Origin of the sequence: Methanocella sp. (assembly GCF_035506375.1) — an archaeon.
Lineage (GTDB): Archaea > Halobacteriota > Methanocellia > Methanocellales > Methanocellaceae > Methanocella.
In genome coordinates this window covers 1-53929 of the sequence record NZ_DATJPM010000075.1, presented here as the reverse complement: position 1 = coordinate 53929, position 53929 = coordinate 1, and the positions used below count along the sequence as shown (strand labels likewise).

At 53.9% G+C, this 53929-nt stretch carries 55 protein-coding genes, 1 tRNA gene and 1 pseudogene; 32 read left to right on the top strand and 25 right to left on the bottom strand.

Going from position 1 to position 53929, the window contains the following annotated elements:
• The 3 genes from VMC84_RS10300 to cas1 form a co-directional block, all read right to left on the bottom strand.
• Positions 1–1049 (bottom strand): PAS domain S-box protein (locus VMC84_RS10300; RefSeq protein WP_325380295.1); only part of this gene is annotated, 1049 nt, incomplete at its 3' end.
• A gap of 931 nt (positions 1050–1980) precedes the next feature.
• Positions 1981–4842: a PAS domain S-box protein gene (locus tag VMC84_RS10295; protein WP_325380293.1), complete on the bottom strand. Its 2862-nt coding sequence runs from the start codon at positions 4840–4842 to the stop codon at positions 1981–1983.
• 81 nt (positions 4843–4923) lie between these two features.
• Positions 4924–5982 (bottom strand): CRISPR-associated endonuclease Cas1, encoded by a 1059-nt coding sequence (gene cas1 / locus VMC84_RS10290; RefSeq protein WP_325380301.1) that lies wholly within the window; start codon positions 5980–5982, stop codon positions 4924–4926.
• Positions 5983–6170: 188 nt separating this feature from the next.
• Here cas1 and VMC84_RS10285 point away from each other — a divergent pair, with 188 nt between their 5' ends.
• From VMC84_RS10285 to VMC84_RS10275, 3 genes are all read left to right on the top strand, one after another.
• Entirely contained in the window at positions 6171–6878 is a 708-nt protein-coding gene (locus VMC84_RS10285; RefSeq protein ID WP_325380291.1) for a PIG-L deacetylase family protein, read from the top strand.
• A 248-nt stretch (positions 6879–7126) separates the two neighbouring features.
• Positions 7127–9322: a catalase/peroxidase HPI gene (gene katG, locus VMC84_RS10280; protein WP_325380290.1), complete on the top strand. Its 2196-nt coding sequence runs from the start codon at positions 7127–7129 to the stop codon at positions 9320–9322.
• A 201-nt stretch (positions 9323–9523) separates the two neighbouring features.
• Positions 9524–9931, top strand: a complete 408-nt coding sequence (locus VMC84_RS10275; protein WP_325380288.1) for a ferritin-like domain-containing protein — start codon at positions 9524–9526, stop codon at positions 9929–9931.
• A gap of 159 nt (positions 9932–10090) precedes the next feature.
• Here VMC84_RS10275 and VMC84_RS10270 read toward each other — a convergent pair whose 3' ends face one another.
• Both VMC84_RS10270 and VMC84_RS10265 read right to left on the bottom strand, forming a co-directional pair.
• The gene (locus tag VMC84_RS10270; RefSeq protein ID WP_325380286.1) at positions 10091–10726 is read right to left on the bottom strand and encodes a flavodoxin family protein; all 636 of its coding nucleotides are present in this window, start codon (positions 10724–10726) and stop codon (positions 10091–10093) included.
• A gap of 53 nt (positions 10727–10779) precedes the next feature.
• Positions 10780–11127, bottom strand: coding sequence for a helix-turn-helix domain-containing protein (locus VMC84_RS10265; RefSeq protein ID WP_325380284.1), 348 nt, complete (start codon positions 11125–11127; stop codon positions 10780–10782).
• Positions 11128–11261: 134 nt separating this feature from the next.
• Between VMC84_RS10265 and VMC84_RS10255 the strand changes: the two are divergent.
• Positions 11262–12484, top strand: a pseudogene (locus VMC84_RS10255) (MFS transporter).
• Between the two features lie 239 nt (positions 12485–12723).
• Here VMC84_RS10255 and VMC84_RS10250 read toward each other — a convergent pair.
• Positions 12724–12808 (bottom strand) — tRNA-Leu (locus VMC84_RS10250).
• A gap of 161 nt (positions 12809–12969) precedes the next feature.
• On the opposite strand from VMC84_RS10250, the gene VMC84_RS10245 reads away from it, so the two are divergent.
• From VMC84_RS10245 to VMC84_RS10235, 3 genes are all read left to right on the top strand, one after another.
• Positions 12970–13164 carry a hypothetical protein gene (locus VMC84_RS10245; RefSeq protein ID WP_325380278.1) on the top strand — a complete coding sequence of 65 codons (195 nt, stop codon included), beginning with the start codon at positions 12970–12972 and terminating at the stop codon, positions 13162–13164.
• 142 nt (positions 13165–13306) lie between these two features.
• The gene (locus tag VMC84_RS10240; protein WP_414676438.1) at positions 13307–13753 is read left to right on the top strand and encodes a hypothetical protein; all 447 of its coding nucleotides are present in this window, start codon (positions 13307–13309) and stop codon (positions 13751–13753) included.
• A gap of 232 nt (positions 13754–13985) precedes the next feature.
• Positions 13986–14342, top strand: a complete 357-nt coding sequence (locus tag VMC84_RS10235; protein ID WP_325380276.1) for a hypothetical protein — start codon at positions 13986–13988, stop codon at positions 14340–14342.
• 767 nt (positions 14343–15109) lie between these two features.
• Here VMC84_RS10235 and VMC84_RS10230 read toward each other — a convergent pair.
• Entirely contained in the window at positions 15110–15580 is a 471-nt protein-coding gene (locus tag VMC84_RS10230) for a hypothetical protein (RefSeq protein ID WP_325380274.1), read from the bottom strand.
• 125 nt (positions 15581–15705) lie between these two features.
• Entirely contained in the window at positions 15706–16317 is a 612-nt protein-coding gene (locus VMC84_RS10225; RefSeq protein ID WP_325380272.1) for a winged helix-turn-helix domain-containing protein, read from the bottom strand.
• Positions 16318–16464: 147 nt separating this feature from the next.
• Here VMC84_RS10225 and VMC84_RS10220 point away from each other — a divergent pair, with 147 nt between their 5' ends.
• From VMC84_RS10220 to fhcD, 4 genes are all read left to right on the top strand, one after another.
• Entirely contained in the window at positions 16465–16944 is a 480-nt protein-coding gene (locus tag VMC84_RS10220; protein WP_325380270.1) for a hypothetical protein, read from the top strand.
• Between the two features lie 112 nt (positions 16945–17056).
• Positions 17057–18145, top strand: coding sequence for a FecCD family ABC transporter permease (locus tag VMC84_RS10215; protein ID WP_325380268.1), 1089 nt, complete (start codon positions 17057–17059; stop codon positions 18143–18145).
• Position 18146: 1 nt separating this feature from the next.
• Entirely contained in the window at positions 18147–19388 is a 1242-nt protein-coding gene (locus tag VMC84_RS10210) for a heme ABC transporter ATP-binding protein (protein ID WP_325380266.1), read from the top strand.
• 537 nt (positions 19389–19925) lie between these two features.
• Positions 19926–20831, top strand: a complete 906-nt coding sequence (gene fhcD / locus VMC84_RS10205; RefSeq protein ID WP_325380264.1) for a formylmethanofuran--tetrahydromethanopterin N-formyltransferase — start codon at positions 19926–19928, stop codon at positions 20829–20831.
• Between the two features lie 109 nt (positions 20832–20940).
• On the opposite strand, the gene VMC84_RS10200 is transcribed toward fhcD, so the two are convergent.
• Together VMC84_RS10200 and VMC84_RS10195 are read right to left on the bottom strand one after the other, a co-directional pair.
• A complete protein-coding gene (locus VMC84_RS10200) occupies positions 20941–23535 on the bottom strand; it encodes a PAS domain S-box protein (protein WP_325380262.1) in 2595 nt (864 codons plus the stop codon).
• A gap of 317 nt (positions 23536–23852) precedes the next feature.
• A complete protein-coding gene (locus VMC84_RS10195; RefSeq protein WP_325380260.1) occupies positions 23853–24050 on the bottom strand; it encodes a ferredoxin in 198 nt (65 codons plus the stop codon).
• 117 nt (positions 24051–24167) lie between these two features.
• Here VMC84_RS10195 and VMC84_RS10190 point away from each other — a divergent pair, with 117 nt between their 5' ends.
• Positions 24168–24998 (top strand): methanogenesis marker 8 protein, encoded by an 831-nt coding sequence (locus VMC84_RS10190; protein WP_325380258.1) that lies wholly within the window; start codon positions 24168–24170, stop codon positions 24996–24998.
• Positions 24995–25717 (top strand): class I SAM-dependent methyltransferase, encoded by a 723-nt coding sequence (locus VMC84_RS10185; protein WP_325380256.1) that lies wholly within the window; start codon positions 24995–24997, stop codon positions 25715–25717. Before VMC84_RS10190 ends, VMC84_RS10185 begins: the two co-directional genes overlap by 4 nt.
• A 410-nt stretch (positions 25718–26127) precedes the next feature.
• On the opposite strand, the gene infB is transcribed toward VMC84_RS10185, so the two are convergent.
• From infB to VMC84_RS10135, 10 genes are all read right to left on the bottom strand, one after another.
• On the bottom strand, positions 26128–27909 hold the full coding sequence (gene infB / locus VMC84_RS10180; RefSeq protein ID WP_325380254.1) for a translation initiation factor IF-2: 1782 nt from the start codon (positions 27907–27909) through the stop codon (positions 26128–26130).
• Positions 27910–27927: 18 nt separating this feature from the next.
• On the bottom strand, positions 27928–28386 hold the full coding sequence (gene ndk / locus VMC84_RS10175; RefSeq protein WP_325380252.1) for a nucleoside-diphosphate kinase: 459 nt from the start codon (positions 28384–28386) through the stop codon (positions 27928–27930).
• A 7-nt stretch (positions 28387–28393) separates the two neighbouring features.
• On the bottom strand, positions 28394–28600 hold the full coding sequence (locus VMC84_RS10170) for a 50S ribosomal protein L24e (protein ID WP_325380250.1): 207 nt from the start codon (positions 28598–28600) through the stop codon (positions 28394–28396).
• Positions 28601–28605: 5 nt separating this feature from the next.
• Entirely contained in the window at positions 28606–28818 is a 213-nt protein-coding gene (locus VMC84_RS10165; protein ID WP_325380248.1) for a 30S ribosomal protein S28e, read from the bottom strand.
• Between the two features lie 22 nt (positions 28819–28840).
• Positions 28841–29212, bottom strand: a complete 372-nt coding sequence (gene rpl7ae / locus VMC84_RS10160; RefSeq protein ID WP_325380246.1) for a 50S ribosomal protein L7Ae — start codon at positions 29210–29212, stop codon at positions 28841–28843.
• 166 nt (positions 29213–29378) lie between these two features.
• On the bottom strand, positions 29379–29600 hold the full coding sequence (locus VMC84_RS10155) for a hypothetical protein (RefSeq protein ID WP_325380244.1): 222 nt from the start codon (positions 29598–29600) through the stop codon (positions 29379–29381).
• A 75-nt stretch (positions 29601–29675) separates the two neighbouring features.
• Positions 29676–30317, bottom strand: coding sequence for a hypothetical protein (locus VMC84_RS10150; RefSeq protein ID WP_325380242.1), 642 nt, complete (start codon positions 30315–30317; stop codon positions 29676–29678).
• Positions 30318–30432: 115 nt separating this feature from the next.
• On the bottom strand, positions 30433–31038 hold the full coding sequence (locus VMC84_RS10145; protein WP_325380240.1) for a hypothetical protein: 606 nt from the start codon (positions 31036–31038) through the stop codon (positions 30433–30435).
• Positions 31039–31486: 448 nt separating this feature from the next.
• On the bottom strand, positions 31487–34258 hold the full coding sequence (locus VMC84_RS10140) for a family B DNA polymerase (protein ID WP_325380238.1): 2772 nt from the start codon (positions 34256–34258) through the stop codon (positions 31487–31489).
• Positions 34259–34342: 84 nt separating this feature from the next.
• Entirely contained in the window at positions 34343–34780 is a 438-nt protein-coding gene (locus tag VMC84_RS10135; RefSeq protein WP_325380236.1) for a hypothetical protein, read from the bottom strand.
• 125 nt (positions 34781–34905) lie between these two features.
• Between VMC84_RS10135 and VMC84_RS10130 the strand changes: the two genes are divergently transcribed.
• The 13 genes from VMC84_RS10130 (at position 34906) to VMC84_RS10070 (ending at position 46102) form a co-directional block, all read left to right on the top strand.
• Entirely contained in the window at positions 34906–35598 is a 693-nt protein-coding gene (locus VMC84_RS10130) for a 2,5-diamino-6-(ribosylamino)-4(3H)-pyrimidinone 5'-phosphate reductase (protein WP_325380233.1), read from the top strand.
• Positions 35568–36530 carry an RsmB/NOP family class I SAM-dependent RNA methyltransferase gene (locus VMC84_RS10125; protein WP_325380231.1) on the top strand — a complete coding sequence of 321 codons (963 nt, stop codon included), beginning with the start codon at positions 35568–35570 and terminating at the stop codon, positions 36528–36530. The genes VMC84_RS10130 and VMC84_RS10125 overlap by 31 nt, the downstream gene beginning before the upstream one ends.
• Positions 36523–37050: a PUA domain-containing protein gene (locus VMC84_RS10120; RefSeq protein WP_325380229.1), complete on the top strand. Its 528-nt coding sequence runs from the start codon at positions 36523–36525 to the stop codon at positions 37048–37050. Before VMC84_RS10125 ends, VMC84_RS10120 begins: the two co-directional genes overlap by 8 nt.
• A 567-nt stretch (positions 37051–37617) precedes the next feature.
• On the top strand, positions 37618–37824 hold the full coding sequence (locus tag VMC84_RS10115; RefSeq protein WP_325380227.1) for a TRAM domain-containing protein: 207 nt from the start codon (positions 37618–37620) through the stop codon (positions 37822–37824).
• A 119-nt stretch (positions 37825–37943) separates the two neighbouring features.
• Positions 37944–38126 carry a hypothetical protein gene (locus tag VMC84_RS10110; RefSeq protein ID WP_325380297.1) on the top strand — a complete coding sequence of 61 codons (183 nt, stop codon included), beginning with the start codon at positions 37944–37946 and terminating at the stop codon, positions 38124–38126.
• 97 nt (positions 38127–38223) lie between these two features.
• Positions 38224–39087: an HAD family hydrolase gene (locus VMC84_RS10105; RefSeq protein WP_325380225.1), complete on the top strand. Its 864-nt coding sequence runs from the start codon at positions 38224–38226 to the stop codon at positions 39085–39087.
• Positions 39088–39137: 50 nt separating this feature from the next.
• On the top strand, positions 39138–40742 hold the full coding sequence (gene atwA / locus VMC84_RS10100; RefSeq protein WP_325380223.1) for a methyl coenzyme M reductase system, component A2: 1605 nt from the start codon (positions 39138–39140) through the stop codon (positions 40740–40742).
• Positions 40743–40843: 101 nt separating this feature from the next.
• Entirely contained in the window at positions 40844–42394 is a 1551-nt protein-coding gene (gene mmp3 / locus VMC84_RS10095) for a methyl-coenzyme M reductase-associated protein Mmp3 (protein ID WP_325380221.1), read from the top strand.
• 1 nt (position 42395) lies between these two features.
• Positions 42396–42845, top strand: coding sequence for a methanogenesis marker 6 protein (locus VMC84_RS10090; protein WP_325380219.1), 450 nt, complete (start codon positions 42396–42398; stop codon positions 42843–42845).
• On the top strand, positions 42842–43330 hold the full coding sequence (locus VMC84_RS10085; RefSeq protein ID WP_325380217.1) for a methanogenesis marker 5 protein: 489 nt from the start codon (positions 42842–42844) through the stop codon (positions 43328–43330). The genes VMC84_RS10090 and VMC84_RS10085 overlap by 4 nt, the downstream gene beginning before the upstream one ends.
• On the top strand, positions 43327–44568 hold the full coding sequence (locus VMC84_RS10080) for a methanogenesis marker 15 protein (RefSeq protein ID WP_325380215.1): 1242 nt from the start codon (positions 43327–43329) through the stop codon (positions 44566–44568). Before VMC84_RS10085 ends, VMC84_RS10080 begins: the two co-directional genes overlap by 4 nt.
• The gene (locus tag VMC84_RS10075; protein ID WP_325380213.1) at positions 44565–45179 is read left to right on the top strand and encodes a methanogenesis marker 17 protein; all 615 of its coding nucleotides are present in this window, start codon (positions 44565–44567) and stop codon (positions 45177–45179) included. Before VMC84_RS10080 ends, VMC84_RS10075 begins: the two co-directional genes overlap by 4 nt.
• A gap of 2 nt (positions 45180–45181) precedes the next feature.
• Positions 45182–46102 carry a methanogenesis marker 7 protein gene (locus tag VMC84_RS10070; RefSeq protein ID WP_325380211.1) on the top strand — a complete coding sequence of 307 codons (921 nt, stop codon included), beginning with the start codon at positions 45182–45184 and terminating at the stop codon, positions 46100–46102.
• 318 nt (positions 46103–46420) lie between these two features.
• Here the strand turns inward: VMC84_RS10070 and VMC84_RS10065 are convergent, their stop codons facing one another.
• Both VMC84_RS10065 and VMC84_RS10060 read right to left on the bottom strand, forming a co-directional pair.
• Positions 46421–46615: an Em GEA1 (EM1) gene (locus VMC84_RS10065; protein WP_325380209.1), complete on the bottom strand. Its 195-nt coding sequence runs from the start codon at positions 46613–46615 to the stop codon at positions 46421–46423.
• Positions 46616–46637: 22 nt separating this feature from the next.
• Positions 46638–46823 carry an Em GEA1 (EM1) gene (locus VMC84_RS10060; protein WP_325380207.1) on the bottom strand — a complete coding sequence of 62 codons (186 nt, stop codon included), beginning with the start codon at positions 46821–46823 and terminating at the stop codon, positions 46638–46640.
• Positions 46824–47008: 185 nt separating this feature from the next.
• Here VMC84_RS10060 and VMC84_RS10055 point away from each other — a divergent pair, with 185 nt between their 5' ends.
• The 3 genes from VMC84_RS10055 to VMC84_RS10045 all read left to right on the top strand — a co-directional run bounded on the left by VMC84_RS10055 (position 47009) and on the right by VMC84_RS10045 (position 49647).
• Complete coding sequence (locus VMC84_RS10055; RefSeq protein ID WP_325380205.1) at positions 47009–47803, top strand: TIM barrel protein; 795 nt, start codon at positions 47009–47011, stop codon at positions 47801–47803.
• 50 nt (positions 47804–47853) lie between these two features.
• Positions 47854–49062 carry a cation:proton antiporter gene (locus tag VMC84_RS10050; RefSeq protein WP_325380204.1) on the top strand — a complete coding sequence of 403 codons (1209 nt, stop codon included), beginning with the start codon at positions 47854–47856 and terminating at the stop codon, positions 49060–49062.
• A gap of 114 nt (positions 49063–49176) precedes the next feature.
• Positions 49177–49647: a hypothetical protein gene (locus VMC84_RS10045; protein ID WP_325380202.1), complete on the top strand. Its 471-nt coding sequence runs from the start codon at positions 49177–49179 to the stop codon at positions 49645–49647.
• A 176-nt stretch (positions 49648–49823) separates the two neighbouring features.
• Here the strand turns inward: VMC84_RS10045 and VMC84_RS10040 are convergent, their stop codons facing one another.
• Positions 49824–50075 (bottom strand): hypothetical protein, encoded by a 252-nt coding sequence (locus VMC84_RS10040; RefSeq protein ID WP_325380200.1) that lies wholly within the window; start codon positions 50073–50075, stop codon positions 49824–49826.
• 267 nt (positions 50076–50342) lie between these two features.
• On the opposite strand from VMC84_RS10040, the gene VMC84_RS10035 reads away from it, so the two are divergent.
• Complete coding sequence (locus tag VMC84_RS10035; RefSeq protein ID WP_325380198.1) at positions 50343–50648, top strand: PDGLE domain-containing protein; 306 nt, start codon at positions 50343–50345, stop codon at positions 50646–50648.
• 21 nt (positions 50649–50669) lie between these two features.
• Here the strand turns inward: VMC84_RS10035 and VMC84_RS10030 are convergent, their stop codons facing one another.
• On the bottom strand, positions 50670–50996 hold the full coding sequence (locus tag VMC84_RS10030; RefSeq protein WP_325380196.1) for a PDGLE domain-containing protein: 327 nt from the start codon (positions 50994–50996) through the stop codon (positions 50670–50672).
• 9 nt (positions 50997–51005) lie between these two features.
• Positions 51006–51731, bottom strand: coding sequence for a cobalt transporter CbiM (gene cbiM, locus VMC84_RS10025; RefSeq protein WP_325380194.1), 726 nt, complete (start codon positions 51729–51731; stop codon positions 51006–51008).
• Positions 51732–51993: 262 nt separating this feature from the next.
• Here cbiM and cbiQ point away from each other — a divergent pair, with 262 nt between their 5' ends.
• Positions 51994–52932 carry a cobalt ECF transporter T component CbiQ gene (gene cbiQ / locus VMC84_RS10020; protein WP_325380192.1) on the top strand — a complete coding sequence of 313 codons (939 nt, stop codon included), beginning with the start codon at positions 51994–51996 and terminating at the stop codon, positions 52930–52932.
• An 8-nt stretch (positions 52933–52940) separates the two neighbouring features.
• Positions 52941–53765: an ABC transporter ATP-binding protein gene (locus VMC84_RS10015; RefSeq protein ID WP_325380190.1), complete on the top strand. Its 825-nt coding sequence runs from the start codon at positions 52941–52943 to the stop codon at positions 53763–53765.
• The last annotated feature ends 164 nt before the right edge of the window (positions 53766–53929 follow it).

The window sequence follows — 53929 nt, the reverse complement described above, 5'->3', positions numbered from 1 at the left end:
ATCCAGGACTGGTTGACAAAAATAATGGTTCCCGATTCATTCAGGACAGCCACGTTCATCGGCAGCGAATCCAGCGTGGAGCGGTTAAACTCCTCGCTTTCCCGTAACTCCTCCTCGGCCCGCTTCCGCCCGGTGATGTCCTCGACCATGGCGATGTGGCACCTGTTCTTCGAGTATTCATACCATAGCGGTACGACGGTCAGATTGACCCAGACGAAAGAGCCATTCGCGTGAATGTAGCGCTTTTCCATCTGGTAGCCCGTGATTTCTCCGTGGAGCAGCCGGGCCATGTTATTGAGGTCCTCCTCTATGTCATCCTGGTGCGTTATGCTCTGCCAATTCCTGGCGAGCATGTCATCCATGGTGCGCCCGACGATGTCACAGTACTTCTGGTTTATCTGGAGGAAATGGCCGGTAGCCGAGTCGATCACGGCGATGCCCAGAGGAGCCTGCTCGTAGACCCCCCGGAACCGGCGCTCGCTCTCCCGGAGCGCATCTTCCGCCCGCTTGCGTTCCGTAATGTCGATGAGGGTCAGGATGACGGCGGACCTTCCGCCAAATTTGGTCCGGGCCGCCGAAAGGAGGGCCCATTTTTCCTCTCCGTTTTTGGCGAGGAGCTTGATCTCGTAATTCCTTGGGGGCACCTCGCCCCGGAGCCGGGCCAATCCACGCTCCTTTACGATCCCCCTGTCATCCGGGTGGACGATGTGCCAGAAGGGCATGGCCAATAACTCATTCCTCGCATACCCCGTGATGGTCTCCGCCGCGCCATTGGCGTAGACAAAATTTTGGCCCTGGTGCATCATGACGGCGGCGGAGGAGGTGTCGGCCAGGACCCGGAACATCTCATCGCTCTCCCGGAGCGCCTCATTGTTCCGACTGTCCACCACCATCTCTAGTGAAATTGCGCCCTCTTTTGGATATAAATCGTTTTCAAGAAAAGCAATTCGGTCTCTTAATTCGGCGATGAGCCGGTCCTTATCTTTGTCCTCGACATCTCCGCTCCGCCCACTGCCAGCCTTTTTTCCGGGCCGAGGTTTCTGTGCCATGCCCACTGCCCCTAGGGATCAATCGCTTAAACGTTCATTATATATTAGTAATATGCGAAAAACCTTCACTCCATAGTATAAATATTTTGCAATAAAATAATGGCTAAAATATCAAGCTTGGACCAAATTATTTAGCAATTTTGCCTTAACCCTGCCCTAAAGCTTGACCTTCTTGCCCTCCCGGAGGTTCTTCTGGATATACCACAGCGTTGACTTGTTAATGCCCAATTCCTTCCGCTGGTCAGGCGTCATGTTCAGGATAAGTCCCGGGTTTCATTATCATCGTTCCGCTTGATAAGGACACCGGGCATGTTAAAATGCAGTTCTATCGACCGGTCACTGATGTAGTTGGCGAGCATTTTTACATTGTCACCGAGCGCATACTGGAAGGCGTAATGCTTTTTCGGTTCAGTGTAGTCTGCGGTTGTTGCTGAAATAAAGTTGGTGACGTTAGCTCGTAATTTAACTTAGATACAGCAGGCTACACAAAACTTAAAAACATATAAACTTATAGAAATAACGTTCATTGTATAATACGCCTACTTTATGAAAAAGGCATACTGTAAAGCCTATTAATAAATGAGATACGTAAAATATTCTATAATAACATTAGTACTTTTTAGTTAAAATAAGGCTTAATTTGGTATATTCTACCAGACAACCAAATTTAGTATATAAAGTCGTAAACGTATTCTCCAAAGTGTGTAAGTATGCGACCCCATAAGTTAAAGTAGTTTAAAACATCGCCGTATTATCATTTGTAAAATGTTCAAATTATTATAGACCCGCGACGTTATAGAGGTATATAGTTAGCCTTCGACTTTTTGGACACTCTGAAAGTTCAAATCTAAGTCGGCCCATTTTAATTTCGGGGTATATAGTCAGTTGTTCATTTTTGGACTTTTTCTTATAAAAATAGCTGGATAATTAATCACTTTTCAACCGCCGGCAGTATGACGACGAACCGGGCGCCCTTCGTATGGTCGCCCTGTACCCGGTCCTCGACCCAGACTTTGCCATGGTAGCTTTCCACGAGTGATTTCACCAGGTATAATCCAAGACCCATGCCCTTCGCAGTGCCCTTATGGAGCCGGTTGAATATCATCTCCTTAGAGTCGTCTGGTATGCCGGGGCCATTATCCTCGACAGCCACCTTGTAATATGGTCTACCCCTATCCCTCATAACGTCTAGGCTCACGGTAATGTCGGTTCCATCATCGGTGTGTTTCACCGCGTTGTCGACGAGGTTCGCGAATACGTCGTGTAACAGCCCATTGGCACTCACGAAGCACTTTTCATGGTCGCCCAAGTTCACCCGTATCGTCTTGCCGGGCTCAGCCCTGTACTCACTTTGCACGTCAGCGAGAATATTACAGACGTCTATCATCTCGGGTGTGAATCCGCCCTCCCGGAGTTTCTGTAACTTCCGCACGTTCTGGATGAGCTGGGCGCTCCGCTGTAATACCTCGACCGGCTTGTCCAGGAACTCGTCCCGGCCCTCGGAGGCTGGCATCTCCCGGGCCAGTTCAAGATAGCCCAGAGCTATTTGGTGTAAATTGTTGATGTCATGGCCCATCAAATCGAGGTACAGCTCGGCCTGGGTTTTGGCATTTTTCAATGCCTCATCGGCCTGGAACTTTGCCAGTGCCACGGCGAGGTAGTCTGCGAGCCTTTCCCACATCTGGATTTGATCCAGGGTGAAGTAGCCCTTCCTCCGGTCATTCAACTGTAGGACGCCCAGCCGCTCCTCCCCTACCCGCAACGAGATCAGAGCGAACGATTCATACCCTTCCGTATTACAGACGTTACGGGTCTTCGCCAGCCGGTGCTTTTCCGTGGTAGTGGCCAGGAGTTCGGTCGTACTGTTCGTCCAGAAGCTACCCTTGGCCGTAAAGAAGGGCATGGCCGGGTCGAACCGGCCGGTGATTACGTTGCCGCACATGCAGTCCAGCATGGGAAAGCCGTCCTTATCCCGGAGAACATGGCCCTGTGCGTCACGAGTACAAAGCAAGTTCTCCTTCCGGATGAACTCTGGCCGGAACCCGCGGGCTTCATAATAGGGATAGTCGTCCTCCTCCCGGAGTCGGATGCCTACGGCCTCGCAACCCGATGTCTTCTGGAAAAACGAGGCCGTTTTCCAGATTAGTTCCTGGGTGCTCCGAGCCTGATTCACGAGGCTCAGGAACTCGACGGTTATCTCCCGCTCTTTTTCGGTTCGCTTGCGCTCGGTGATGTCCTCGTAGGTACCCAGGATTCCAACGACCTTGCCCCATGCATCATGCAGGGGAACTTTATTGGTCTCTACCCACGATATCTTCCCATCCGCCTCCCGCTGCTGCTCCACGATGTGGTACTCCGCCTCGTCGTTCTCCATGATCCTGAAATCGTAATCACGGAACGAGTCCGCTTCTTCCGGGAGCCATGGCAGGTCATAGTCGGTCTTGCCCACGATCTCCTCAGTAGACGACAGGCCGACCGCCTTCGCGAACACCTCGTTACAGCCCAGATAAGTTGAACTGCGGTCCTTCCAGAAGATGCCCAGGGGAACGTTACCCATTACCGACTTGAGCATACTCTGCGACGACCGCAGCGCCTCCTCGGTCCGCTTCCGTTCCGTAATATCCCGGTCGAACGTGATCAGGTATTCGTTGTCGCCATATATCGTGTAGGTGGACGTGACCTCCACCGGGAACGTCCGGCCGTCTTTGGCGACGTGCCTTGATTCGAAATGCGTGTAATCGCCCTTCTGCTTCTCCGGCCACAGCTCCCGGAACTTCTCCGGCGGGTAGTCGGGGTCGATGTCCGAGATGTGCATGGATAATAGTTCCTCCCGAGAGTACCCGAGGCCCCGGCAGGTTTCCTGGTTCACGTAGGCGATGCGCCCGTCCCGGGTGAGCCAGATCGACGAGTCCCGGAAGTTATCCACAACGAACTGGGTCAGCTTCAACGCCTCTTCCGCCCGCTTCCGCTCGGTGATGTCGATGCAATAGATGCGCCTCACCTTTCTTTCCGGCATGTCGATGATGGACTCTAGGTAAAAACGCCCATTAACCTCAACATCCCTTACTAAAAGGGATCCGGCCCCCGGACCAGCGCCCCGCCCGAACGTAATATCCCTGAGCAGCGCATGGTGGTCACCCGACGCCCTTAAATCGGGGTATATGCGGTCAGCAGAAGGATTGCTGTACGTAACATTCCCCGCATAATCGACCTCGATGACCGGATTAGGGTTCAGTTCCGGGAAAGATGCGACGTGGGCTACTTTCTCTTCCGCCAGCTTGCGCTCGGTGATGTCTTCGGCGATCCCCGTGATCCGGTACATTTCGCCCCCGTCGTTCCGGACGGGATAGGTGCGGGCGAGTATCCACCGGACGGTCCCATCCGGCCTCAGGACCCGGAATTCCACGGTATCGATCCCAGAAAAATCGCCCGCTATATATCTGTTGACCACCGCTAGCGGCAGTTCCCGGTCATCGGGATGCACCCCTTCCAGCCAGGCCATCGGATTGCCGTATACCTCTTCCAGCGGGCGCCCCCAGATATGTTCGTAGGCCGGGCTCACGTAGATCGTGTGCTTCCAATCCCTCGTGAAGCTGAAGAACACCTCCCCGATGTTCTCGGCCATCTCCCGGAACTTCTCCTCGCTCTCCCGCAAAGCTTCGGCATTACCCTTGTTGGCTCCGGCATCCTTCAAAACCGCATTTTGGGCCCTAAGCTCCTGCAACTCGGCTAAAAGTTCACTACGGGGCTTCTGGGCGTCGGAGGGGTTAGTGGAGGCGGGCGTTGGACTCATGGTCACCTTTTAATTAAATACATTAAATCGAGCATCTATTTATATTTTCAGGGCCTTGGAACCACTCATAAAACAAGTATATCAAACGATTTTTGTCCTAACCTTTTCGTATAGCTTGACCTTCTTGCCCTCCCGCATGTTCTTCTGGATATACCACAAAGTCGACTTATTAATGCCCAGCTCTTTCCGCTGGTCGGGTGTCATGTTCAGGATAAAGTCCCGGGTCTCGTTGTCGTCGTTCCACTTGATTGGCACGCCGGGCACGTTGAAACGTAGTTCTTTCGACCTGTCGCTGATGTAGTTGGCGAGCATTTGTACGTTGTCACCGAGAACATACTGGTAGGTGAACTGCTTTTTCTTGTACGGCACCGCCGTGTTAAAATTATTTCTAATGTAGTTCAACAGCAGTTTAGCCGTGTCCTCGCGTAGTCTCTGGTGGTAGTTCTCGGTGGTGACGAACGCCGATTTCTTCAACTTGTGGTCTGCGAGCAGTTGAATGATAGATAGGTCGACTAGCCATCTGCCCAGTTCTTGTACATCGTAGACTAGTGGCTGCTTAGATCCGGCCAGTTCATGCAGATACCCGACATAGGGGTCCAGGCCGACACTGTTTATCGCTCGTCTGGCCTCGGCTTCCGCGATGGCGTACCCGTAGTTCAAGAGGGCGTTAATAGGGTCACTGGCGTTCATGTTCCACGAATATGATTTGGTGCCCCGGCCGGTGAAGTTAAAGTCGGGCCTCAATTTGTTAATGACCCGGGTAATGGTACTGAAGTACCGGTTTGCGATGCGACTCTCGTATAACAATAACTTGTTTAGGTCGCAGTCGGCTGATTTGTACTTGTGGAAGCGGTCCCGCTCGAACTCGAATACCTTGATGGTCTCGTCCCGGTCTACTTCGTCGTAATAGTCGGACAACCCGACGAGTAGATCCTGGCCCTTGTTCACCTTCTCCTCGACCAAAGCCCGGGCGATATCATAACGAGCCTTCTTATCCAGGTACTTATCATACTGCTTCACACGCAGTTTACCGTTGTTGGGCTCCTTGGGCATCATGGCAGAGAGCAGGTTACCATTCCAGTTCAGCACTATAACGGGTATGTCGTGTTTCGCCAGCCACCGCATCGCCTCGAAGCTGATCAGGCCCGTTTATCCTTATCATGGCTTATCCCCTGGGAACAGCCCATAATCGAGTGCTTCATGCCGTTTACGGATTCCAGCAGGACACGGACCAGGTAAGTGTATGCCATGAAGGGCTGATGTAGTCCATATTATTTAAGTTATATCGGGCCGCATATAATGATGAATGAATATTAAAGGCGATTTTCATGGCGAAAAAGTTGACAGTATTAGCGATCGGGGCCCACGCGGACCCGTTCGACATGCCTTACCAATGCGGCGGCACGCTGGCAAAGCTCGCGAAGACGGGGAACAAGGTAATCTGCGTATCCTCGTGCGACGAGAACCGGGAGGAAGCGACGAAGGTCGCCAAAGTGCTCGGCTGCGAGACGAGGTTCCTGGACCTAAAAGAGGGTAACATCGAGAACGATATGCCCACGGTCCACAAGATCGTGGAATTAATTCGTGACGTGAAGCCGGACATTGTCATTACGCACCAGCCGACGGACTATAACCCGGACCACCGGAAGCTCTCCCAGGCCGTGCTCGGCGCCTGTCTATTGTCGAGGGTGGGCGAGGTGAAGACCAAGCACAAGCCCTACATGGTGCCCTGCCTGTACTATTCCGAGACGTCGAGCGGCGTCAACTCGCACGGCGATGTCTACGTCGACATCGAGGACACGCTGGCCATGAAGCTAAAAGCCATCCGGGAGCATAAGAGCCTGTCCATGAAGCAGGGCGTGGAACACCTGGGCAGCATGGAACACCTGGCCGAGCGCGAGGAGGCGACGGCGAAATTCCGGGGCATGCAGGTGGAGATCGAGGCCGCCGAGGTCTTCGAGCGGGCCGTCAACTACCGGGTCATGCGGGCGTTCAGCGCGCTGCCGTTCCCCGACGTACCAGTGCACAACGAATAGATCCACTTTTCCATTTTTTTCATCGTTAAAACCGTAAGTTATATGATTGTTCGTATCATATAGAATAATTATTCAATTATAGGTTTTACTGGAAGCGATTAGTGATCGGAGGGTAGTCACGGATGTGGATGAAGTTATCCGAATACTGAACGAAGATTCGCTGGCGAGCCGGAAGATTTCATGGATAATCCGATCGACTATGGTTCCCCACTGTGGATAAGATCAAGTAAAATATAGGAGTAAATGTTATGTCAGAAGATAGCAGGTGCCCGGTAACGGGCATGACAAGCAAACAAGCGATCGGCCGGGGCCGGTCCAACCGGGACTGGTGGCCGAACCAGCTGGATCTCGATATCCTGCACCAGCATTCCCCCATGTCTAATCCGATGGGCGAGGATTTCAATTACGCGAAAGAGTTTAAAAGCCTCGATCTGGCGGCCGTGAAGAAGGACCTCCGGGAGCTGATGACACAGTCGCAGGACTGGTGGCCGGCGGACTTCGGCCACTATGGGCCTTTGTTTATCCGCATGGCATGGCACAGCGCCGGCACCTACCGCATGGGCGACGGCCGCGGTGGCGCGGGCCATGGCACCCAGCGCTTTGCGCCCCTCAACAGCTGGCCCGACAATGCGAACCTCGACAAGGCCCGCCGGCTGCTCTGGCCGATCAAGCAGAAGTACGGCCGGAAGATCTCGTGGGCTGACCTCATGATACTTGCGGGCAATGTCGCCCTGGAATCGATGGGCTTCAAGACATTCGGCTTCGGCGGCGGGCGCGAGGACGTCTGGGAGCCGGATAAGGACGTCTACTGGGGCTCCGAGGGGGAATGGCTTGGCGACAAGCGCTACTCCGGCGACCGGGAACTCGAAAATCCCCTGGCTGCCGTGCAGATGGGCTTGATCTACGTGAACCCGGAAGGCCCGAACGGCAACCCTGACCCGCTTCTCGCGGCGAAGGATATCCGGGAGGTCTTCGCGCGCATGGCGATGAACGATGAAGAGACGGTGGCCCTCATCGCGGGCGGCCACGCCTTCGGTAAGACGCACGGCGCCGCTCATCCATCGCACGTGGGCCCCGAGCCGGAAGCCGCTCCCCTCGAGGAACAGGGCCTGGGCTGGAAGAACAAGTTCGGCACGGGCAAAGGCAATGACACGATCACCGGCGGCCCGGAGGTCATCTGGACCCAGACGCCCACCCAGTGGAGTAACAACTTCTTCCATAACCTGTTCGACTACGAATGGGAGCTTACCACGAGCCCGGCCGGCGCGAAACAGTGGAAGCCCAAGGGCGAAGGGGGCGCAGGCACCGTGCCTGACCCCCACGACCCGTCTAAGCGTCGTGCGCCGGGCATGCTGACCACAGACCTCGCCTTGAGGTTCGACCCTGCCTATGAAAAGATCTCGCGGCGCTTCCTGGAACACCCGGAGCAGCTCGCGGAGGCGTTCGCAAGGGCGTGGTTCAAACTGACGCACCGGGATATGGGCCCGCGGGCACGCTATCTCGGCCCGGAGGTTCCGGCGGAAGAGCTCATCTGGCAGGACCCCATCCCCGCCGTCAACCATAAGCTGATCGGCGCAAAGGACATCAATACCCTCAAAGCCAAGATCCTGGCTTCAGGCCTGTCCGTGGCGGAACTGGTCTCGACCGCCTGGGCGTCGGCATCCACATTCCGCGGTGGCGACAAGCGCGGTGGAGCGAACGGCGCCCGCATTCGCCTGGCACCGCAGAAGGACTGGGAAGTCAACCAGCCTGTCCGGCTGGCGAAGGTACTCAAGGTCCTGGAGGGCATCCAGGACGAGTTCAATCGGACGGCGACGGGCGGCAGGAAGGTATCGCTGGCCGACGTGATCGTCCTGGCCGGCTGCTCCGGCGTCGAGCAGGCGGCGAAGAATGCCGGCCACAAGGTGAAGGTCCCCTTCACGCCGGGCCGCATGGATGCCTCGCAGGAACAGACCGATGCGGCCTCCTTTGCCGTGCTCGAGCCGAAGGCGGATGGCTTCCGCAACTACCAGAAGACCAAATACGCCGTGTCCGCCGAAGAGCTTCTGGTCGACAGAGCGCAGTTGCTGACCCTGACCGCGCCCGAGATGACGGTGCTCGTGGGCGGCATGCGCGTGCTGAATACGAACTTTGGACAAACCCGGCATGGCGTCTTTACCCGCCGCCCGGAGGCGCTCACCAACGACTTCTTCGTGAACCTGCTCGACATGTGCACGGAGTGGAAGCCGGTCTCGGAAGCGGCGGACCTGTTCGAAGGGCGCGATCGCAAGACGGGCGAAGTCAAGTGGACGGGCACGCGGGTCGACCTCGTCTTCGGCTCTAATTCCCAGCTCCGGGCTCTGGCCGAGGTCTACGGAAGCGCGGACGCCGAGGACAAGTTCGTCCGGGACTTCGTGGTCGCCTGGGCCAAGGTCATGGACCTCGATCGCTTCGACCTTGCATGACCGTAAAAGGAGCGTAAGGATTTTTGGAAAGCGCGTAGCCATAGGAAATGCTCCTGCTGCCCGCTTTCTTTTACCTTTTTCATATCAACTCTACGAATCATCGCTGTTAACAACCGCAAGCTATATTATCGTTCGTATAGTATAGAACAATTATACAGTTATCAGTACAATCGTAAGATGACGATAACCAGGAGAATGACCATGGATAAGGATGAAGTTGTAAGGATCTTGAACGAGGACTTCGTGGACGAGTTGGAGGCCACGATGGTCTACATACGGAACACGTTCTTGATGAACAAGTGCGACCCAAGCCAGGTCACCGAGGCCATCGGCGTAGACGAGATGCGGCACATGTGGTGGCTCGCCGACCTCATCACCAAGCGGGGCGGCAAGCCCACGATGGAGCATAAGGTCCTAGAGTTCGGCGGCGACGACCTGAAGGGCATGCTGGAAAAACAGATCGCCATGGAGACGGCGGACATTGAAAAGTACAAGCACCAGATCGAGACCATCGGCGACCCGGAGGTCGTGGGCGTCCTGAAGCACATCCTGGACGAGGAGAAGCGCCACCGCAAGGAGTTCCGGGAACGGCTTAAGAAATATGGATAGATATTTTTTAATATTCATTTCAAGCATTTCCATTCAGCCATAAACTGGTTATTCTACGACTCGATTTTTAATTTCAATCGTTTAATGATAATAATATTTTGTAGAGAAATAAAATCTCCACAGTTTAATATCAATATTTTGTAATAAAAAAAAGGAGCATCAATCGCGTATAAAGTTTGTGTATATTTTTTCTTCCCGCACCGGGAGTGGTACTCCTGTTTTGAGGCCAGCATCTTTGCACTTCAAGAAAAACGCCATGTTCCTTGCAAGAACACGCATGGTCTGTAAGCCTTCTAGGTCCTTTTCTAAATCTTCCGGTTTTGCTCCATGAACCATATTCCAGTAACGTGAAGAAATGACAGGCATCTCTGAAATGGTGAAATATTTATTGAGCTGGTCAAAAGTGGCCGTCGTCCCCGCTCTCCTTGCGCAAACAACAGCGGCCGCCGGTTTTAAGTAAAAAGATTGATTGCTGGACTGCGAGTTGACCTGGAATACGCGATCCATGAAGGATGTCATCGCACCGGTTACTGAGGCATAATGCACGGGCGACCCAAAAATATAGCCATCAGTATCTTTGGCAATGTCAAGAAAATCGTTGACCCGGTCATTAAACGCACAGCGACCGGTTTTAGCGCATTTCTTGCAGGCGATACAGCCGGCAAGCGGCTTTATGCCAATCCAGAAAATTTCTGTGTCGATACCTTCTTCATTCAAGGTTTTAGCTACTTCAGTAAGAGCAGTATGAGTGCTACCATTCTTGTGAGGACTACCATTTACCAACAATACCTTCATTTTCACATCTCCTGATATTTTATTAATAATCCTTTTTCACTCAACCGTTTGTACTATTGTTCAATTCTCTTTACGATTTCTGGGCATTTCTCCTTGACCCATGTGCCGAGTTCTTTCATGATTGGTAAGAGGGCTCGACCTGCTTCGGTTAGCTGGTATTCTACACGTATGGGGACTTCTGTATATACGGTGCGGGTGACGAGGCCGTCGTCTTCCAGTTCTTTTAGTTGTTTGGAGAGCATGCGTTGGCTAACTGTTTTCAGCATATTTCGAAGTTCTTTGAATCTGGGATTCCCGTCCGATATATGCCAGATGATCTGGGCCTTCCATCTCCCGCCCATGATGGCGAAGGCGGCGTCAACCTCGCAGTGGTATGTACAAGTTTTTCTATTATTGATCATGATACCTGGTAACATTTTGATAACTGGTTATTATAAGTTACTTGCGACTGAATATGTGCTGCTGGTTCTAGCTAGCAGAGGTATCAAATGAGAGCAATCGCATTCAACGGAGCCCGAACAGGGAAGGTGCGTCCATGTCTCAGCAAGCCTTAGAAAAAGCTACTGGTAAGACTGTTCTTGACCGTTCTCTTGTTCTTATCATGGCAGCGACGACTGGAATAGCCGTGGCCAATCTCTATTATATCCAGCCATTACTCAGCGATATAGCGCTATCGCTTCATGCGACCCAGGTCGACGTGGGGTTTGCCGCCACGTTAACGCAGTTGGGTTATGCGCTTGGCATGTTGCTTATACTGCCTTTGGCTGATATCCGGGAAAAAAAAAGCTCGTACTCTTAATGCTGTGCCTTTCGGCATGTTCGCTGCTCTTTATGTCCTTTTCATGGAGCAGTTCAATTCTGCTGATCGCATCTTTTGCCGTCGGTTTTACATCTGTCGTTCCCCAGCTCATTGTCCCACTGGCGGCGCAGATGGCCGACCCCGCTGAGCGGGGGAAGATCATAGGGACGGTGATGAGCGGTCTGCTTATCGGGATACTGCTTTCGCGGACGTTTAGCGGCTTCGTGGGCGGGTACTTTGGGTGGCAGGTCGTGTACTGGATTGCCTCCGGCCTCATGGTCGCCCTGGCGCTCTTGTTAAGCAGGAGGCTGCCTATTTCTCCGCCAAACTCCAACATAAGTTATCTTGGATTGTTCAAGTCTATGGCATCCTTGATAAAGGATAAGCCGGTGGTCCGGGAGGCGTCCCTAAATGGTGCGATGATGTTCGCCGCCTTTAGCGCATTCTGGACGACATTAGTCTTCCTACTGGAAAGCTCACACTATAACATGGGCACAATGAGCGCGGAAGTCGCCGGCCTGTTCGGACTAGTAGGTGTCGTGGGCGCTGCTGCCGCTCCAATTGCCGGCCGCATCGCAGACCAACGGAGTCCAAGGTTCACTATTTGGATCGGCATGGCCGTCGTCATCTTGTCCTTCTTGTGTTTCCTGGTCTTCGGGTTCAGCATATGGGGACTAATAGTCGGCGTCATCCTGCTCGACCTGGGCGTCCAGAGTTGCCAGATCTCGAACCAAGCCCGGATACACGCTCTTGGTGATGAGTCCCGCAACCGATTGAATACCATCTATATGGTCGCCTACTTCATCGGCGGCGCGCTAGGCTCATTTCTGGCATCCTACGGGTATTCTGCCTTCGGCTGGTATGGCGTATGCGCCGTAGGCCTCATAACCCAAGCCATCGCGCTAGCAGCCCACATAAAAGGGATGAGACACGCTCCTAAACAAGCCATTAATCTATGAGAATAAAATTCTAGTTGGATAAAAGCATGTTTCAAGTCTGCGATATCCGAGCCATGCAAGCAAGCGTCAACAACTTTGTTTCAGTGAGTACCGCAGACTACACAGTACCATTTTCGGTAATTTATAAAAAAGATTTTACTTTTATTTCAAAGGCCTTATTAAAACTAACATCGATCCTTCCATAATTTAGCGATTCTCGTAAAAGTAAAAAAGTCTGAAAGTTCGGACTAAAAATAACATGCTGGGATCCGGATTCGAACCGGAGAACCTCTACAGGAACAGATCTTGAGTCTGTCGCCGTTGACCTGACTTGGCTATCCCAGCATTCCTGAATAATTTCGCCTTAAGGCGTTCCCCAATTTGAGTTTCCGTATATTTAAATCTATGGTCTCGCTTCCGGCCCTGGAGCTATATGTATCAGGCAAGCGGTCCGGCGTTCATTTAATTAAAAAGGTTTTTTATCAAAGCGGTTGAATTTTTATTATATGGCATATATAAAACTACTCGGCGTTCCCATGAAATGCCCGAAGTGCGGCGTCACGCGGGTCGCCATCGGCATGGGCCAGAACTCGTCCCTGCGAAGCCATCTGGACGGCGAGTTGCCCAGGGTCATATACGACGACCGCTGTCCCGACTGCGGCGATCATATGAGCGTCGACGAAAAATTCAGGGGCCTCTAAAGGCTTATCGGCGGGCGCTTTAATTTTTTTAAACTTTTAAGGCGTATTCCAAATCCACAATTTTTACGCTTTTATGGTGCATACGGTCACGAACATATTAGATAGCATCGTGATTATCCCCTGATTAGAGGAGGGTAATACAATGAGAACAAAACTTTTAGGAATAACTGTATGCATGGTCGTGACCTTCATGGCTTTTGCCGGCATCGCGTACGCCAGCCTGGTCTCGACCACGTATGGCTTCCCGGTGATAGTGCAGAACGGCTCGACCAGCGCGTTCAACCAGGATACCGCTGCTGCGACCGATTTTGAGAACATCAACATCAACTTCCCGGCGAGCATCGATGGCCTGCACCTGGGCGCCAGCACTCTCGGGGTCGATACGCCCTGTGGAGACGCGGACCTGACGGCGAACGTGCTGCCGTTCGGCCCCGTGAACCTTGCGTTCCCGGACATCTGCCAGACGGTCTGTCAGACCCAGGACGTCACGCACACCGACTTCGCCCAGACCAACGAGTACGCTGAGTTCGCTTACCCGTTCGTCGGCGTCGGCGCTGTGTCTCTGCCTGGCTTCGGCTTCGGCTGGTAGACAAAAGCACCTTACTCTATACTCTCCCCGGTTAGACACAACCCGCTCAATAGATAGATAAAAACGCTTTTTTTATCTCATTATCCGGAGAGCAATGGATATCGTTAATTCAAGGAAATTAAGCCTTTAAGAGTTAGTGAAAAAACAATAAAGATGCCCTAGAAATGTTTATAAAATGACTAATATATTAGTAAATGCCCTTCATACTCTTCTATCTGAGGAGGGTAATATAATGGTAAAAAGACTTATACTGACAGTACTTACTATAGGGGTCGTCGCCTTAATGGTGTTACCAGGCATTGCATCCCTGGTGCCCATGTCCTGGGGATTCCCGACCATGGTGGAGAATAATACGCTCACGAGCTTCCAGGCAGCGTTCCAGAACACTACCGAAGTCCAGGCGGCCGACATATCGTTCCCGACCATCGGTGGAACGACTGCGATGTCGTTCCCGACGATCCTGCAGGATGGCAATACCCAGAGTACGCTGAGCCAGATCGCGTTCCAGAGGCAGACGCAATACGCCCAGTTCGCCTACCCGTGGCTGAGTATCGGCGGCTCGCCCGTGCCGTCGATGGGCTTCATGTAGGCGTGCTACACCTGAATTCGCAATAGTATTCGGGGAAGGCTCCCCGGGGAGCCTTACCCCGCTAAATCTTATTTTTATCCGTGATTATTAAAGAATTTAGATGTTTGTTATTCTATTGTTTATGCTATAATCGTCGTTCACCGATTTGTTTCTCGTCTTTGCGACTCACGTACGGCCCTCGGTTTTTAACACGAAGACCAGTGGTTCCGTGTTTGTTTTATAATCGTTTGTCCTTTGTTTGTTTTCGTTCGCTGATTTGTTCGGTTTTTTCAACACGAAATCACGAATTTTTTTATATCCCACGTAAGGGCACGAACCTCTCTAAGGTGTATGCTTGAGCGTCAAAACACGAAACAACCTCTCTAAGGCTCGAACATCCCTAGTAGAATGAAACACGAGGGAAAGCATAACTATTAAAGTCATGCCGTTCTCGTGTTTCAATCCTTTAGCGCTTTAGCGCCATTGGAGATGTTGTTTCGTGTTTTAAGCGCCAGGCATGGGCCTTAGTGATTTTAGTGCCCCTTACGTGGGATATAAAAATTTTCGTGCTTTCGTGTTGAAAAACCGACGAGCAGTACGAAAGTCGAAAATAGGGCAAAGGACCACTAAACAAACACGGCACTACTGAAGACACTAAACTCTTTTTAGATTTACGAACACAAAAACAGTAAGACACTGTAAACACAATCAAACCACTCGTGGTTAAGGACACTCCAGGATGGCACAAGAACCATAAAAGAAAAAAGGGCAATAGCCCTTAAGCAAATTTAAGCCACAAGCATTGGCGAGAACGGGTAGGCCACCTCTAAATCGTTGATCTGCGCATTCTCGGCGATCCCCTGCTCAAAGTGCGTCCTCGTGATGCCCTGCTCCGCCTGCGGTATGCCCCAGGCGCTGCCGTCAAATCCGGCTCCCTGCACAGCATCCACCGTCACGCCAAGATTATAGCCCAGGTCGCCCTGCGTCACGGCGCCCAGGCCCCCATAGCCATACGGGTATCCGGCCATGGCCGCCAGGTTATAGTCCGCGCCCCACGTGACAGACACGTCCAGGCCCGCCAGGCCGAAGGCGGAGTTGCCGACGCCGATGTTCTTCCCGAAGTCGAAGTTGATCGTGTCGCCGAGGTGCTTGTTGAGCGCGATGCCCGCGCCGAGGAATTGTGCACCGCAAGGGACGGATGCTAAAGACAGGCATATAATAAGGCTGGCTGCGATGAGCAGCGCTCGTATCCTCTCCATATTTCCCCTCCAGAAATAAGGTACTCCCGGCCCTTACTAAAACATTGGGCAGAAAATAAGCAGTTATTTCGCCTTATTATGCGCTTTTTATTACTGGACAAACCATTAAAAAAAGTAAAAGCGGGTCATTCGTATGGCAGGAACAGCTTATCGAACTCGCTCAATATCCTGCCCATTTCCGGGTCGCTCTTAGACTGGATACTCAAGATCAGGTAGTACGAGTTTTGGAGCGTGATGGCATTATTTTCTACGTTCCCGAGGCCCCGGTTTTCCAGGTCGAAGATGAGCTCCCGAACACGCCGGTCGTAGCGTAACAGCAGGTCCTTTGCATCCTCGACGTTATCGGGTAACACGTGATATCCCAGGAATTCGACCGACCTGAGAAGGTGCCCTGCCAGGTCCGCGGCCGGCATCGACAGTTGCCGGCGGTTAAAGTCGGGCGTATCCATGAGGATACGCCGGGCGGCCGCCCGGTAGTACTTTTTAACGATACCGCCCTTGACCTCCTCGCGCACGAGCCTGACCAGACCATGCTTTTCCAGCTCCTTCAGGTAATAATATGCCGACCCGGGATTCATGTTCAGCGCCCGGGCAATATCGGAAATGGAAAGCTCTTTCTCCATTACGAGCTTCAGGACCATGTTATGCTTTTCGCTAAATATCAGCCGTATGTCCTGCGGCTTATCAACAATAAGTACGTCAGGCATCCCGTCGGCCGGCCTCGCTTTAACTGGCATGAGCAGATGTTGGATACGAGCATATAAATCATTTCTCGCCAGACCGTCCAACTGTCGGCCATCGTAAGCGTATAAGAGCAAAAAGTATCTACCCATTAAGGTAGTATGGTGTGCACCAGATGCAATGGTTTAAGGCAGGTGTTCGCGTTGAGCAAATCCAGTAAGCGGCGACAGGCATCGGCGGAGCAACATCACGGCCTCGCTAAGGACGACAGTAATAGGATAACCTGGATCATCGTCGGAGTCGTGGTCGTTTGTATTTTCATAGCTGGTATCTGGTTATTCATGAACAGGACGGTCAACGACCCGATAGTAGGCACCTGGACGGACAATAATAATTACTGGGCTTATGCCTATTACAGCAACGGCTCGATACTGGAGATGGGCTGGTATATGCATAAGACGGGAGATAGTGTTTCGTATGTGCCCGTATTCATAAATGGAACATGGACCGCGCTTGGTAACGGCCACTATTCGGTCATCCCGGACAGCGGTCAAAATGCCACGACATACGAGACCGTGATAAGCGGAAATAATATGACCGTCCTGAATATGTCCAGCAGCGCGACGCATAAGATATCCGACGTGCCGGACGTCAATCTTTTAGACTTTAAATATATTACTTAGAAGGCGGAGCATGCCCCAGGAAAGGTTTGGCCGCCAATATCTATTTATCCGGGCGCTCACATTATAAAGTAAAGTTGATAATACTAAAGTTTATTTAAGTAACGGTGGGCCAATGGATAAAAAGCTCTACAGGTGGGCGATCACCCTCGCCGTTTTATTCGTGCTGCTATTATGCGTCGTCGTGGTAGCGACGGCGGTCGGCCCAGCCAACATCAGCATCGATAAGGTCGCCATGATCATTATTTCGGACACAGTCTCGAAGATACCGTATCTCTCCGATCATATGCATATTACAAAGACCTGGACGGACGGCGAAGCCGGCATCATCATGCTCGTCAGGCTGCCCCGGGTCATCCTGGGCCTGCTCGTCGGGGCGACGCTCTCCGTCGCCGGCGTCGCGGCGCAGGCCACCTTCAAGAATCCGATGGCCGACCCATATATCCTCGGCGTCTCCTCGGGTGCGGCATTTGGCGCCGCGGTCGTCATCGACTTTGGGCTGTCCGCGGTGTCCGTGGCCATACCGATGCTCGTCATAACGCTAAATTTTGGCGCATTACAGCTTGGCGCCTTCATAGGGGGCCTCGCCGCCGCTTTCCTCGTCTTAAACATCGGGAGGACGGGCGATAAGTTCCCCATCGAGACGCTGCTCCTGGCGGGCATCGCCATATCGGCATTCTTCTCCGCTATGACCTCGTTCTTAATGTATATTGGCGGCCACACGCTCAGCCAGGTCGTTTACTGGGTGATGGGCGCTCTGTGGAATAGTAGCTGGAACGACATCTGGCTCATGCTGCCCATGGCGCTCATCGGCAGCATTATCATATTCGCGTTCTCCCGCGACCTGAACACCTTGCTATTAGGCGATGAGGCGGCCTCGCACCTGGGGACGAACGTGCATTTGCTCAAGGCGGGCATGATGGCCCTCATGTCGCTGATCACGGCGGCCGCCGTCTCGGTGAGCGGCATCATAGGCTTTGTCGGGCTGGTCACGCCGCATATCATGCGCCTCATCGTCGGCCCGGACCACCGTATACTGATACCGTCCTCCGTCCTGGCCGGGGCGATGTTCCTCACCCTTGCGGACACGTTCTCGCGGATCATCATCCAGCCGACCGAAGTGCCGGTCGGCATTATCACCGCCCTCATCGGGGCGCCATTCTTCATATACCTCCTATCGAGAAAGAAAAAGAGCGTGGCATAGCATGCTGGATATCACAAGCCTCTCTTTCAACTATGGCACCGTAAAAGTGCTCGACGATATCACGTTTAGCGCCGATAAGGGCGAATGTATAGGCATCATCGGCCCCAACGGCTCGGGCAAGTCCACGCTGCTTAAGACGCTCAGTAAGATCCTAAAGCCGACCTCCGGCAGGGTCGTCATCTGCGGGAAGGAGCTGGAGCGCTATACGCCGAAAGAGCTGGCCAGGCACATGGCCGTCGTGCCCCAGGACACGAACATGGACTTCGACTTTACCTGCCTGGAGGTGGTCCTCATGGGCCGGAACCCGCACATGGGTCGGTTCGAGCTCGAGGGCAGGAAAGACATGGATATCGCCCTGGAGTCCATGATGCTCACCAACACCTGGCACCTCCGGGAAAGGCCTTTCTCCGAATTAAGCGGAGGCGAACGGCAGCGCGTCATTATCGCCAGGGCGCTGGCCCAGGAGCCGTCTATATTGCTTCTGGACGAGCCCGTCTCGCACCTGGACATCAACCACCAGATAGAGATCCTGGACCTGGTAAAGCGCCTGAAGGACGAGCGCGGCCTCGTCGTCATCGTCATCCTGCACGACCTCAACCTGGCGGCCCGCTACTGCGACCGCCTCATTCTGCTGTCGGAAAACCGGATACTGGCGACGGGCAGCCCGGAAGATGTGCTGATACAGGAGAATATCCGCAGGGCGTTCGGCGCGAACGTCATGGTAAAAAAGCACCCTGTAACCGGCTACCTGTACGTGACATTGCTGGACGTGCCGGGAGCCGCCGGCCCCTCCAACGGCCGCACCGTGCACCTCGTCTGCGGCGCAGGCACGGGGACTCAGCTCATGTACCTGCTCCGGTCGCATGGATATAACGTGACCACGGGCGCCCTGAACGTGCTCGATTCCGACTACGATACCGCCCTGCAGCTCGGCATCCCCGCCGTGAGCGAGGCGCCGTTCTCGCCCATAACGCCCGAGGCATATGCGCAGGTCGTCGGCCTGATGAAAAAAGCTGACGTTATCGTGATCTCGGATGTGCCGTTCGGCTGGGGCAACCTGAAGAACCTCGAAGCCGCCCTCGCTTCCGGCAGGCCTGTGATCATGGTCGAGAAGAACGATATTAATGACTTTACGAACGGAAGCGCGACCGCTATGGTCCAAAAGATCAGGGATAACGGGGGACTGACTGTGAAAAATGGAGAAGAATTAATCGAAAATCTTGAGAAAAAATTGCTGTGTTGAATATGCCCTTTTAAGTCTCGGAGTGTACGGAGGCACTATTTTTCACCACAAAGGCACGAAGAGCACGGAGGCTCACAAAGTCTTTTTTATAATTAAGAGACAAAGGACACAGAGCCGCTTTTTGAACTTATAAGATACAAAGGATATGAAGGCACAGGGGCAAAAAGTGCTCTTGTTCATTCCACGATGCCCTTGTATCCTTCGTACCCTGACAGCCAATGAACCGGCTTTGTGTACTTTGTAACTTAATTTAAAAGGAAAACTTTGTGAGTCTCCGTGCCATCGTGCCTTTGTGGTGAAAATAGTGCCCTCCGTGCCCTTAAAAAGCTTAAAATACGGGAGTAATTCAACACAACAAAATTATCATAACTTTTCACATATTGTACTATTCGAATGGCATTATAATCTAAAAGATATAAAACCATCATTTACCATAAGATGACTGGCGTAAGCATCAAAAAGCGCCGCCCTGAAACCGATATCCTAATATAATCTCAAATCCAATAGTCTTTAACTTTTCACTAAGGGAGGAGTATAATGAAGTACAACAACGTAGAGATCGATGATACTTATGCAGAGGCGTTCCCGGTCACCGTGTCCAGGGTGTTGATCACGGCGGCGACCGAGTACTATGCGAAAGTCGCGGCGACCGAGGCTACCGGGTTCGGTACCTCCGTCATCGGGTGCCCGGCGGAAGCTGGGATAGACTGCTTCGTGCCGGCGGATAAGACCCCGGACGGCAGGCCAGGATACGCGATCATGATCGTCCAGATGGGCAAGGATAAGCTCAAGGAGCAGCTCATCGAGCGCATCGGCGAGTGCGTGTTGACCGCCCCGACCGCAGCGGCGTTCAACTGGCTCCCCTTCGAGCGCATGGAGGACAAGACCCAGGAAAAGAAGCTCGACGTCAAGCTCCACTTCTTCGGCGACAAGTTCGAGTACCAGACGAAGGTCGGCGACAGGAACGTCTGGGCCATACCCATCATGAACGGCGACTTCATCTGCGAAGAGGAATACGGCTATAAGAAGGGCGTTGGCGGCGGCAACTTCTTTATCATGGGCGAGACCCAGGGCTCCGCGCTAATGGCTGCACAGGCCGCTGTCGACGCAATAGCGCATGTAGAGGGCTGCATCACCCCGTTCCCGGGCGGCATCGTCGCATCCGGCTCGAAGGTCGGCTCAAAGTACAAGTTCATGAAGGCTTCGACGAACGAAAAGATGGCTCCCAGCCTGAAGGGCAAGGTCGAGACCCAGCTTCCGCCCGAGGCAAAGGCCGCGTACGAGGTCGTCATCGACGGCGTCGACGAGGCCGCTGTCGCGAAGGCCATGACCGCAGGCATCAAGGCCGCCTGCCACGTCCCCGGCGTTGTCAAGATATCCGCGGGCAACTACGGCGGCAAGCTAGGCCCCTTCAAGTTCGAGCTCGTCAAGCTGCTACAGTAAGCATAAGGCGGGCAAATCACGCCCGCATTCTCTTTTTATAGGGCGGCTTCTGGAAATATTTTAATGGCCATTGTCGCCATGTTCAACGATAAGACTCGCCCAGGGCGCCCTATATGTTTAATTTTCGAGTTATGCCACGGTAGCCCTGTAATAAATTTTCATCGTTAAAAAAAGGCCTGGCACTGATGTCAACTTTAATATTTTCACCGTTTTTATGCCGCAGGAAGCCGATCACCGATGAGAATGAATCTGGTTTTTCTCGTATCGCCGTCATCGCTTTCCTGATGCGCCCGGCATCTTCAGGCGGCATCAGGTCATATGGTGTCCTGCCAATCGTCTCCTCCGGATTCAAGCCCAGGATATCTACGATCTGCGGGCTAACGTAAACAAACCGGAGGTCCTTATCTGTCTCCCAGATAATATCCGAAACATTTTCCACGAGTTCCATATATTTTTCTTCGCCCCGGTCCCAGGAGGTCCTCAGGTCGACCATGTTCGATATATCGCTGATATAGCCCTCTATGTCGACCAGTTCTCCATCGGGCAGGAAGATGCCCCTGCCCTGCTCGTTCACCAGGCGGATACTGCCGGAGGCGGTCACGATGCGGTAAGTAATATTAAATTGCGCATTATGCTCGATAGCCCGCTCGATCTGGTCCCGGATCTTTTTTCGGTCCTCAGGATGTACGATGTCCTCGTAGGATATCTTTTTATTGTCCGTGATATCTGCAGGCTCGTATCCCATGATGTCGCGGCAGCCATCGCTGATGAAATCCATGGTCCAGAACTTGTCGTTCTTGCACCGGTAGACGACGCCGGGCAGGTTGTCGATGAGCGTTGACAGGGTACGCTGGCTCTCCTCAAGCTCCTGGTTCAATCGGATACGCCGGTCGATCTCCCCGATTAAGGCCATATTGGCGACCTCCAGCTCCATCGTCCGGTCTTTGACGCGGACATCGAGCTCGTCCCGAGTCTTCCGCAATTCCTCTTCCCACCTCTTCCGCTCGGTGATGTCGTGGGAATAGCCCAGGATGGAGGCGACAGCCCCGTTCTCGATGATCGGTATCAGCTTCACGTTCCACCAGGACTTCTTATCGAGGAGCGTGACCCCGGTCTCCGTGACCACGGACTTTTTTGTTTCAATGACCTGGTGGAGCGCCGTTTTAATATTAGCGCTGATCTCCGGGGGATACACCTCATCGAGCCCCCTGCCGACGAGCACGTCCTGCGTCTGGCCTACGAGTCGTGCCCCGAGGGAATTGACATATTTTACCTTCAGATCGCTGCCCACGATGAATATGACGTCTTCGGCAGCCTCCGCGAGTATACGGTAGCGCTCCTCGCTCCTCTTAAGCTTACTCTCTAGCTCTTTAAATGGTGTGATGTCGTAGAAAGTCACGATAATGGCAGGCTTGTCCTTGTAGACGATCGTCCCGAAGTCCACGCCCAGCTGCCGGGACTCTCCACTTTTCGAAATGATGGTGACTTCCTGGTTGACCTTCTGCCGGGACCCGGCCGTCATCATTTTGTCCATAATATTCATCAGACTAGCCGGCAGGCCTTTTTTCAGGTCATCGGCGGAAAAGATATCTTTCGAATTCAAGCTATAAAGTTCCTCTATCGAATAGCTCAGGATGCGCTCGGCCGCCCGGTTGGCGCTCACGATCTTCCCGCCCTGGTAGATCACGATACCTGCGTTCGTCGACTCGACGAGCGTATGGAAGTTCTCCTCGCTTTGTCGCAGTTCCCGCTCGGCGAGCTTTCCTTCCGTAATATCCTTGTAGATACCGCTGAGCATGTAGCCCTTGTCTGACTTTATCGAGAAGAGGGCGAGCTGGACGATACAGACCGACCCGTCTGGCCGCAGGATCTCTCGCTCAACGACCTTTCGGTCCAGGGCAGAGGTCCCGGTCCTCAGGTAGTCGAGGATGCCGGCCTTTTGCTTCGCCTTGAGTTTTTCATTCCCGCCGGAGTAGATGATATCCGTATCCCAGACGGGCCTTCCAATGACCTCTTCGCGCGGGATGCCGATGATATTCTCAAGCGACTGGTTGCACTCTATGACACTGCCCTGCTCGTCCATGAGCACGACGCCGTCGAGCATCTGCTCGATGATGCTCCGGAGCTTGAACTCGCTGTCCCGGACGGCGTTCTCGATCTTCTTCTTTTCCGTGATGTCCTCGAAAAAGATGGCGACGCCCTTCTCGCCGTCGTCCATGACCATTGGTATGAAACGGACGTTAAAGTATGATTCCACTCCTTTTTTCTTGTAGAGCGCCTCGCTGGATGACTCCGTGCCTTCCAGCGCTTCCTTCACTTTTGGCATGATGGACGGATCGAACTCGATGGTGAAGGCGAACTTTTCAAAGTTCTTATACATCATGTCGCCCCGCTCGATTCCCGTGAACTCGAGGAAATGGTCGTTGACGTTGATGACGTTGAGCATTTTGTCCAGGACGATGATGAACCCGTAGGAAAGGCTCAGCATTGCTGATAAGGGCAGGCGCTGGGAGAGATAATAGACCTTGGAGGGGCCGAAACTTCGTACGTCAACATGGCCGGACATGACCAGCATTTCCAGGTACTTCGACACTGACTGCCGGTTCATGTTGACCTCACGGACGATATCCGTGACATTCATGCCCCTCGGATTACTCTTAAGGATCTCTTTAATGCGCGAGAGGATGTTCCTGTCCATCTCCATATTAACCGATTAATAGAGCATCAGGGGCCATATAAGCTTTGCTAACCATCATTAATTATCATTTATGCTAGCATACATTGGCTAACACTAAGCGAAAGTTATAAATATGCAGCAAGCCCATGTACTTCTTGTTATGCCCCCCTAAAATGAGAAGGGCCGTGTACTAACATGGTCCCTCTCGTTTTAATATCTATTTTAAAAACAAGCCTTCATATCTTCCTTCATATCTTGATTGTGGACAAATACTCAGATATCCAAAAATCGGGAAGAGCCTAAATAATAAATGATCCGGCCGGTAAACGCCGGTCGGTCTCGTTTCATTCTTCCAGGGATATGGCGTCAGTGGGGCACGACTCTGCAGCTTCCTGGCAGTTACACTGGGTGCTGCATCCGCCGGGATTGGATACTTCAGCCTTCCCCTCATCGTCCCAGACGAAAACGTCAGGGCAGAGATCCACACAGTTACCGCACGATATACATAGCTCCTTATCCACTTTCGGGACCAAATGACTCACCGAATGACTTTGTTTTTCGCGTGTATTTAAAACCTGTTCGCCGATACAATTAAAAGTCCGGCCATCGTACATAGATAAAGATAATATTATAATAATATCCTTTTAGGGTGCTAATCCATGGACGAGCATATCATTGAGGCGCTGGGAAAAACGCGCATTAAAATAAAGAACGGCAAGGTCGTAGAGGTCGGAGAGCCTATGTTGAGCTATTGCCCCATTTTCGATAAGTTCCGGGGCATCAAGCACCTGGATAAGAAGTCGATCCAGGAGAACATCCAGTTCCGCATCGACGACTTCGGCATGTGCACGCCCAATAGAAAATTGCGGATGCGCGACTACCTGTCCTTCGGCGTCTCCGAGATCATCAGCACTGCCATGGAGCTGGGCATAATGGACGCGACGGTCATGGTCTGCGAGGGCTGCGGCACGCTCGTCATCACCGACCCTGAAATGGCCCAGGGCATCGGCGGGCGCGTATCCGGCCTGGTCAGCACGACCCCTATACCTGAATTGATCGCGAAGATCGGCCCGGAATACGTCCTCGACCCGAAAACGGCCAGGATGGACGTCGTAGCCGGGGTAAAAAAAGCCATAGCCATGGGGTTCAAGAACATCGGGGTATCGGTGGTCTCGGCAAAAGCGGCCAAAGAGCTGAAAATGCTCGAGAAGGAGCATGGCGTGAACGTCTACGTGTTCGTTGTCCACACGACCGGCATGTCGGAGGAAGAAGCCCGGGAGGTGTTCAAGTATGCCGATGTCGTCACCGGCTGCGCCTCTAAGTATGTCCGGCAGCAGGGAATGGAGAGCGGCGCCTTCAAAGTAGGGGACTCGGTGCCCGTGTTCGGCGTGACGGATCGCGGGCAGCGCCTCATCGAGGAGCACATTAAATATACCGGTAAGAAGATCGAGCACAAGCCCGGCGCTAAACAGCCCGACCGCCTCATATGAGCCGCGATAAAGACGAAGGCGACTATTATGAAAGCCTCAAGTACTTCGATTTTTTTAACCGCTTCCGGAACGCCTCAGACATCGTAAAGCAGCACCAGTCCCCGTTCCTGAAATATTTCGAAGGCTGCAGGAGGGTGGTCAGCCTTGGCTGCGGCCGCGGCGAGTTCATCGAGGCGCTGGGCGAGCGGAACATCGGCGCCTTTGGCATCGACGTCGATGAAGAGATGGTGGACTACTGTAAGAAGCGAGGGCTGGAGGTATATAAGGCCGATGCGGCGGAATATTTACGGCAGATGGATGATGGCAGCATCGACGGCATATTTACCGACGATTTCGCCGAGCACCTGGACACGTCGTATCTCATAAAATTGCTGAGGCTTTGCGCCCGTAAGCTGGAGAAAGGGCGATATATGGTTAACGTCACCGTGAATCCCTGCTCCTGGGCCGCCTATTCGGGCATCTACCTGCTCGACCCCACGCATAAGCGCCCGATACACCCCGAGAGCATGCGCTTCTACATGCTCTCCGCCGGCTTCGGGGACGTGGATGTCGAGCTCATCACCTTTCGAGACAACCACAGCAGGCTGAAGAAGGTAGAGGTACGGCCGGACATGGATGCCGATGCGAGACGGATAGCCGAGGCGTTTAACCATAACGTCGACATGCTCAATGAAGTCGTATTCGGCCCCGAGAACTACGCGGCCATAGGAAAAAAGTAACCTGGTCTAAAAATTCGTTGTGCTGTCAGGGAGCGTCGTTTCGCTGATGTAAATTCTTGCTTTATCCTATGCATTATTGGAGTGTCGTAGCACACAGGGGCACAATGACACAGGGTTTCACAGTGTTTTTATTAAAGATGTAGACACTGGGGGCACGGCTAACGGGTTTATACTCTCCTGGGGCACGGGGTTGGTGGAGGCATAGTCGACGATAAACCATTATCGTTGTTTATTAGTCAGCATGCCCCTGTCTTCCCTGTGTTCCCAGGTAAGTCAATAAACCGGGTCCCGTGTACCCCGTGCCTCAAATTATTAAATAAAAACCCCGTGAAACCCTGTGTCATTGTGCCCCTGTGTGCTACGACACTCCACGACGGCAAAACGAGTACGATAAAATGTTTATAAAGCGTTTATCGACCCCAAAACGGGTTACCCTTACGCTTAATCGCCACGAACTCCATGAGCGTCTCGAGCTCGTCCTGGCGAATAGTATTCTTCAGCTCGAACTCCAGGACCTTACTGTGAGACTCAGGCACGTCGACATAGTAAATGTCGCCCTCGTTGATCTGTCGCCCGGCGGTAGGCCCTTCGATCGATATGGCGACCTCTTTACCCTGTGTGGCGAGGGCGATGTTCTCGTTCCTTTCCTGGATCTGCTTGATCTCGCCCACCTTTGAGCCATCAGGCTTTATAAGCGTCACGCCGGGCTTGATGCAGCCACCCAGGACATGCACGCCGATGACGGCGGGCTTGCTCTGCCGGAACGTGCAATTAGGAAGATAGCGGACCTTGCCCGGGCGGACTATCTCCTCGAACCGCTTCTTCTCGGCCAGGTCCTTTTGCTCTTTTTGCCACTTATCGTAATCCTCGATGAGCTTGTAGATGATGTTATTGTTGAAGGTCTTGATGTCCGACGTCTGCAGGTAATCCTTAGCGTCCGCGAGCGTCTGGACGTTAAAGCCTAAAATGACCCGGTTGAGGGTGCCAGGCAGCGTCTCGGCGTTCACCACGTCCTTGCGGGCGATATCGCCCACTTCGGCCATGGCCACCTTGATACCGGCCTCCCGAAGCTCGTTGATGATGGCCTCGAGGCTGCCCAGAGTGTCGGCCTTGACCATGATGCCCGTCTCGTCCGTCACGATGCGGGCTTTTTCCAGCTCGCCTTCGACTTCCTCGATGATAGCCTCGACGTTGTCTTCCTTCGTCACGCGCAGGGGCGAGCCGGCCATGGCGTTTTCCAGGCCAGGCGCCAGGATCTTTACGCCGGCGGCCGCCGTAAGCTTCGGCACCCGATCGAAGCGCTCCTCGACCCTGATCTCCCGGTTCGGCGCCGGCTTCAGAAGAGCCCGGACCCTGGTGACGACAGGCTTATCCTTGCCGCCGATGACCACGGTATCGCCGACCTTGATGACGCCGTCGTAGAGGATCATATCGATGGTGAACCCGAGCCCGCGCTCCTCCTTGACCTCGAGCACTGTGCCCACGCCCGGCCCCGTCACGGTCAAGCGCAGGTTCTCCTCAAGGAAGCGCTGGGCGAGCCCGATCAGGACCATAAGCAGGTCGGGTATGCCCTCGCCGGTCTTCGCGCTGATGGGCACGATGCCGACGTTCCGGGTAAAGTCCCGCACCCGGTCATAGCGGTCGGAGCTGAAGCCCAGGTCGGATAAATTACCGACCAGCTCATATGTCCTGGTCTCGATGGCCGTCTTCACGTAGTCCGGCTGTTTGTCATAGCTGAGAATGAAGGGCGCGTTCTTCGTCGGCGTCCATCCCTGCACGCGGTCGATCTTATTGGCGGCCACGACGAAGGGCGTCTTAAACTGCTTTAATATTTTTATTGCCTCGATGGTCTGGGGCTGAAACCCCTCGGTGATATCGACCACGAGCACCGCCAGGTCCGCCAGCGCGCCCCCGCGGCTCCGCAGGGTAGTAAAAGCGTGGTGTCCGGGCGTATCGATAAAAAGAAGTCCGGGGATGATGACGTTCCCCGACATTAAATTCCCGCACAGGGCCCTGATGGTGCTGAGCGGCACCTCGGTGGCCCCGATGTGCTGGGTGATCGCGCCGGCCTCCTTGTTTACAACGGCTGTTCCCCGTATTTTATCGAGAAGTGACGTCTTGCCGTGGTCTACATGGCCCATGACGCACACGATAGGCGTCCTGAGGTTCTTTGTTTCGGTGGCCGTCGCCATAAAGGCTCCCGCAGCGGCTTACTCGTAAAGCCACTGCTCATCGATTCTCTTGTACGTAGCTATCTCAGAAGTATTGAAGTACAAGGATATTTCCCTTTTCGCCGATTCCGGCGAATCGGAAGCGTGGATTACATTCCTGCCCATGTCAACTGCTAAGTCGCCGCGGATAGTTCCAGGGCTGGAATTCTTAGGGTTCGTCGCCCCGACCATGCTCCTCACGATGGGCACGACATCCTTGCCCTCGACGACCATGGCCACGGCCGGGCCCGACCGTATGAAGCTCACCAGGTTCGGGAAGAACGGCTTGGCCGCGTGCTCCTCATAGTGCTTCTTAGCGAGGTCCTCGCTGACCAGGAGCATCTTCATTCCAGCGATCTTCAGGCCGCGGCGCTCGAAGCGGGCGACGATGTCGCCCACAAGGCCGCGCTGTACCCCGTCAGGCTTTATCATGACAAAAGTCCTGTCCGTAAAGACCACCCGGGGATTATTTCTTGTGCTCTTTTTCCAGTTTCTTCTGCGCGATGCCCGCGGCCGTCCACTGTGTCAGACGCGGGATGCGGCCGAGCTTGCTGTTGTTCTGGCACTTGGTAGAGCAGAAGTACTGGATCGTGCCATCCTTCTTGACGAGCATCTTGCCCGTGCCCGGCTCTATCTGGGTGCCGCAGAACGTGCACTTTTTCGTGTCGACCATGTTCTTTACCTGCCTGAAAGTTTCTTGGCCTCTCTCGCCGTTTCCATCAAAATGAGGATATCGCCGAGCCTGACCGGGCCGATGGAGTTTCTGGTGATAATCCTGCCCTTGTTGATGCCTTCCAGGATCTTGCACTTGATCTGCACTGCCTCGCCGTGCATCCCGGTGACGCCGATGATCTCGATGACCTCAGCCGGAACGCCTGTCTCTTCAACCATATTAGATCCATCCTATTGTTTTTTATTTCTTCAGGGCCGCGAACTTCTGGGCGATGTCGTCAACTAAAGCTTTTGCCTTGCCGGCGTCCACGATGGCGGATGCGGCGCAGCCCACTTCGAGACCGGATGCAGCGCCGATGTCTTCCTGCTTCTTGATGAAAATGTACGGGATCTTCTTTTCGTCGGATAGCGCGGGAATGTGGGCGACGATCTCCTCGGGCTGCACGTCCTCGCCGATGATCACGAGCTGGGCTACTCCCCTTTCGACGGCCTTGGTGACTTCATTGGTGCCCTTGCGGATCTTGCCGGTGTCCCTCGCGAGCTCGACGGCCTCGAGGGCTTTGTCCTGTATTTCCTGCGGTACTTCAAACTTAATATAGGTCGGTTTTGCCATTATGAGTTCCTCCTTCAGGGCTTTCGCCCTTCATCAATCATCAGGTATCGTAACCTAATAATTCAAAATGCAGGCCGTATTTTGCCTGTCATACAGGCTAAATAATGCATGCAAGCGTGTCTGTATAATAGCCGTATAGTTTTTAAAGTTTTTGCTTCGGACAATGCTATTGCTTTGCCGCCGGCATCATTTCATCGGTCTCTGACTCGACTGGCTGGCTGTTTTCCGTAGCCCACGCGTAATACAGCAGCACTATCGACATGATGCTCGCCATAAAGCCCGTCGCCTGCATGGACTTGCTCCCTAACAGAAAGCCTACCGTAAATAATCCGATTCCGAGGAGCAGCAGTGTCGCCCCGCCCAGCTTGATCAATGCTTCCTTTAACATCCAATCCCCTGAGAATTAAATTCTACTTTTGTTTGCTCTATTTATATAATTATTGGTAATAGCTGGAGAAAAAGGTCAGATATAGGGCACGTTGGGAATCAGGCTCAGGCTTACGGGCTCGATAAAGTATCCGCGATACTTCTCGTAGACAGAGTCGTCGTTAATGTACGCGTACATGAGCACCGTCCTGTGCTCGTGGGGCGGCAGCGTGAACTCGGTAAAGAAGCCCTTGCCGGCATCATAGAATACTTCGGCCGATGGCACGAACTTGTGCGGGGTGTCCTTGCTCTCGTAGAAGGCGCTCTTGATATTATAGACTGAGATGGTCTTGTTAGTACCTGTCGGGTTCCAGAATTCCAGCTCGTGAATGACGCCGTGGCTCATCGGGGAGAGCCCGCCCTTATACGGCACTGGCATTTCCCAGTCTTCCGTCCGATAATAGCGTGGGTGAGCGACGAGCGCCGAGTCCCCGGGGCCGCCCGGGTTGGGCATGTACTGGTACCCTGTGTTGTCCGCCTCGACCGTAATGAACCGGGGCGAAACCGACGGCGTGATCGTTGCCTGCGGCGTTGGCGTGGCCGGCGCGACCGTCGGGCTGTACGTCGGCCCGATCAGAGGCGGGATAATATTATTGCATACGACGCATCCCATGGCGGTCGAAGACGCCAGCAGGATGATCGTCAGGATGATCATCTTTTTCAAGGTCTCACCTCGCATGGAGGACCTTCCAGCTTATTGACCCTTTAAGGTTAAATACATTGTTCTCCGTGCCGGCTATAAAGAGGCACTATCTTGTGATTTTAATGTAAAAAAACATATTAAGGGATATTGGTCATTTCTTTTTATGCGTCGTATATACGCCTATGACGATTGCCGAGACGCCGATGAGCAGCGCCAGGAGCATCCAGTGGTTCTCTGTCTTTAGTTCTCCGTTGATGCCGATGACCGGTATGAGCGTCGTGTTCACCGACGGCATGGGCGTCGGCGTGGCCGTGCTCGGGCTTCCTCCCGACTGGGACGGTGCAGTGCTATCCGGTATCGCCGTCGGGGCCGGCGGCTGTATCTTTGAGGATGCGCCCGGCTTAGGCGTTGCCGATGGCGTCGAAGTATCGCCGGGGCCGGCCGTCGGAGCCGGCGTGACAGACGGTAATGCCGTTGGCGTCGTCGTAGGAGCTATCGAAGGCTCCGGCGTCGGAGTAAGCGTCGGCTCCGGGGTTACTGAGGGTGATGCTGTCGGCTCCGGTGTCGGCTCCGGGAAAATGGTCGGGAATTCGGGGATATGCGGTACCTGCCCGGGAATATGCGGAATCGCAGGGATCGATGGCACGGCCGTTGGCTCGGGGAACCCGTCCGCGCTGACGTACATGGCCATGCATCCGAGCATGGCGACGGTTATTAAGCTGGCAATAGCTGTTCCAATAATAAGGTTGTTTTTCATGTGCCCCCACCTTATGCCTAACACTAGGCCTTCAAAGGTATGTTATATATCTCAAGCCTTAAAAAGTTGCTGGCAGTTCGGCAAGCGCAAGCCACATAAAGGCTTGCCGAGAGCCTCTAAGCTTTATAAGAATGCTCTAAGACGTTTTCAGCCACGAAGTTACGCGAAGCTGGCCTGAAGCTCACAGATATTATTTTATAATTTTAAAAAAATTGGTGTAGCCTGGTGTAAACTTGGTGTGGTTGAAACATTAGTGCTTACAAATGGCACTAAATTTACACCAGGCGGCACGGAATTTTTTTATATCACCAAGCGGCACCAGGGTTACACCAGGCAGCACCAACTATTTTTAATAAGTCTTAGAGAACTTAGAGCCAGCTTCGAGCCACTTTGAGGCTGAAAAAGTCTTCGTAAAACTTATTCGATTTTCGAGGGTCCTGGCAGGAGCTCACATGAACATGTCGAGCGTCGCCGCCTGCTTGACCTTCTTCGCGTTACTGTCCGGCACGACGGCCTCGACTTTGGGCGCTGGCTTCTCGTCGGAGAAGAATTCGAGGGACCGCTGGGAGTTACCCTGCAGCAGGGCGCGCTCATCGCACCCGAAGGGCTCGGTGATGCGGGCAAGGGCCATGGCCAGGCGCTCTGCATAATAACGGTAATCCGGGCGGGCGGTGAACTCGATGCCCTCGATCACCGGCTCGGCCTTCTGGGGCTGGACGGAGCCGTTCGTGATGATAAAGGGCGTCTTCATGCCGGGCGTGAAATCGTAGCCCATCTCCTGCAGCTTTTTCGCGACGTTGACATGGACCAGGGAGTCCGGGTTATCGTAGGAATCGAAGTCGCTCACGCTCTTGGAGATGACCAGCAAGGGCAGGGCGACTTTACCCTTGAGCGTATCGTGGACAGTGTCCTTGGCGTAGTTCACTGCGTCTTCAGGCTTGCCGTCCAGGACGAGCTGGAACACCTTCGTCATGGTCTCGCTCTGCAGGTCGAACGAGTCGGTACGCCGCGGCTCGTATCCCCGGACGAGGAGTGACTCTTCAGGCCAGATGATCTTGCCGAAATATCGCTTCTTGGCGTGCGCGAAGAACCGTATCATGACCTTCTCGAGTTCGAGGTGCATGTTGCCCGCGGAGAATTCCTGCTGGATTGTGAAGCCCAGCAGCTTGCATTTTTCAAGGTCCCTGTGCTCTTTTGAGGTAAAGAAGACCGAATCCGTGTCTCCCGCTATGACCGTGTAGCCCCGGGATTCGAGCGACGTGACTACAGTCTTTATTTCATCCCGGGCCCAGGCGGTAATGCTCGGGGCGATATACCGGTTGTATGGCCAGCGGCAGAACTTCGTGCCGAAATAGCCGTAGGTGGCATTGGCCATGATCTTGATAGCGTTCTGCAAACGATTATAATAGTCGGCCTTTTCCAGGTCCCCTTCCTCTTTAGCCTTCTTCATGGCGGCCTTCGCCTGCTTTCTCGACGTCAGCAGGCCCTCGACCATGCGGGGCACTATGCCATGTCTCTTCTCGACGGGCAGGAACATGGCGCCGACAGGCGACGTGTGGGCGGCTTCCGCCTTATTCTTCGTGAACGAGGTGAAGCAGATGTTATGCTTTATGATCTGGGACGGGTACATGGATGAAAAGTCCAGGCCAATGACCCATTCCCACAGGCCGGGCTTGGTATCGTAGACGAACCCGCCCTCGTAATCGTAGACTTCGCCGCTGCTCATGGGCACGGCGACCTTTTCCCGGTCCACCATCCTGATGAGCAGGCTTTCTATCATGCGGTTCTGCCCTCCCGAGACCTCCTTGACCGGCAGCTTCGCGGGTATGGCCACGTCCATGAGCTTGCTGACCGCCTGTATCCTCGGGTGGGTCAGGATGCGCAGGGCCAGGTCGGCATCTTTTAAGCAGTAATGGACGACCTCGTCCTTGCGCCCGCGCCACTCATCGTCGATGTGGCTGCTGTCGATGTTCTCCTTCGTATCATTAAACAGCATCGTGGATACATAGCCGAGGCCTTCTCTCTTGGGCCGCAGCTCCTTTTTAACGGACAGCCAGCCATCCAGGATGAGCCGGCCCTTGACGTCCCAGGTGACGAAGCCCGTAGTACGGTTCTCCCTGCGGCTCATGCCGAGCTTATCGCGGCCGAAGCATAATTCGTCGCTGGACTGCCGCTTCTTATCGTCGTCCGCTTTTCCGCCCTTTCCGAAGAGCTTGTTCGCTCTCTCGTAGAGCACGGCCATGTCGAAATTGTTGATGTTATAGCCGGTGATGACGTCGGGGTCGAGCGCCCGGACCTCTTTGACGAATTCCCTCAGGATGCGTTTCTCGTCCTCATTTCGGGCTTTTTCCTCTTCCGCCGATGTCTTCGGCTCCCTGGCGCCGAAGTCCGAGAAGATCCGGCGGTCCTGCCGCGAGCCGTCCTCCTCGTTGACGACGGTCAGGCAGATGCAATATATATTATTGTACTTGATCGAGCTCTCGATATCGAAGCTCATGATCTTTAATTTCGGGGTGAAGATGTCGCATTTTTCGAACTTCGATGCCATCAGGAGAAGGTCCGTCGTGTATTCACCCTTATTATCGACCACGTCACCGGTGACCCGGATGCAAGTCTCGAGATCGTAATCGTATATGAAGCGGTTCGTGAAAACGATGTCGGCAGCGAAGAAGACTCCCTTCAGGTTGAACTTCTCGACGTCCTCGTCGTCCATATAGGCCATAAGGTTGTAGCGGTTAATGAGCTTCTGGGAGTAAACGCGGTCTTCTGTGGTGACCTTCGCCCCACCGTTCAGGACGCTGACCTCGAGCACGTCCGGCTCGGCCTTTAATTGCCCGACGAGCTCTTCAGGCGGATCGATGAGCGTGATAGTTTTATGCTTAAGCTCAAACTGGCTCCTGAACTTGGGCACCATCCAGGGAGCTCTCACCGAGACCTTTATGAATTTTTCCTGCGCGCCCTTGTACTCAAGCATGACGGGCTCGACAGATAGAACATCGGGGCTGTCCTTGAAAGCCTTCAGCAGGGCGTCCGACGGGTCGAAAACGTGGAAGTAAGGCTTGAAGTCGGGGCAGAGGATGGTGATGCTTTTATTTTCACGGGTCTTGCCGAAGAGCTTGACGATGACATCGCTTTTATCTTTGCCTTCGGCGTCCTGCTTTTGTTCCACCGTGTACGTCGAATCGAGGAGCCTTACGTCGAAAGTCGATTGCTGATCCATCACTACTTCTCCGGCTATCTGTAATACAAGGCCATGGTAAATGAAGGTGGTGGTATGAGCGTTGAAAGTATTGGAAAAAAGTTTTTAAAGAGACGGCACGGGCTTCTCGGACGGCATCAGAAGGAATCCGCCCACTGCACACCCCAGGATCAATAATGCGGAAATGGTGCCGCTATCCAGGCCCATGATCCAGATGGAGCTGCCGTTGAGGACGATGTTAAAATTCGACGTGCCCACGAAGAGCCCGGCCGCCGACGCCCCGGCCAGTATTCCGAGGCCGACGCCCCGGAATTTTTTAAAATGCTCGATCAAAAGATAGGCCAGATAAAGCGCCAGTACGGAGAATACGACCTTGATTAGAATGAATCCCCAGACGCCCGCGGCGTCGAAGGACGCCTTCAGTAAGAAGCTCTTCTCGTACTGGAAAGTTCCGAGATAGTTGAATGCGGCGATGGTGGAAATAATATCATATAAAACGTAAAAGACGATGGACGACCCGAAGAGAAGATTGCTTATTTTCACGATTATCAGGTAAGTGCTTAATATTATAATATAAATTGAATATTATTACGGAAATATTTATTCGCGGCGTGTGATTTAACGGCATGGCAAGCTTTATACGCCCGTCCCGCTTTAAGGCGTATGGCATGGAAAGACCTTTCACGTTCATCAATTCAGCCATGAGCGCAGATGGCAAGATATCGACGAAGAAGCGTAAACAGGTTAAAATATCCGGGAAGGCTGATTTTGACCGTGTGGACGAGCTGAGGGCGTCGTCGGACGCCGTTATGGTGGGCATTGGTACGGTCGTGGCGGACGACCCGAGCTTAACCGTCAAATCAGAAGAAAGGCGCAAGCGCCGCGTCGCCCAGGGCAAGGACGAGAATCCCGTCCGCATCGTCGTCGATAGTAAAGCCAGGATACCCTTGACCGCTGACGTATTTAAAAAAGGCGTCGGCAAGCGCATCGTCGTCGTCTCGAAGGCCGCTCAGGCGGATAAGTTGGAAGCGCTCAGGGAAAAAGCGGACGTTATCGTGGTCGGGGACGAGGAAGTCGACCTGACGAAGATGTCAGAAGAGCTGAAGAGGCGCGGCATAGGCCGGCTGATGGTCGAGGGTGGCGCTACGTTAAATTGGGCAATGGCCAGGGCCGGCCTCGTGGACGAGATCACGGTCTTCGTGGGCAACATCATCATCGGCGGCAAGGACGCGCCGACATTCATGGACGGCGGGGGAATCTCGGAACTTGGAGAGGCCATCGAGCTCGAATTGTTTAGGCATGAGCGCATGGACGAAGGGATCGTTTTAACATGGCATGTGAGATCCAGCGGTTCGAAATAGGCGAAAAGGCAGCAGAGCTGGCGAAGAAGTACCGCTACCCCGAGTATATGGTGGCCCGGTTCGAGCGCTTTGTTCCCGACCTTGAAAAGTTCCTGGCCAGCATGGAAGAGCCTCCGCGGACCTATATCCGCGTGAATACGCTGCGCATCAATGCGAACGCCCTGATAAAGAGGCTGACGGATAAGGGTTTCACGCTCAAGGAAACGGATATCCCGGACTGCCTGGAAGTCATGGCCGAACCTTACTCGATAGGGGCGTCCGCCGAATATCTACTCGGCTACTTTTATATTCAGGATAAGTCTTCGGTGATACCACCCCTGGCGCTGGCACCACAGCACGGGGACGTGGTAATAGACATGGCGGCATCGCCCGGCGGCAAGACCACGCAGCTTGCACAAATGATGGATAACTCCGGGCTATTGATCGCCATCGAAGTCGAGATCGCCCGGATCGCCGGCCTGCGCTCGAACATGGGCCGCTGCGGCGTCATGAACGCGGCGCTGTTCCACATGGACGCCCGGGACATACGGAAGCTAGAGGTGAAGGCGAATAAGATCCTCCTGGATGCGCCGTGTACAGGCGAAGGCGTCATCGCGAAGGACCGGACGCGAAAGACCAGTCGGGGCGAAGAGGATATACAGTTCTGCTCGGGCCTGCAGGAGGATCTCATCGATGCGGCCTGCGGCTGCCTGAAGCCCGGCGGAGTACTCGTCTATTCGACGTGCTCGTTCGCGCCGGAAGAGAATGAGCGCATCGTCGATTACGCAATAAAAAAATACGGGATGAAGGTCGAGCCGATACCGTATGGCGAGCCCGGCCTGGACTCGTTCGGCGACCTGAAGTTCGACCCGCAGGTAAAGAACACGAGGCGTATGTACCCCCATATCCATGGCACGTCGGGGTTCTTTGTCGCGAGGCTGAAATATGTATAGGGGACTGAAAAAGCTCGAGATCACGGCCATGCGCCGAAGCCTCGACTACTGGGGCGCCTTCGACCTCTCTCAGGAACTCGATTTTATCGTGCGGCAGGGAGAAAAGAACGACCTGTTCGCCGTTACGCCCGAGATCAAGTATTACGTTATCAACCGTGAGCCGGAGCCGGTTCTTGCGGGCCTGTTCATGGGCACGCTGGGCAAAAAAGCGCTCGTCCTGAGCATGGAAGGCGCCTATTTAGTGGCATCCGTGTCCGATAAGAAAAAGGTCAAGGTCACTGGCCAGGCCGAATCGCTCGTCGTCTATGGCAGGGACGTGTTCGGGTCATCGATCACATGGGCTGACGAATCGATACAGCAGAACGAGCGGGTCATCATCGCCAATAAGTACGGCGAAGCCATCGGCATCGGCCGGGCGCGGTTCGACCACAAGGGCCTCTTTCAGGACAAGGTTACCGTGAATACCGAAGCTGATATGGGACTCTACATTCGGGGACAGGAAGAAGTGTCCGGCGGCTGAGCGCACTACGGCAGACACTACGCTTTATTCACCACGGCGAACACGGCGCTCTTTTATTTCTTGAAGGGGGTTGACGCCACGCGGAGCGCTCTTGCTTACCCCTCGGAGACCTCCATATACTTTTTTTATTAATTATGACTGCTGTGTTGAATTACTCCTGTATTTTAAGCTTTTTAAGAGCACGGAGGCACTATTTTTCACCACAGAGGGACGACGACACGGAGGCTCACAAAGTTTTCTTTCTAAATGTTTCGCTGATGCGAATTCGAGCAAGTTACAAAGGACACAAAGCCGGTTCATTGGCGATTTATCATGAAACCGTGTTCGCCATGCATCCGCCGTGCCGATCTAAAATAAGCGCTGTGTCCGCCGTGCCGCCGTGGTGAAATAACAACCGTGCCCTCCGTGGTGATTTCGGCGTGGCGGGCTGGCATGAACGATTATTCCATCTGTAAAGGCCATAACTTATTTATATCCACATTGCCTCATATCTCGCAAGAACAAATAACGGACGAGCTTTTTTTGAAGAAGCCGCCTGCGTATTTGTTTCTATTCGAGGATTACCGTATGTTTGAGAGTAAGAGTTCAAATGCCCCCGTCGTTGAGGGGCAGACGTATGACGTGAAGATCGAAGACACAGCAAAGAAGGGGGACGGAATCGCCCGCATCGAGGGCTTCGTTATATTCGTACCGGGTACCAAGGTCGGCGACTCGGTCAAGATCCAGGTGGAGACCGTCAAGAGGAACTTCGCGGTCGCCAAGGTCGTATCTTAAATCTATTATGGACCAGGGCTATGTCCCTGGCTTTCATTCGTTTTTCCAGCTATTGTTATACTATTAATGTATCAAAACATATTTTATACATTAAAGTACATTATCCGCTGGTGAAGCGAATGCCTGAGGAGAAGTGCTATTGCGGCTGTAACCTGGCCGACGCCGCCCGGGGAACGCCCTATAGGGACCCGGGGTTCCGGAAGGTCGTCTGCGCGAAGTGCGGCAAGGAATTCTCGACAGACATCAAGGGCAAGACTTGCTGCTTCGACTGCGAAAGGACGATGAAGGTGGCCAGCCATTAAGCTTAAAGCTGTTTTATCTTTTTACCATATTGAATAAGCGTAAATTTAACAGTGTTAAGCGGGAGATTCCTGCCTGCATACGCAGATTTTATAAACCATGAAGGTTCATTATTATGTTCAGACAATGACGACCGCTATCGTATTCGACAGCGCAGGGACACTGTTAAAAGTTTATCGCGTGGCCCGGGACATAAATTACGGGAATATCATCGAGAACGTGGTTTCGACCAACATGATCACCAAGGGCCGCGGCTGCGCCCTGGTGGCTTTAGAAGCTGACTCCGTGGAGTTCCTGGACGACGCAGATCCGGCTATGCGGATCTCCGAATATATGTCGCACACAGAAATGGGGTTCGACGTCATATGCCGGGGGCTCAAGTGCACGCACGAGCGCATCAGCGATGCCATCGCCCGGGACAGAATCGCCACTATGGGCGACCTGAAGCAAGCGATAGAGGCGGTTAAGCTTAAGTGTAAAGATATCTATTATCTGAATATAGGGCTCGTCGTGGACGTGCCGAACGGCACGATACCCTATGTGCTGGCAACTGGCGGAAAGATCTTTCCCGGCGTTAAGAGGATGGTCCGCCGGCTAATGGCGTCGGGCGCAGATGTCTATATTGCTTCCGGGGATAACCGCAAGTCGCTCAATTCTCTGGCTGCCGATCTCGGCATACCGGAGCCCAACGTCTTCGATGCGGTCTCGCCTGAAGGTAAAAAAGAGGTCGTATTGGGCCTCAAGGAACGGTATGGCCGGGTCATCATGGTAGGCGATGGCATGAACGACTACCTGGCGCTCAAGGCGGCCGATACGGGCATCCTTTCCCTGCAGCAGGAGGGCATGCGGCCGGACCTTCTGTTCGATGCCAGCGACGTCATCGTCGATAATATACTCGAAGTCGAGAGCGTCGTTGAGAAAAGTTTACATATGAATAATAGAGAACAGGAACCGGAAAAATGAAAACGGCGAATTTACACTCACCATTTCGATCATACATGGAGGAACAGTAAGTGGCGGCATTTATCGAAGTCAAGGGCCTGAATGTGAAGTACGGGGACAAGCACGTCCTCCAGGACGTGAACCTGACAATTGAAGAAGGAGAGATCTTAGGCATCATCGGGAGAAGCGGCGCGGGCAAGACCATACTCCTGCACGTCATCCGGGGCCTGGACGAGGACATTCCCGCCTCGGGGCAGGTCATTTTCCGTACCGCCCGATGCGAATCCTGCGACTTCATAAACCCCCCTTCCTCGATCGGCAAGCCGTGCCCCAAATGCGGAGGCATGATGAAGGCCTGGGACGTCGATATCCTGAACGCGGACGACGACGCCAAGCGGCTCATCTCGCGCCGCATCGCCATCATGATCCAGAGGACGTTCGCCCTCTACGGCGACGACAGCGTCATCGAGAACGTCATGAAGGCGCTGAACGACATCAACTATCCCCAGGCGAATCTTATTAACCGTGCGGCCGACCTCATCGATCAGGTCAAGCTGTCCCACCGCATGATGCACATCGCGAGAGACCTCTCGGGCGGAGAAAAGCAGAGGGTCGTCCTGGCCAGGCAGATGGCAAAGGAGCCGATGATACTTTTAGCCGACGAGCCCACCGGCACGCTGGACCCTAAGACCGCCAAGATCGTCCACCAGGGCATCAAGCAGGCGGCCGCCGAGAATAACATGACTGTGCTTATAACGTCGCACTTCCACGATGTCATCGAGGATTTGGCGACCCAGGCCGTGCTCCTCGAGGACGGCCAGATCAAAATGACGGGTAAGCCGGAAGAGGTCATCGCCGAATTCATGAAGTCCCAGAAGACGGTGGAGAAGAAGGAGTATAAGCTGGGCGAGCCGATCGTTAAGGTCGAGAATCTCCAGAAGATATACTTTTCGGTTGACCGGGGCGTCATTAAGGCCGTAAACAACATTACGTTCGACGTCAGGGAGGGCGAGATCTTCGGCATCGTCGGCGTCAGTGGCGCCGGCAAGACATCGCTCGCAAACATCATCACGGGCAACCTGGAGGAGGCGAGCGGCCTCGTCGAAGTACGCATCGGCGACGACTGGATCAACATGCTCGAGCCGGGATACTATGCGCGGGGCCGGGCGAAGCAGTATATAGGCCTTCTCCACCAGGAGTACGACCTCTACCCGCACCGCACCGTCGTGGACAACCTGACCGACTCCATCGGCCTGGACTTTCCCGCCGAGCTGGCCGAGCGTAAGGCCATCCACACTCTCCAGATCGCCGGCTTTACGGAGCAGGCGAGCCGGGAAGTGCTGTCGAAATACCCTAACGAGCTGTCCGAAGGCGAACGGCACCGGGTCGCGCTGGCACAGGTATTAATAAGAGAGCCCCGGCTCGTCGTCCTGGACGAGCCCACCGGCACGATGGACCCGTTCACGAAACGGGACGTCGCGAACTCTATTCTTTCGTCAAGGGAAGAGATAAACGAGACCTTCATGATAGTCTCGCACGATATGGAGTTCGTGCGCATGGTATGCGACCGGGTCATGCTCATGAGGGCGGGCAAGATCGTCGAGATCGGCGACGTCGATAAGGTGCTCGCCCTGGTCACGGAGCAGGAGAAGGAGATCATGGCCAAGGGGCCATAATATAATATTTTAATCGTCTTACGCAGGCGTACTTTTTCACTGTGGCGAAGGGTTATAGAAAGTATATCACATAAGAGTGAAAAAAAGGTTTAAGAGGCAGAGTGAGCGTATTGAACGGCGTGAACGAGGCGGTCACTGTCCAGGTGAACGAGAAAAAGGTAACGCTTCCCGCAGGCTCGACCCTCGGTGACGCGCTCGCCGCGGCCGGTTTCCAGCACATGGAGAACACGGTCATCGGCATCGTGGCCGGCCGGGAAGAGACCCGTAAGGAAGTGGCCACCGAATTTCGCGTCTTTACGTCAAAAGGCGAGATCAGGATCGAGCTGACGAACGACGCGATGAAGAAGCCCTGGCTGGAGAGCTATAGCATTCTCTCGGGCTCGAAGGCCCGGTGGACGACGGGACAGGCGATCGCGTTCGGCCCCTTCGGGTCGGGCATCGAGGCAGGAAAGGGCGAGGCTGAGTATGCCCGATGGGACGTGAGCTTCGGCACCGGCGGCTATAACGCGAATAACACTTACTTCATCATCTCAAAAAAAGATCATTTTCAGGATTATGGTGCCAGGAACGGGGGCGTCGTTGGGCGTGTCGTATCAGGCCGTAACATTCTGACGAACCTGGGGGACGAGGACATCATCCAGGGCATCGAACCGGTAATTAAGCTCGAGTCATTCGCCAACAAGATCGTCACGGCCGATACCACCACCAGGGTAGAGGACGGCATGGAGATCTACACGCAGGTCGAAATCGAGATGCTGTCGAAAGCCATGTACGGCGCGGAGCACTTCTATGCCGCCGTGAAAAAGGGCTTCTTCAAGATCGACTTCGCCGCCAGCTCTTTCATCTCGACGGATACCATGCTGGGCGAGATCTGCCCGTACGAGAACTTCGCGGCCAGGAGCGAAGGCACAGTGACTGTCCGCACGGACGGAAAAGGCCGCGGGCGCGTCTACATATCCAAGGAGGATATGACCTCTAACATTTATCATTCGATCGTCGGCCGCATCGTCCACGGCCTGGAACTAGTCAGAATGGCCACGCCGGGACAGCGCATTGCGATAAAGACCATACCCATACGCATGAGCATGCTGGGCTACGACTTTGCCACCGCGGGCCGTATACTGGATGCCGCCGGCATCAAGTATGAAAAGGCCGGCTACCTGGGCGGGGACGCGGTCATCGTCGACCAGTCGCCACGGACGACCATGGAGATCGTATCGTCCGGAAAAGTAATTCTCACCGCCATCCCGGAGAGCGACCTCATCGAGGTCCGGCTCTACGACGATACGGCGCCGAACACGAGCGAGTACTTCCGGAAGGCATCGGGCCTCAAGGAGAACCACGTCGGGTCGCTCCCCGTATACTTCAAGTACGAGGAGACCATGCTGTTCAAGGGCAAGCCCGTCGCCGTAGGCGACCTGGTGCCGGAGAACAAGCCCGAGGAAGGTACGACGGTTAAGGCGGGCGAGATCGGCCTGACCAACATGGCCTCGAAACACGAGGGCCTGATCGGCGTCCGTTTCGGCGACAACGATAAGTTCGGCCCGACCGGAGAAAAATACGATGCCACGAACATCGCCGGCCATATCGTAAATCTGGATAAGATGAAGAAGATCAGGGAAAAGGATATCGTTTATTTCAAAGAGGTGTGAGATGCCCGAGGATAATATAACGAAGATGGTGGTCATTTCAGATACAGAGCTGCCTTCCGATATTGCCATAAATGCTTACAAGGTCTCGAGCAACGTCACCATCAAGGAGACCTGCTACGGGCTCATGGTCACCGGAAAGAGGGAAGAGGTCGACAGGGTCGTGAACGAGATCCGGAAGCTGAGCCCGACCAAGATATTCGTCAAAGAGAGGGGATTCCCCCCGGGCGACGAGCGGCGTTGCAGGGCCAACAGGGGCGGAGGCCCCAGGCCAGGGTTCCACCAGCTCAAGAACGAGATCGACATGCTGCCGGATATCAGCAAGGGGCTCATACTCGTGGAGAGGGGCAGCAAGCCCTTGAACCTGCCGGAGGCAAAGAACATTCCTGTTGATAAGTTTAAGCAGATCATCGATGAGGAAGCCGGGAAATTAGGAGGAAAGTCACAATCATGAAGATATTCATCTACCCCGCCAACAGCCTGATACTTTCGGACCTGGTGGAGAGGTTCGGCCATGAGCCGCTGGCTCTTATGAAAGAGATACGCAAGAAGGTCACAGACCCGGGGCTGGACTCGCCGCCCATGAACATGACGCCGGACGACGCTAAGAAGGGCCTGAAGTATGCGGCCATAGAGATACCATCCGGAGTGCGGGGCCGGATGTCCCTCATGGACCCTCTGATCGAGGAGGCGGAGGCGGCCATCATCGTCGAGGATGCCGACTATATTTTCGGGTGCATGGGCTGCGCCCGGACCAACGAGCTCATCAAGTACGTCATCCGGAGCAAGGGCGTACCCGTCCTCGAGCTCAGATATCCGAAGAACGAGAACGAGGCCAAGAACTTCGTGCTTTTCGTGAAAGAGTTCCTGGATAAGCTAACCGCTGACCGGCAAAAAGTGGAGCTTAAGGTGGAGCCGAAGCAGGAGGTAAAGAAATGAGGAAGATCCGCATAGCCCACCTCACGTGCGGCTCGGAATACAGCGGCGTGGAGCACGAGATCGAAATGGCCGCGGAGCAGGTCAACGCGCAGATCGTCTACCCGGAAGTGGACATCGGCAACATCAAGGAAACCGCAGACCTGTTCGGGCTCCAGGTGGCCAGCCCGGACCTGCGCTTAATGATCGCCCGGGCCCAGAGCATCGTCAAGGGCGACACGAAGGCGGACGCTGTGTTCGTAACGTCGTGCTTCAGGTGCGCCGAAGGCGCCATCACCAGGAACGCCGTGCGGAACTACATCCAGTCTCAGGCCCATATACCCGTCATCAGCTATTCGTTCACCGAGCGTACCACTCACGAGACTCTGCTGACCAGGATGGAAGCGCTGACGACCACCGCGCTCCGCCGAAGCTTACTGGCGAGGGAAGAGCAGGTCGGCCTCACGGCCGGCATCGACTCGGGTTCGAGCACCACGAAAGCCGTAATCATGAGAGATAACTATATTATCGGCACCGGCTGGGTCAAGACTACAGACGTGTTGAAGAGCGCCGAGGACGCGTACACGAATGCGCTCGAGATGGCCGGCGTGAAGCGGGAAGAGCTGAGCGGCCTGGGCACCACGGGCTATGGTAGATTTTTAATCGGCAAGCACTATAACGCGGACCTCATCCAGGAGGAGCTGACCGTGAATTCGAAGGGCGCCGTCTACCTGGCGAAGAAGCAGAAGGGCCCCGCCACCGTCATCGACATCGGCGGCATGGACAACAAGGCCATCGCTGTCATGGACGGCATACCCGGCAGCTTCACCATGGGCGGCATCTGCGCGGGCGCGTCCGGCAGGTTCCTCGAGCAGTCGGCCAATCGGCTGGGCGTAGACATCGCTGACCTCGGCCAGCTTGCGATCAAAGGCAATCATCTGAACGTCACCATGAACAGCTACTGCATCGTGTTCGGCACGCAAAGCCTGATCAACTCGCTGTCCCTCGGCAAATCACGGGAAGACGTGGCCGCGGCGGCGTGTTACAGCGTGGCCGAGCAGGTCTTCGAGCAGCAGCTCCAGGAGATCGAAGTGAAGAAGCCCGTCATCATGGTGGGCGGCTCGTCCCTGAACATCGGCCTGGTGAAGGCGATGAGCGACCTGTTAAAGGTCGACGTCGTTGTGCCCCCTTATTCGCAGTACATCGGCGCCGTAGGCGCGGCGCTGCTGGTCTCGGGGCTGCGGGAGGAAAACAAGAAATGAGCGACATCGCCGCGGGCGACCTCACGATGGAGCCCCTCGAGGTCTTCACCGTCGATTCGGAGGATGAGGAAGGCGCCGAGAAATATAAAGAGGTCATCACGGACATCCTGATGGACCTGAACCTGGTGAGGGCCATCGGCCGCTTAAAGGTCTATGTAGACCCTAAAGCGCCGGTCTTCATCATCGTCGGGCTCTTCCGCCCCGGCCTGGCGAGGCTGACGCTTGGCGACGTGGCGGACATCTCAAGCGTCAACGAGGGCCTTCTTGTCTCAGTAAGGGAAGAGCAGTACTCCTCTAAGGCGATTGGCCGATTATGGTCGAAGTACGGGCGGGAGAACCTCGTCCAGACTGACCGGGCGGCCGTCATCGTGCCGGTAAAGGGCGACTTCGAGAAGCAGCTGGACGACGTCTCGGCTATCGTCGTCTACGACCCGCAGGAAGAGCTGAAGAAGAACGTCATCGATGCGCTGCTCCGCATCACGCCAGAAGGCTTTCGCGTCCGAAAACATTTCATCGACCAGCATATGCTGGCCTTCATCGCGTCCGAGGACCCCATCAAGCCCGAGTGGCTGGAGATCTGCAGGAACTTAAGAAGCAGCATAGGAGCCTGAGAATGGAGCCATTCATCTGGACCGGCGGCCTGTACAAGCACGAGGAGTTCGAAGAGCTAGTCGAAGACATGGGCGGCTACATCCTACAGAAGAACGTTTTGCAGTCGGACGTCATCATGGTCATCCTCGTCCCCAATGCCGACATACCCGTTATCGAAGCGAAAAATAAGGAATTGCTGGGTAAGCTAGTTAAAGCCCCCCTCGCGGGAGCGGAAGTCGCGGTGATCACGCCGACTCTGGCGTACCAGCATTTGCCGCATCTGGCCTGTGATATCGCCGAGTACCTCAGGCGCTCCGGCTCGAAGACCAACATGATCGGCCTGGCCAGAGGCGTGGGCAGGCGCGTCGCCCAGCTCACGGCTAAGGAGATCGACCTCATCAACGAGCACGACGCAGCCTTATTCTTATACGGCAACTTCAAGGACTGCATCATCGAGAAGACTAAGCTGTTCCGGGACATCGAGGTACCCATCGTCGTTACGGGCGGCCCCGCTTTGCAGACGAGCGAGGTCCCGGGCTGCGAAGCCTATATCGGCGGCCTGGGCCGCGTGATGCACCGCCTCCGGCAGAAGGAAGAGACGGAGATCATGGACCGGATCGTGGCTGCGATCGGCAAGGTGCTGGACGAGCGCCGCGCGGAGTTCGATAAGGACCAGCTTAGCGTCAGCCCGCCCCGCCTTAAGGCCGAGATCGAGAAGCAGGTCCCCGACATTCAGGACGTCATCTCCCCGACGCCCGTGACGCTGAACCTGAATGGTGCCCGTATTAAGCTGGACTATGAAAAATATAAGGATGTCATAGGTGACGTCAAGTTCGATGAAGGCATCTACCTGCGCGAAGTCTGTGACATCAAGCCTTCCCGCATGAAGGACTTCATACTCCTGCGCATCAAGCCGAAATCCGAGACAGGTTTCGTTATTTAAGCTCCTCTAAGCATAAAAAGAATGATCGAAGACTTTTCAGCCACGAAGCGACGCAAAGCTGGCTCAAAGTTGCTCTAAGATTGTTTTAAACATTTTTTAATAGCTTTGTACAGCTTCAGGCCCGCTTCGCGTGATTTCGTGGTTGAGATAATCTTAGTGTAACTTAGTAATATCTGCTGTGTTGAATAATATCTGTTATCTGTATGGATGACTCCCTTTTAAGCCCGCGAAGCTTGCTAATTTATATGCTCTTCGAGGGCTTATACAGCAAAGAAGGATATTCAACACAGCAGAAAAAATAAAAAAAGAAAATGGGGACTATTTCTTCGATTCGGCTTCCTTACCCTCTTTGATCAGCTCTTTTACGCGTTGTCCGCCCTTCTTACCGCCGATCTCTCCGCCCTTGTGCCCGATCTCCTCGTAGAACTCCTTGCCGTGGGTCTTTGCGGTCTTCTCACCGCCCTTCCGTCCTGCCTCTTCGACGGTCATCTCGCCTTTTCTCTCTTCCGCCATGTTTTTACCTCCTCAAGCCGTATTACTTCTTTGACTTCTCGGCCTGCTCTCCTTCCTTGATCAGCTCTCTCACGCGCTGCCCGCCCTTCTGCCCGATCCTGGAGTAGAATTCGGGGCCATATTTCTCTTTAACCTTTTCACCGCCCTTGTGCCCGCCCCTGCGGCCGGCCTCTTCGACGGTCATCTCGCCTTTTCTCTCTTCTACCATGTTTTCACCCTCGGTAAGGAGTCCGCAAACGTAGTGATAATCGTGATGACCGTAATGAACGACGAGCAGCGGGCGTGCACTGCGATTAGGCTGAAAGCGGCGCGGGGCGTTCTTAAAAACCTGCTAATGGCATGGAAAATGATAGGGTTTATCGCTTAGGAAAGCTCCCATAGAATGGAGTCGAAATGATCAGGGTGGGCATTGCCGGGATACCATATCACGCGAAGGGCGAAGGCACGGAGGCGGGCATACGCTACCTTTGCAGTATCGGGCTGAGCGCCATGGAGGTGCAGTTCGTTCGGAACGTCTACATGACGCCCAAAAGCGCCTCGGAAAGCGGAGCCGTCGCGCGGGAATGCGAACTGGCGCTGTCCGTCCACGCGCCCTATTACATTAATCTCACGAGCAGTAGCGCGGCGACACAGGAGAAGAGCAAGGACTGGATAATGAAGTCCCTCCGCATCGCGGAGCCTCTGGGAGCGGGTATCGTCGTGTTTCACCCCGCACGGGAAAAAGAGCCCGATATACTGAAACAGCATCTTTCGGAGCTTAGCAAGGCCCGAAAAAAGGAAAAGATCCAAGCCCTCATCGGCCTTGAAGTGACCGGCGACGCGCCCGAGCTCGGCAGTGTAGAGGACTATATGGATATATTGCGGGACGTGCCTGGCACCGACATTGTTATCGACTGGTCACACGTCCACGCCCGGACCAGCGGCGGCCTGCGCTCGAAGGCCGACTACGAGGCCGTGTTCGATATGCTCAAGCCCGTTAAAAAGAACGATTTTCACATGCATTTCTCTAACGTGGAATATAAGAACGGCCGGGAGGTACGGCATTTGCCGCTGGACGGCCAGCCCCCCTTCGAGCCGCTGGCGCAGATCCTGAAGGAAAGAAAGCTCAACGCGACGATAATTTGCGAGACTCCGCTGCTGGAAGAGGACGCCCTGAAGATGAAGGCGATACTCGAGGCGGCTGACTGATAAATTTAAATAGGAACATGCTCTCTTTAAAGCTATAGGGGACCGTTGGATTGATCGAAGTCAGCATACTGTTCGAGCTGCTGCTAATGCTGCTTCTGGGTAAAATACTGGGCGACATGGTGGGCCGGTTAGGCTTCTCTCCCCTCATTGGCCAGATAATAGCCGGCATCATTCTAGGACCCATGGTATTACAAGCCGTCGGCCTCTCCTGGGAAATGGACGAGCTTTCCAACCTCGGCATCCTCTTCATGATGTTCCTTATGGGCCTGTCCGTCGACTTCGAGAAGCTCATGCAGGATAACGTCTATAAGGCCTCTTTTATCTCAATATGCGGCGGCCTCCTGGTGTTTTTATCGGCCACGGCAGTGACGGCGCTGCTCGGCTTCGATATGAATACCGCCCTCCTTGTGGGCATATCGTTCATCTCCACGTCGACCGCCATCGGCTTCATGGTGCTGAACGAGATCGGCGATAACTATAGTAAAGTCTATAAGACCATCATGGCGGTCGGGACGACGGACGATATCTTCGCAATGCTGGCTTTTGCGCTCTTTAACTCCTACCTCGTGGGCGGCGGGCTGGATATCAAGGACGCCTTTATGCTTTTCCTGCTGATCCTGGGCTTTATCATATTCATCCTCTATTTTGGGCGGTCGATCTCGGAAAAGCTCATCAGCTGGACCGTGGGCCTTTCCGACGAGGTGTCGGTGATCACGGTCGCCCTCATCATCATGTTCCTGGTAGCCTACCTGGGCGAGAACATCAACGTGGCAGCGGTGACGGGCGCCTTCCTCGCAGGCACCATCCTGGCCCGGTCCCCGTTCTCCTACAAGATCATTACGCCAAAGATCGAGGCGATCAGCGAAGGCTTTTTTATTCCCATATTCTTCGTCTACACCGGCGTCCGCATCAACATCGCGAAGATGGTCGGCTCCACGCCGCTCGACCTTTACTTCGTGAAGATACCGATCGACGTGTTCCTCTTCCTGGGCCTCCTCATGGTGGTGATGGCCAGCAAATATATAGCGACCTATGCGGCGGCCCTCATATCCGGCGGCTACCGCACCGACGAAATGAATAAGATAGCGCTGACCATGACGCCCATGGGCGAATATACGCTGGTCATCGGCCTTTTGGGCGTGACCACGCTGGGAAACGTCCTGCCGGGCATCGAATCTGTCTACTCGGTGCTCGCCCTGATCGTGCTCTTCACGTCCATCATCGCGCCGATCATGATCAAGAAAGCTTATGACAATTAGTAATATGGTGTATAGCCAATTGATTATGGAGGCCATAAAACGAAAAAGACAATTTCATCCAGTATCATATTCATATTTGTTTGCGCTATCTTAGTAGGCGGATGCACAGGTCCGATGTATAAAAAACCGACGATTACGCCGACCACGGAGCCTACGGCGGCACCGACCATCGAGCCGACCAAGCTGGCAACTCCAACGGCTACAGTGAGCACGGTCACGCCGACGATAGAAGCTACGGCCATGCCGACGCCCATGCCTACGATGGCGCCGACTGCGTGGCCTTCATCGGCGCCGTCCTATACATTCAGCTGTACATTTACGGGCCTGGTACTTAACAGCACGAGCACCATAATTACCGGTATAAGCGGTAATTTAACCAATATTTATACAGGAGACACGATACCCGGCAGCATTAACTCCGATACATATCAGTTCCCGCACCTGCCGGCAGGCTCCTACGAGCTAGTCGTGGATGTACAGTATACGGTATATTATTCGAATGATACGGCCAGCGACCGCAGTACCAGAATAACGGATAGCTTCGATATTAACGGTAATTATGATAAAACCTATCCGTTATACTGACGCTTTATATTTGTTTTAAAAGGCAAATACAGGACTCATATTCATTGTGAATAAAAAATGAGAATGTGATTTATAAAGCCGTGGCTCATGCGATAAATATCAAGGTTGGGAAATGTTTTTCTGACAGGCGATCTGCTCGCTATATGCGAAGATGGGGCGCAACTGTCCGGACGGGCTTATTTCTTCTCCATCGCGGCCTTGCCGCGGGCTATTAGCTCGCGTACTTTCTGGCCGCCCTTGCGGCCGATCTCCTCGTAGAACTCCTCGCCATAGCGCTGCTTGGTGGTCGTCCCGCCCTTCTTGCCGCCGATCTTTCCGCCCTTCTTGCCGATTTCCTCGTAAAACCCTTCGCCGTAGCGCTCTTTCGTGGTGGACCCGCCCTTGTGTCCAGCCTCTCTAACCGTCATTTCAGCTTTTTTCTCTGCCATCAAAACACCCCACTCTAATGCCATACTATCCCTAAAAGTTTATTCTTTTTTAATGTTGCCCTGTTAAAGTGCGTTTATAATAGCCAAATGGGAGGATTAATGCGCATATGGGAAAAATGATTCTATTCGCCCCATATAACTTCCCTATCAGGCTACAATGCCTGGCCCAAGACGAGTCTGGCATTGCCCGGTCGGCCGATACGACAGGTTTTTATTATCGCGAAGAAAATCTAAATCGGCGAAGATTTAAAAACCGAACGTGGATATATGGACAAGAACCTCAGGAACGCAATTATCGTAATTGGCATACTGGTAATACTGACGCCGCTGGGCCTGATAGCGACGGGGACGGCCTTCGGAGAGTGGAATTTGCAGGAGCTGAAGGAGCGCATCGGCTATGTGCCGGCGGGGCTGGGGGGATTATCGTCGATCTGGAACGCGCCGCTTTCTGACTATGGCGTCCCGGGTATCGGAGGCTCGGTCGGCTACTTGATATCGGCCGCCGTGGGCGTTATACTTTGCCTTTGCACAGCTTATGTTCTTGGTAAATTTATCGTAAAAAAAGAGGAATAGGCCATCGCTTAAGATAATGGCCTATTGATCTGAATCCTTCTTTATAAAGAATTTTCCGGCCACGTAAACTAGTCCGCCGACAACGACGACCCCGACGATCGCCGAGAAGATGTACCCGGGTGTTGCGTCCGCCATCGTATCGCCCTGCCCCGGGAATCCATAGTCCGCGAGAGGCGCGTTCCACAATCCCGAGAGGCTCTGTAAGCCGGCTGGTACATAGCCCACGGCCTGTTGGATCGTGTCCGAGTCCCATTCGCCATAGGCGCTGCCCGTCGCTATCAGGCCGATGGGCGTTAATACGATGAGCGCCACCATGGCGATTAGAAATATTGTTAGATTCCTGTCCATCGTTTCACCTCACGCCGTAGTTGCTGTCGGCTTGTTCTCGCCCTGGCTTTTCACGAACTTTTTATAATCCCATATGATCGTGGGATTAAAGCGGGTTATATACGCGAAGGCGAGTACCGTTACCAGCGCTTCGACGATGCTGAAAAAGAACGCATGGCTTAATACCATTGCCGGAACGGTCAGTCCCAGGCCATAAGGCATATATAGCGGTAATCCGCTCGCATCGTGCTCGAGGATCGGCTGCAGGCCCATCTCAGTGCCGGCAACGCCCGCCGCCAGGGTCAGGCCGAACCATGCTGCGACCGCCGCGGCGGCCAGCCGCCGTATAGAGGTGAGATCGGACTTCCCGCTGATCAGCTTATAAACGACGTATGCGGAGACCGGTATGACGACGCCCATGTTGAAGCAGTTCGCGCCCAGCGCCGTCACGCCGCCGTCGCCGAAGATGAAGCACTGAATGACTAATGCCACGGACGTCGAGACGATCGCCGCCCACGGGCCGAGGACGATCGCGACGAGGGCGCTGCCCACGGCGTGACCGCTGCTCCCATCGGGGATGGGCACGTTGAACATCATGATAACAAACGAGAATGCAGCGGCAAGAGCCAGATACGGCACTTGTTTAGACCTTAGGTCTTTCTGTACCCGGTATCCCGCGTAAAGCCAAATCGGGATCATAATAACGAATAACGGTATATAGGTTAAAGGACCCAAATATCCATCTGGTATGTGCAAAGTTTACACCTATTATAAAGAAATCGCTTATTGTTATAAAAAACCTTCGATTCGTAACACTAATGAATATCTTTTAAATATATTTTAATAACTTATTCTACTAATTTCAATATAATAATACTTAATATCAGTAATTATAGCATTTTTAACTAAAAGTAATGTATCACAACCTTTTTCATATCCTGAGTAATACTATATAAAAAATAGTTATTACGACTAATATGAGAGCTTTTATGGAATATGCCCGGAGTAGGTTGATGCGATGATTCCCGACTGGATGAAGGATGTGGACGTCGGCCCATGCTCATGCCGCTCCGTCTCGGCGAAGAAGAAAAATTATATCCAGAAGACTCTGAGTGGCATTATGAAATTCATCGAGGAGACCATCGTTTCCGAAAGCTATACACGAAAGAATGGGCTGCTGCAAAGTCTCGATCCCCGGGTGAAGCTCATATCGATCATAGCGCTCATCGTCGCCGTAAGCATCACTGGCGACTGGAAAATATTACTCCTGGTATACTTCTTGACCCTGGTCTTCGCTTACATGAGTAAGATCGAAGTATCATTTTTCATCAAGCGAGTCTGGCTATTCATACCGATCTTCGCCGGCATCATTGCCCTCCCGATGATATTTAACGTATTTCTCCCCGGGGACAGTCTGGTGACACTGGTCACCCTCGGACAGGGCGCAAAGATAGGCCCGTTCCTTTTACCGGAGACCATCGCGATCACGCGCCAGGGCCTGATGGGCGCAACTGTTTTCACGCTACGGGTAGCTACCTGTGTTTCCGCAGGAGTACTCCTGTTCATCACAACGCCGCGAGACCTGTTCTTTAAATCCTTACGGTCCGTCGGAGTGCCCAGGGTATACGTGTTGACGCTGGACATGTGCTACCGCTACATTTTCCTGTTCGCCGACCTGATCGGCGCCTTCTATACGGCGAAAAAAAGCCGCTCGATAAAGACCATGCCGCTTATCGAAGAACAAAAATGGGTGGGCGGGCGCATAGGCTATACGTTCATAAAAGCGATGGACATGGGAGAAAAAGTACACGGCGCAATGGTATCGCGGGGCTATAGGGGCGACGTGAAGATCATGGACGACTTCCGCATGAGGCGGCGGGATTATGTGGCGCTCGCCTGCGTCCTGGCTTTTAGCCTGCTCCTGGCCCTGGCCTCCTGGCACATCATTAAGGTATAGGTCATAGCATGCAGATGATATTCGACTTACGTAACGTATCATATAATTACCTGGGAAAGTTCCAGGCCCTGAGTAATGTCAACCTGAAGATCGGCCAGGGCGAGAACATCGCCATCATGGGAGCGAACGGATGCGGCAAATCCACTCTGCTTTCCATACTGAACGGCCTGATATACCCCACCGAAGGCGAGTTTTACGCGTTCGGCAACCCCGTCACCGAAGAGGTTTTCGACTCGCTGGAGGACAACGAGCTCAGCAGCTATTTCAGGAAGAAAGTAGGTTTCGTGTTCCAGAATCCTGACGTGCAGCTCTTTTGCTCGACCGTCTACGACGAGGTCGCCTTCGGCCCGCTCCAGATGGACTTACCGAAAGAGGAAGTACAGAAGAGGACAGAAGATGTCCTGGCTATGGTAGGCATTTCAGGCCTGAGAAGCCGGACGCCGCATACCCTGAGCGGCGGCGAGAAGAAAAAAGTCTGCCTGGCATCGGTGCTGTCCGTCAATCCCGACGTGCTCCTCCTGGACGAGCCCACGGGAGGACTTGACCCCCGGAGCCAGCTATGGCTCATCGAGCTATTGCAGGAACTGGGAAAGGCCGGAAAGACGATCATCACGGCGACCCACGACCTGGACATCATCGAGCAGATCAGCACACGCGCCATCGTATTCGGGGAGGATCACAGGCTCAAGGTCGATACGGACTCGAATAAAGTAATGGCCGACCTGGAGCTCCTCATGGAACATAACCTGATCCACCGGCACATGCACCGCCACGGGAACATGGTGCATCAGCACCTGCACACCCATGATAAGGAGCATGAGCATACCCATTAAATATAGTACTTTTTACCGTCCCCGGGCTTATTCGTGCGGACGCACTGCGGGGCTCATCCCTTTTTTCGGCTTACCCGTCTGATAAAAGTCCATTAGCCGGCCATCGATCTCATCGAAGCCATAAACGACATGCGAAGAGCTATCGATCATTAGCGAATAGTACC

Excerpts from the sequence above, each read along its gene's own strand:
- VMC84_RS10245 (WP_325380278.1), top strand. The coding sequence starts at position 12,970 with ATGGCATATATAAAACTACTCGGCGTTCCCATGAAATGCCCGAAGTGC.
- VMC84_RS10105 (WP_325380225.1), top strand. The coding sequence starts at position 38,224 with ATGAAGGTTCATTATTATGTTCAGACAATGACGACCGCTATCGTATTC.
- VMC84_RS10040 (WP_325380200.1), bottom strand. The coding sequence starts at position 50,075 with ATGGCAGAGAAAAAAGCTGAAATGACGGTTAGAGAGGCTGGACACAAG.
- VMC84_RS10120 (WP_325380229.1), top strand. The coding sequence starts at position 36,523 with ATGTATAGGGGACTGAAAAAGCTCGAGATCACGGCCATGCGCCGAAGC.
- VMC84_RS10230 (WP_325380274.1), bottom strand. The coding sequence starts at position 15,580 with ATGGAGAGGATACGAGCGCTGCTCATCGCAGCCAGCCTTATTATATGC.
- VMC84_RS10185 (WP_325380256.1), top strand. The coding sequence starts at position 24,995 with ATGAGCCGCGATAAAGACGAAGGCGACTATTATGAAAGCCTCAAGTAC.
- VMC84_RS10275 (WP_325380288.1), top strand. The coding sequence starts at position 9,524 with ATGGATAAGGATGAAGTTGTAAGGATCTTGAACGAGGACTTCGTGGAC.
- VMC84_RS10150 (WP_325380242.1), bottom strand. The coding sequence starts at position 30,317 with ATGCGAGGTGAGACCTTGAAAAAGATGATCATCCTGACGATCATCCTG.
- VMC84_RS10130 (WP_325380233.1), top strand. The coding sequence starts at position 34,906 with ATGGAAAGACCTTTCACGTTCATCAATTCAGCCATGAGCGCAGATGGC.
- VMC84_RS10170 (WP_325380250.1), bottom strand. The coding sequence starts at position 28,600 with ATGGTCGACACGAAAAAGTGCACGTTCTGCGGCACCCAGATAGAGCCG.
- fhcD (WP_325380264.1), top strand. The coding sequence starts at position 19,926 with ATGAAGTACAACAACGTAGAGATCGATGATACTTATGCAGAGGCGTTC.
- VMC84_RS10265 (WP_325380284.1), bottom strand. The coding sequence starts at position 11,127 with ATGATCAATAATAGAAAAACTTGTACATACCACTGCGAGGTTGACGCC.
- VMC84_RS10140 (WP_325380238.1), bottom strand. The coding sequence starts at position 34,258 with ATGGATCAGCAATCGACTTTCGACGTAAGGCTCCTCGATTCGACGTAC.
- VMC84_RS10190 (WP_325380258.1), top strand. The coding sequence starts at position 24,168 with ATGGACGAGCATATCATTGAGGCGCTGGGAAAAACGCGCATTAAAATA.
- VMC84_RS10035 (WP_325380198.1), top strand. The coding sequence starts at position 50,343 with ATGGACAAGAACCTCAGGAACGCAATTATCGTAATTGGCATACTGGTA.
- VMC84_RS10065 (WP_325380209.1), bottom strand. The coding sequence starts at position 46,615 with ATGGCGGAAGAGAGAAAAGGCGAGATGACCGTCGAAGAGGCAGGACGG.
- VMC84_RS10200 (WP_325380262.1), bottom strand. The coding sequence starts at position 23,535 with ATGGAGATGGACAGGAACATCCTCTCGCGCATTAAAGAGATCCTTAAG.
- rpl7ae (WP_325380246.1), bottom strand. The coding sequence starts at position 29,212 with ATGGCAAAACCGACCTATATTAAGTTTGAAGTACCGCAGGAAATACAG.
- VMC84_RS10285 (WP_325380291.1), top strand. The coding sequence starts at position 6,171 with ATGGCGAAAAAGTTGACAGTATTAGCGATCGGGGCCCACGCGGACCCG.
- VMC84_RS10125 (WP_325380231.1), top strand. The coding sequence starts at position 35,568 with ATGGCATGTGAGATCCAGCGGTTCGAAATAGGCGAAAAGGCAGCAGAG.
- VMC84_RS10015 (WP_325380190.1), top strand. The coding sequence starts at position 52,941 with ATGCAGATGATATTCGACTTACGTAACGTATCATATAATTACCTGGGA.
- VMC84_RS10045 (WP_325380202.1), top strand. The coding sequence starts at position 49,177 with ATGTATAAAAAACCGACGATTACGCCGACCACGGAGCCTACGGCGGCA.
- cbiQ (WP_325380192.1), top strand. The coding sequence starts at position 51,994 with ATGATTCCCGACTGGATGAAGGATGTGGACGTCGGCCCATGCTCATGC.
- VMC84_RS10295 (WP_325380293.1), bottom strand. The coding sequence starts at position 4,842 with ATGAGTCCAACGCCCGCCTCCACTAACCCCTCCGACGCCCAGAAGCCC.
- VMC84_RS10090 (WP_325380219.1), top strand. The coding sequence starts at position 42,396 with ATGCCCGAGGATAATATAACGAAGATGGTGGTCATTTCAGATACAGAG.
- VMC84_RS10060 (WP_325380207.1), bottom strand. The coding sequence starts at position 46,823 with ATGGTAGAAGAGAGAAAAGGCGAGATGACCGTCGAAGAGGCCGGCCGC.
- VMC84_RS10270 (WP_325380286.1), bottom strand. The coding sequence starts at position 10,726 with ATGAAGGTATTGTTGGTAAATGGTAGTCCTCACAAGAATGGTAGCACT.
- VMC84_RS10145 (WP_325380240.1), bottom strand. The coding sequence starts at position 31,038 with ATGAAAAACAACCTTATTATTGGAACAGCTATTGCCAGCTTAATAACC.
- katG (WP_325380290.1), top strand. The coding sequence starts at position 7,127 with ATGTCAGAAGATAGCAGGTGCCCGGTAACGGGCATGACAAGCAAACAA.
- VMC84_RS10115 (WP_325380227.1), top strand. The coding sequence starts at position 37,618 with ATGTTTGAGAGTAAGAGTTCAAATGCCCCCGTCGTTGAGGGGCAGACG.
- VMC84_RS10080 (WP_325380215.1), top strand. The coding sequence starts at position 43,327 with ATGAGGAAGATCCGCATAGCCCACCTCACGTGCGGCTCGGAATACAGC.
- VMC84_RS10110 (WP_325380297.1), top strand. The coding sequence starts at position 37,944 with ATGCCTGAGGAGAAGTGCTATTGCGGCTGTAACCTGGCCGACGCCGCC.
- VMC84_RS10235 (WP_325380276.1), top strand. The coding sequence starts at position 13,986 with ATGGTAAAAAGACTTATACTGACAGTACTTACTATAGGGGTCGTCGCC.
- VMC84_RS10075 (WP_325380213.1), top strand. The coding sequence starts at position 44,565 with ATGAGCGACATCGCCGCGGGCGACCTCACGATGGAGCCCCTCGAGGTC.
- VMC84_RS10215 (WP_325380268.1), top strand. The coding sequence starts at position 17,057 with ATGGATAAAAAGCTCTACAGGTGGGCGATCACCCTCGCCGTTTTATTC.
- VMC84_RS10055 (WP_325380205.1), top strand. The coding sequence starts at position 47,009 with ATGATCAGGGTGGGCATTGCCGGGATACCATATCACGCGAAGGGCGAA.
- infB (WP_325380254.1), bottom strand. The coding sequence starts at position 27,909 with ATGGCGACGGCCACCGAAACAAAGAACCTCAGGACGCCTATCGTGTGC.
- VMC84_RS10155 (WP_325380244.1), bottom strand. The coding sequence starts at position 29,600 with ATGTTAAAGGAAGCATTGATCAAGCTGGGCGGGGCGACACTGCTGCTC.
- VMC84_RS10070 (WP_325380211.1), top strand. The coding sequence starts at position 45,182 with ATGGAGCCATTCATCTGGACCGGCGGCCTGTACAAGCACGAGGAGTTC.
- VMC84_RS10085 (WP_325380217.1), top strand. The coding sequence starts at position 42,842 with ATGAAGATATTCATCTACCCCGCCAACAGCCTGATACTTTCGGACCTG.
- VMC84_RS10240 (WP_414676438.1), top strand. The coding sequence starts at position 13,307 with ATGAGAACAAAACTTTTAGGAATAACTGTATGCATGGTCGTGACCTTC.
- VMC84_RS10225 (WP_325380272.1), bottom strand. The coding sequence starts at position 16,317 with ATGCCAGTTAAAGCGAGGCCGGCCGACGGGATGCCTGACGTACTTATT.
- VMC84_RS10030 (WP_325380196.1), bottom strand. The coding sequence starts at position 50,996 with ATGGACAGGAATCTAACAATATTTCTAATCGCCATGGTGGCGCTCATC.
- VMC84_RS10210 (WP_325380266.1), top strand. The coding sequence starts at position 18,147 with ATGCTGGATATCACAAGCCTCTCTTTCAACTATGGCACCGTAAAAGTG.
- VMC84_RS10165 (WP_325380248.1), bottom strand. The coding sequence starts at position 28,818 with ATGGTTGAAGAGACAGGCGTTCCGGCTGAGGTCATCGAGATCATCGGC.